The sequence below is a fragment of the Caulobacter sp. GW821-FHT10C03 genome (genome assembly GCF_059415485.1).
This window is the reverse complement of record NZ_JBWKNI010000007.1, coordinates 265,501-323,032: the sequence shown is the minus strand read 5'-3', so window position 1 is coordinate 323,032 and position 57,532 is coordinate 265,501. Positions and strand designations below refer to the sequence as shown.

At 69.9% G+C, this 57,532-nt stretch carries 48 protein-coding genes (2 of these 48 running past the window's edge); 34 read left to right on the top strand and 14 right to left on the bottom strand.

Features of this window, described 5'->3' with window-relative positions; translation table 11 throughout:
- From AC07NG_RS12415 to AC07NG_RS12380, 8 genes are all read left to right on the top strand, one after another.
- Nucleotides 1-477: the 3' portion of a fumarylacetoacetate hydrolase family protein gene (locus AC07NG_RS12415; RefSeq protein WP_494594311.1), read on the top strand. 507 nt of this gene lie to the left of the window's left edge; only the last 477 of its 984 coding nucleotides appear in the window; its start codon lies off the left edge, out of view; it ends in the stop codon at nt 475-477.
- A 54-nt stretch (nt 478-531) separates the two neighbouring features.
- Complete coding sequence (locus AC07NG_RS12410) at nt 532-1,647, top strand: FAD-dependent oxidoreductase (RefSeq protein WP_494594310.1); 1,116 nt, start codon at nt 532-534, stop codon at nt 1,645-1,647.
- 232 nt (nt 1,648-1,879) lie between these two features.
- Entirely contained in the window at nt 1,880-2,950 is a 1,071-nt protein-coding gene (locus AC07NG_RS12405; protein WP_494594309.1) for a VOC family protein, read from the top strand.
- Nucleotides 2,951-3,046: 96 nt separating this feature from the next.
- On the top strand, nt 3,047-4,291 hold the full coding sequence (locus AC07NG_RS12400) for an MFS transporter (RefSeq protein WP_494594308.1): 1,245 nt from the start codon (nt 3,047-3,049) through the stop codon (nt 4,289-4,291).
- The gene (locus tag AC07NG_RS12395) at nt 4,291-4,725 is read left to right on the top strand and encodes a VOC family protein (protein WP_494594307.1); all 435 of its coding nucleotides are present in this window, start codon (nt 4,291-4,293) and stop codon (nt 4,723-4,725) included. The genes AC07NG_RS12400 and AC07NG_RS12395 overlap by 1 nt, the downstream gene beginning before the upstream one ends.
- Before the next feature lie 4 nt (nt 4,726-4,729).
- On the top strand, nt 4,730-5,506 hold the full coding sequence (locus tag AC07NG_RS12390; protein WP_494594306.1) for an SDR family NAD(P)-dependent oxidoreductase: 777 nt from the start codon (nt 4,730-4,732) through the stop codon (nt 5,504-5,506).
- A gap of 166 nt (nt 5,507-5,672) precedes the next feature.
- Complete coding sequence (locus AC07NG_RS12385) at nt 5,673-7,964, top strand: TonB-dependent receptor (protein WP_494594305.1); 2,292 nt, start codon at nt 5,673-5,675, stop codon at nt 7,962-7,964.
- Nucleotides 7,965-8,128: 164 nt separating this feature from the next.
- Nucleotides 8,129-9,286, top strand: coding sequence for an alpha/beta hydrolase family protein (locus tag AC07NG_RS12380; RefSeq protein ID WP_494594304.1), 1,158 nt, complete (start codon nt 8,129-8,131; stop codon nt 9,284-9,286).
- Between the two features lie 159 nt (nt 9,287-9,445).
- Here the strand turns inward: AC07NG_RS12380 and AC07NG_RS12375 are convergent, their stop codons facing one another.
- Nucleotides 9,446-9,961, bottom strand: a complete 516-nt coding sequence (locus tag AC07NG_RS12375) for a winged helix-turn-helix transcriptional regulator (protein WP_494594303.1) — start codon at nt 9,959-9,961, stop codon at nt 9,446-9,448.
- A gap of 117 nt (nt 9,962-10,078) precedes the next feature.
- Between AC07NG_RS12375 and AC07NG_RS12370 the strand changes: the two genes are divergently transcribed.
- The 4 genes from AC07NG_RS12370 to AC07NG_RS12355 all read left to right on the top strand — a co-directional run bounded on the left by AC07NG_RS12370 (nt 10,079) and on the right by AC07NG_RS12355 (nt 15,028).
- Nucleotides 10,079-10,885: an SDR family NAD(P)-dependent oxidoreductase gene (locus tag AC07NG_RS12370; protein WP_494594302.1), complete on the top strand. Its 807-nt coding sequence runs from the start codon at nt 10,079-10,081 to the stop codon at nt 10,883-10,885.
- 11 nt (nt 10,886-10,896) lie between these two features.
- Nucleotides 10,897-12,483, top strand: coding sequence for a phytoene desaturase family protein (locus tag AC07NG_RS12365; RefSeq protein WP_494594301.1), 1,587 nt, complete (start codon nt 10,897-10,899; stop codon nt 12,481-12,483).
- A 5-nt stretch (nt 12,484-12,488) separates the two neighbouring features.
- Entirely contained in the window at nt 12,489-12,704 is a 216-nt protein-coding gene (locus tag AC07NG_RS12360; RefSeq protein ID WP_494594300.1) for a hypothetical protein, read from the top strand.
- Between the two features lie 182 nt (nt 12,705-12,886).
- On the top strand, nt 12,887-15,028 hold the full coding sequence (locus tag AC07NG_RS12355) for a TonB-dependent receptor (RefSeq protein ID WP_494594299.1): 2,142 nt from the start codon (nt 12,887-12,889) through the stop codon (nt 15,026-15,028).
- A gap of 42 nt (nt 15,029-15,070) precedes the next feature.
- Here the strand turns inward: AC07NG_RS12355 and AC07NG_RS12350 are convergent, their stop codons facing one another.
- Complete coding sequence (locus AC07NG_RS12350; RefSeq protein ID WP_494594298.1) at nt 15,071-15,679, bottom strand: NAD(P)-dependent oxidoreductase; 609 nt, start codon at nt 15,677-15,679, stop codon at nt 15,071-15,073.
- Between the two features lie 169 nt (nt 15,680-15,848).
- Between AC07NG_RS12350 and AC07NG_RS12345 the strand changes: the two genes are divergently transcribed.
- Genes AC07NG_RS12345 through AC07NG_RS12325 form a run of 5 tightly spaced genes read left to right on the top strand, consistent with a single transcriptional unit; the run spans nt 15,849 to nt 18,704 of the window.
- Nucleotides 15,849-16,172 carry a 2Fe-2S iron-sulfur cluster-binding protein gene (locus tag AC07NG_RS12345; protein ID WP_494594297.1) on the top strand — a complete coding sequence of 108 codons (324 nt, stop codon included), beginning with the start codon at nt 15,849-15,851 and terminating at the stop codon, nt 16,170-16,172.
- The gene (locus AC07NG_RS12340; protein ID WP_494594296.1) at nt 16,169-16,723 is read left to right on the top strand and encodes a cupin domain-containing protein; all 555 of its coding nucleotides are present in this window, start codon (nt 16,169-16,171) and stop codon (nt 16,721-16,723) included. Before AC07NG_RS12345 ends, AC07NG_RS12340 begins: the two co-directional genes overlap by 4 nt.
- Nucleotides 16,720-17,520, top strand: coding sequence for an SDR family NAD(P)-dependent oxidoreductase (locus AC07NG_RS12335; protein WP_494594295.1), 801 nt, complete (start codon nt 16,720-16,722; stop codon nt 17,518-17,520). The genes AC07NG_RS12340 and AC07NG_RS12335 overlap by 4 nt, the downstream gene beginning before the upstream one ends.
- A gap of 39 nt (nt 17,521-17,559) precedes the next feature.
- A complete protein-coding gene (locus tag AC07NG_RS12330) occupies nt 17,560-18,111 on the top strand; it encodes a PepSY domain-containing protein (RefSeq protein ID WP_494594294.1) in 552 nt (183 codons plus the stop codon).
- 5 nt (nt 18,112-18,116) lie between these two features.
- Entirely contained in the window at nt 18,117-18,704 is a 588-nt protein-coding gene (locus AC07NG_RS12325) for a PepSY domain-containing protein (RefSeq protein WP_494594315.1), read from the top strand.
- Here the strand turns inward: AC07NG_RS12325 and AC07NG_RS12320 are convergent.
- From AC07NG_RS12320 to AC07NG_RS12305, 4 genes are all read right to left on the bottom strand, one after another.
- On the bottom strand, nt 18,701-18,889 hold the full coding sequence (locus AC07NG_RS12320) for a hypothetical protein (RefSeq protein WP_494594293.1): 189 nt from the start codon (nt 18,887-18,889) through the stop codon (nt 18,701-18,703). The genes AC07NG_RS12325 and AC07NG_RS12320 overlap by 4 nt on opposite strands.
- Nucleotides 18,890-18,891: 2 nt before the next feature.
- On the bottom strand, nt 18,892-20,235 hold the full coding sequence (locus AC07NG_RS12315) for an LLM class flavin-dependent oxidoreductase (protein WP_494594292.1): 1,344 nt from the start codon (nt 20,233-20,235) through the stop codon (nt 18,892-18,894).
- Nucleotides 20,236-20,449: 214 nt separating this feature from the next.
- Nucleotides 20,450-21,796 (bottom strand): M20/M25/M40 family metallo-hydrolase, encoded by a 1,347-nt coding sequence (locus AC07NG_RS12310; RefSeq protein ID WP_494594291.1) that lies wholly within the window; start codon nt 21,794-21,796, stop codon nt 20,450-20,452.
- A 29-nt stretch (nt 21,797-21,825) separates the two neighbouring features.
- Nucleotides 21,826-24,123: a TonB-dependent receptor gene (locus AC07NG_RS12305; protein WP_494594290.1), complete on the bottom strand. Its 2,298-nt coding sequence runs from the start codon at nt 24,121-24,123 to the stop codon at nt 21,826-21,828.
- 249 nt (nt 24,124-24,372) lie between these two features.
- On the opposite strand from AC07NG_RS12305, the gene AC07NG_RS12300 reads away from it, so the two are divergent.
- The 3 genes from AC07NG_RS12300 to AC07NG_RS12290 are packed head-to-tail and all read left to right on the top strand — an operon-like array spanning nt 24,373 to nt 28,497.
- Complete coding sequence (locus AC07NG_RS12300; RefSeq protein ID WP_492857037.1) at nt 24,373-24,927, top strand: RNA polymerase sigma factor; 555 nt, start codon at nt 24,373-24,375, stop codon at nt 24,925-24,927.
- Nucleotides 24,928-24,941: 14 nt separating this feature from the next.
- On the top strand, nt 24,942-25,946 hold the full coding sequence (locus AC07NG_RS12295) for a FecR family protein (protein WP_494594289.1): 1,005 nt from the start codon (nt 24,942-24,944) through the stop codon (nt 25,944-25,946).
- Nucleotides 25,930-28,497: a TonB-dependent receptor gene (locus AC07NG_RS12290; RefSeq protein WP_494594288.1), complete on the top strand. Its 2,568-nt coding sequence runs from the start codon at nt 25,930-25,932 to the stop codon at nt 28,495-28,497. Before AC07NG_RS12295 ends, AC07NG_RS12290 begins: the two co-directional genes overlap by 17 nt.
- Here AC07NG_RS12290 and AC07NG_RS12285 read toward each other — a convergent pair.
- From AC07NG_RS12285 to AC07NG_RS12260, 6 genes are all read right to left on the bottom strand, one after another.
- Complete coding sequence (locus AC07NG_RS12285; RefSeq protein WP_494594287.1) at nt 28,494-29,906, bottom strand: efflux transporter outer membrane subunit; 1,413 nt, start codon at nt 29,904-29,906, stop codon at nt 28,494-28,496. The two genes, AC07NG_RS12290 and AC07NG_RS12285, sit on opposite strands and share 4 nt — an antisense overlap.
- Nucleotides 29,893-31,077: an efflux RND transporter periplasmic adaptor subunit gene (locus AC07NG_RS12280; protein WP_494594286.1), complete on the bottom strand. Its 1,185-nt coding sequence runs from the start codon at nt 31,075-31,077 to the stop codon at nt 29,893-29,895. The genes AC07NG_RS12285 and AC07NG_RS12280 overlap by 14 nt, the downstream gene beginning before the upstream one ends.
- Nucleotides 31,070-34,297, bottom strand: coding sequence for an efflux RND transporter permease subunit (locus AC07NG_RS12275; RefSeq protein WP_494594285.1), 3,228 nt, complete (start codon nt 34,295-34,297; stop codon nt 31,070-31,072). The genes AC07NG_RS12280 and AC07NG_RS12275 overlap by 8 nt, the downstream gene beginning before the upstream one ends.
- Before the next feature lie 214 nt (nt 34,298-34,511).
- The gene (locus AC07NG_RS12270; RefSeq protein WP_494594284.1) at nt 34,512-35,165 is read right to left on the bottom strand and encodes a winged helix-turn-helix transcriptional regulator; all 654 of its coding nucleotides are present in this window, start codon (nt 35,163-35,165) and stop codon (nt 34,512-34,514) included.
- Nucleotides 35,166-36,527 carry a sensor histidine kinase gene (locus tag AC07NG_RS12265; protein ID WP_494594283.1) on the bottom strand — a complete coding sequence of 454 codons (1,362 nt, stop codon included), beginning with the start codon at nt 36,525-36,527 and terminating at the stop codon, nt 35,166-35,168.
- Nucleotides 36,514-37,194: a response regulator transcription factor gene (locus AC07NG_RS12260; protein WP_110120700.1), complete on the bottom strand. Its 681-nt coding sequence runs from the start codon at nt 37,192-37,194 to the stop codon at nt 36,514-36,516. Before AC07NG_RS12260 ends, AC07NG_RS12265 begins: the two co-directional genes overlap by 14 nt.
- A gap of 175 nt (nt 37,195-37,369) precedes the next feature.
- Here AC07NG_RS12260 and AC07NG_RS12255 point away from each other — a divergent pair, with 175 nt between their 5' ends.
- From AC07NG_RS12255 to AC07NG_RS12240, 4 genes are all read left to right on the top strand, one after another.
- Nucleotides 37,370-37,705: a DUF2322 family protein gene (locus AC07NG_RS12255; RefSeq protein ID WP_494594282.1), complete on the top strand. Its 336-nt coding sequence runs from the start codon at nt 37,370-37,372 to the stop codon at nt 37,703-37,705.
- 194 nt (nt 37,706-37,899) lie between these two features.
- A complete protein-coding gene (locus tag AC07NG_RS12250) occupies nt 37,900-39,246 on the top strand; it encodes a hypothetical protein (RefSeq protein ID WP_494594281.1) in 1,347 nt (448 codons plus the stop codon).
- 359 nt (nt 39,247-39,605) lie between these two features.
- Nucleotides 39,606-39,947 carry a hypothetical protein gene (locus AC07NG_RS12245; RefSeq protein ID WP_494594280.1) on the top strand — a complete coding sequence of 114 codons (342 nt, stop codon included), beginning with the start codon at nt 39,606-39,608 and terminating at the stop codon, nt 39,945-39,947.
- A 52-nt stretch (nt 39,948-39,999) separates the two neighbouring features.
- Nucleotides 40,000-40,995 (top strand): alpha/beta hydrolase, encoded by a 996-nt coding sequence (locus AC07NG_RS12240; protein ID WP_494594279.1) that lies wholly within the window; start codon nt 40,000-40,002, stop codon nt 40,993-40,995.
- Between the two features lie 23 nt (nt 40,996-41,018).
- Here the strand turns inward: AC07NG_RS12240 and AC07NG_RS12235 are convergent, their stop codons facing one another.
- The gene (locus AC07NG_RS12235) at nt 41,019-42,176 is read right to left on the bottom strand and encodes an alpha/beta hydrolase-fold protein (RefSeq protein WP_494594278.1); all 1,158 of its coding nucleotides are present in this window, start codon (nt 42,174-42,176) and stop codon (nt 41,019-41,021) included.
- A gap of 331 nt (nt 42,177-42,507) precedes the next feature.
- Here AC07NG_RS12235 and AC07NG_RS12230 point away from each other — a divergent pair, with 331 nt between their 5' ends.
- From AC07NG_RS12230 to AC07NG_RS12195, 8 genes are all read left to right on the top strand, one after another.
- The gene (locus tag AC07NG_RS12230) at nt 42,508-44,751 is read left to right on the top strand and encodes a TonB-dependent receptor (protein ID WP_494594277.1); all 2,244 of its coding nucleotides are present in this window, start codon (nt 42,508-42,510) and stop codon (nt 44,749-44,751) included.
- Between the two features lie 66 nt (nt 44,752-44,817).
- Nucleotides 44,818-46,440, top strand: a complete 1,623-nt coding sequence (locus AC07NG_RS12225) for a tannase/feruloyl esterase family alpha/beta hydrolase (RefSeq protein WP_494594276.1) — start codon at nt 44,818-44,820, stop codon at nt 46,438-46,440.
- 92 nt (nt 46,441-46,532) lie between these two features.
- On the top strand, nt 46,533-47,015 hold the full coding sequence (locus AC07NG_RS12220) for a MarR family winged helix-turn-helix transcriptional regulator (RefSeq protein WP_492857053.1): 483 nt from the start codon (nt 46,533-46,535) through the stop codon (nt 47,013-47,015).
- Nucleotides 47,016-47,017: 2 nt separating this feature from the next.
- A complete protein-coding gene (locus AC07NG_RS12215; RefSeq protein ID WP_492857054.1) occupies nt 47,018-48,421 on the top strand; it encodes an aldehyde dehydrogenase in 1,404 nt (467 codons plus the stop codon).
- Between the two features lie 45 nt (nt 48,422-48,466).
- Complete coding sequence (locus AC07NG_RS12210; protein ID WP_492857055.1) at nt 48,467-49,294, top strand: p-hydroxycinnamoyl CoA hydratase/lyase; 828 nt, start codon at nt 48,467-48,469, stop codon at nt 49,292-49,294.
- Between the two features lie 39 nt (nt 49,295-49,333).
- Nucleotides 49,334-50,824, top strand: coding sequence for an AMP-binding protein (locus AC07NG_RS12205; RefSeq protein ID WP_494594275.1), 1,491 nt, complete (start codon nt 49,334-49,336; stop codon nt 50,822-50,824).
- Nucleotides 50,821-51,366, top strand: a complete 546-nt coding sequence (locus AC07NG_RS12200) for a DUF3237 domain-containing protein (protein ID WP_494594274.1) — start codon at nt 50,821-50,823, stop codon at nt 51,364-51,366. The genes AC07NG_RS12205 and AC07NG_RS12200 overlap by 4 nt, the downstream gene beginning before the upstream one ends.
- A 58-nt stretch (nt 51,367-51,424) precedes the next feature.
- On the top strand, nt 51,425-52,777 hold the full coding sequence (locus tag AC07NG_RS12195; protein ID WP_494594273.1) for an MFS transporter: 1,353 nt from the start codon (nt 51,425-51,427) through the stop codon (nt 52,775-52,777).
- A 65-nt stretch (nt 52,778-52,842) separates the two neighbouring features.
- On the opposite strand, the gene AC07NG_RS12190 is transcribed toward AC07NG_RS12195, so the two are convergent.
- Complete coding sequence (locus tag AC07NG_RS12190) at nt 52,843-54,075, bottom strand: LysR family transcriptional regulator (RefSeq protein ID WP_494594272.1); 1,233 nt, start codon at nt 54,073-54,075, stop codon at nt 52,843-52,845.
- 287 nt (nt 54,076-54,362) lie between these two features.
- On the opposite strand from AC07NG_RS12190, the gene AC07NG_RS12185 reads away from it, so the two are divergent.
- Together AC07NG_RS12185 and AC07NG_RS12180 are read left to right on the top strand one after the other, a co-directional pair.
- Complete coding sequence (locus AC07NG_RS12185; protein WP_494594271.1) at nt 54,363-57,212, top strand: TonB-dependent receptor domain-containing protein; 2,850 nt, start codon at nt 54,363-54,365, stop codon at nt 57,210-57,212.
- A gap of 39 nt (nt 57,213-57,251) precedes the next feature.
- On the top strand, nt 57,252-57,532 hold the 5' portion of the coding sequence (locus AC07NG_RS12180; RefSeq protein WP_494594270.1) for a hypothetical protein. Its footprint extends 1,117 nt past the window's final position; the window shows 281 of its 1,398 coding nt (coding positions 1-281); it begins with the start codon at nt 57,252-57,254; its stop codon lies beyond the right edge, outside the window.

Genomic DNA, 57,532 nt, shown 5'->3' with positions numbered 1-57,532 from the left:
GACTGGAGCCTGCGGGCGCTCCAGCGCTTCGAGATGATGCGCGGTTTCGGCCCCATCCACGCCAAGCCGGCCACCGCCTTCGCCCCGGTCGCCGTCACGCCCGACGAGCTCGGTCCCGCCTGGACCAACGGCCGGGTGGAGCTGCCGGTGCAGGTGGCCTGGAACGGCCAGCCGTTCGGCCGGCCCAGCGGTGCGGCCATGGACTTCACCTACGCCAAGCTCATCGTCCACGCCGCCCGCACCCGGGCGCTGAAGGCCGGGACTATCGTCGGCTTCGGCACCGTTTCGGAGGGCGCGCCGGACAAGGTCGGCTCGGCCTGCATCGCCGAGCGGCGCGGCTGGGAGGTGATCCAGCACGGCGAGCCGAAGACCGGCTTCATGCGCTTTGGCGACACCGTCCGCATCGAGGTGCTGGACGAGGCCGGCGCTTCGGTGTTCGGAGCGATCGAGCAGAAGGCGGTCCAGGCGAGAGCCTGAGAGCCGTCCCCAATAACGATAAGCGCGACAAGAAGCGTAAAAAGGGTCGAGGAAATGGTCGGCAAGGTTCTGGTGATCGGCGGCGGCATCGCCGGCATGTCGGCGGCGATCCTGCTGCGGCGGAGCGGGGCGGCGGTCGATCTGGTCGAGATGGATCCGGCCTGGCGCGTCTACGGCGCCGGCATCACCATCACCGGGCCGACCTTGCGGGCCCTGCGCGCCGTCGGCGTGCTCGACGCGGTGCTGGCCCAGGGCGCGGCGTGGAGCGGCGGCACGGTCTTTTCCAAGACCGGCGAGTTCATCGCCGACCTTTCGACAACCCCGGTCGAGGAAGGCATCCCCGCCACCGGCGGCGTCATGCGGCCGGTTCTGCACGCGGTGCTGTCGGAGACGACCCGGCAGGTCGGAGTCGATGTCCGGCTCGGCGTAACGGTCAAGGCCCTGCACCAGGCGGGCGAGGCCGTCGAGGTCGCCACCAGCGACGGTGAGAAACGGTCCTACCACCTCGTCATCGGCGCCGACGGCATCTTCTCGACCACCCGCAAGGCGATCTTCCCCGACGCGCCCGAGCCGCGCTTCACCGGCCAGGCCTGCTGGCGGCTGCTGGCCGAACGCCCGCCGGGCTTCGACCGCTCGCACTTCTACATGGGCGGCGACCGCAAGATCGGCTTCAACCCGGTCTCGCCCACCCACATGTACATGTTCCTGCTGGAGCGTACGCCCGACGATCCGTGGATCGAGCTGGCCGACCAGCCGGCGCGGCTGCACGCCCTGATGGACGGCTTCGGCGGCATCGTGCCGGGGATCCGGGAAGGGGTGCTCGCCAACCCGACCATCAACTACCGGCCGCTGAAGATTCTGCTGCAGCCGCCGCCCTGGAATGTCGGAAGGGTGGTGCTGATCGGCGACGCCGTCCACGCCACCACCCCGCACCTGGCCTCCGGCGCCGGCATGGCCGTCGAGGACGCCGTGGTGCTGGCAGAGGAACTGGCGCATGGCGGCGAGGTCGAGGCCGCGCTCGAACGCTTCACCGGCCGCCGGTTCGACCGCTGCCGGATGGTGGTGGAGAACTCCGTCCGCCTGGGCGAGCTGGAGATGACCGGCGGCTCGCCGCAGGAGCACAACACCCTGATGGCCGCCTCGATCACGGCCCTGCGCCAGGCCACCTGACCCTTTTTCCGCGTCGTCTCCGACCTGGCCCGCCCCGCGACCCCGCCGGGCGGGCGCCTCTTTTTGCGCGCCCGACCGGCCCCCAGCCGCCGCCCGCCGCGATACCTCCAATCCGAACAATGGATTTCTCGCCGCCGCGCCCGGGTGGTCTGTTCGCAGGGAGAACAAGAAGCCAGCGGGGAGGACGGCAAGGCGCAGGGCGCCGCGTCCGGACCCGTTCACGGAGTAGGGCATGGCGATTCTGGGTGTCGAGAGCGCGATTTTCGGCGTGGACGATCTTGAGCTCTGTACGCGGTTCTGGACGGACTTCGGCCTGACGCCGCTGTCGCGGACCGACGACGAGAGCGTGTTCGAGGTGGCCAGCGGGTCGAAGATCGTGGTCCGCCGCCGCGGCGACCCGCGCTCGCCCGCAACCTATGCCGGCAAGGTCGGCATGCAGGAGACCATCTGGGGCGTGGACACCCAGGAGTCGTTCGATGCCCTGGTCGCCGATCTGTCGCGCGACCGCGAGATCAGCTTCGACGCCGACGGCGCCGCCCACTTCTTCTGCGACGACGGCATGCCGATCGGCCTGAAGGTTTGGAACAAACGCCAGGTCGTCTCCCAGCCCGACCCCGTCAATGCGCCGGGGAACATCCAGCGCCTGAACCTGCACCGCAAATGGCGTCGGCGCTGCCTGCCCAAGACCATCAACCACGTGGTCTTCTTCGTGCACGACTACGTGGCCAGCCTGGAGTTCTTCATCGAACGCCTGGGCTTCCGCTACACCGACCATTCGCGCGGCGCCGGGGCCTTCGCCCGCGCCGACGGGACCCATGAGCACCACAGCATCTTCTTCGTCTCGACGGCCCTGCCGGTGGCCCCCGACGATCCGGGCTTCATGCACATCGCCTTCGGCCTGGAGGACATCGACGAGCTGATGCTGGGCGTGAACCAGATGCAGCAGAAGGGCTGGACCAACACCAGCCAGAACAGCTCCGGCGGCCTGTCGCGCCACCGCATCTCGTCGGCCATCTACTACTACTTCGACAACCCGAACGGCGGCGAAGCCGAGTACCACGTCGACACCGACTATCTCGACGACAACTGGGTTCCGCGGGTCTGGGACTGGAAGTTCGGCTCGCTGCTGTGGGCCACCAGGACCCCCAGCTTCTGGGAGGGCGAGGTCGCCTGGGACATGCAGTTCGACGCCGACCGTCGCTCGCTCGAGCCTTTCCGACGCCCCGGGGGCGTCGGCGACAAAAACGGAAATCTTCCGGACAAGCTCGACACGCTAACTGAGGAAGACGAGCACGCGATCTAGAGCGCGACAGCCTGGGCCGACAACGGTTCCGGCGACTGTCGCGCTCCAGAGAACAAAGACGGGCTCGCGACAAAAGACATTAGAGAGGGACAGTCAGTGACCACGTCTTCCGCCCCAGCCGCCCGGCGGGCCGGGCCCGTCCAGGGCCTCAGCCTGCTTCTGCCCGTGACGCTTTCGGTGATGGGGGCGCTGCTGGTGGCGCCGATCATCCCGCAGCTGATGCAGGCCTTCGCCCATGTGCCGGGCATCGAGTTCCTGGCGCCGATGGTGGTCACCATGCCCTCGCTGTGCATCGCCCTGTTCTCGCCGCTGGCGGGGATTCTGGGCGACTCGGTGGGCCGCCGCCGGCTGCTGATCTGGTCGATGGCGATCTACGCAGCTTTCGGCGTCGCCCCGTTCTTCCTGCGCGACCTCTGGGCGATCCTGGCCACCCGCGTGGTGGTGGGGATCATGGAAGCCGTGGTCATGACCCTGTCGACCACCCTGATCGCCGACCTGTTCCGGGGCGAGACCCGCGACCGCTGGCTGGCCGCCCAGGCGGGCACGGCCTCGGTATCCGCCGTGCTGTTCCTGATGATCGGCGGGGCGGCCGGCCGGTTCGGCTGGCACGGGCCGTTCCTGGTCTATCTGTTCCCGCTGGTGCTGATGGTCGGCGTGATCGCCTTCACCTGGGAGCCCTCGCGGCAGGAGGCCGCCGGCGAAGGGGAGGGCGAGGAGGCCCAGCGCCCGTCGCTCAGCTGGGCGGGCTTCCCGTGGAAGTTCATGCTCGGCGTCTGCGCCGTCACCCTGTTCGCCGCCACCATGTTCTACACCGTGCAGATCCAGCTCAGCACGGCGCTGTTTGCCCTGGGGGTGAAGGATCCGGCCCGCATCGGCCTGCTGACCGCCATCGCCAGCCTGGCCGTGCCGCTGGGCACCCTGTCATTCTGGATCCTGTCGCCGCGCCTGCCGCTGCGGGGCCTGATGCTGCTGGAGTTCGCCCTGCTCGGCGTCGGCTTCATCCTGATGTCCCACGCGTCCAACGAGACCACCTTCGTGGCCGCTTCGGCCCTCAACCAGATCGGCGGCGGCATGATCCTGCCGACCATGCTGACCTGGGCCACGCGCGGCCTGCCGTTCGCTGTGCGAGCGCGCGGCATGGGCGTGTGGCAATCGACCTTCGCCCTGGGGCAGTTTGTCTGCGGCCTCTTGGTGCCGCTGATCGGCAAGTCGGTGGGCGGCATCCTGCCGACCTTCCAGGTGATCGGGGCGGCCAGCCTCGTCGCCGCCGTCCTGACCCTGGTCGCCATGCTGGCGGCCAAGGGCGGCAAGCCGCAATCCATCGCCCAGGTGAGCCTCTGATGAGCCAGTTCAAGTACGGCTTCCACCATGGGGGCGTCAGCGTCCCCGACCTCGACGCCGCCGTCGAATGGTACGACCGCGTCCTCGGCTTCAAGGTCGAGCGCCGGTTCCCGATCCCGACCATCCCCGCCCAGGTGGCGATGATCGCCAACGGGGCCTTGCGGATCGAGCTGTTCGAGGTGCCGAACGCCGCGCCTCTGCCCGAGGACCGCCGCATCCCCGACCGCGACGTCCACACCCACGGCAACAAGCACGTGGCCTTTGTCGCCAACGACGTCGTCGCCCTCTCGGAGGAGCTGAAGCAGCGCGGGGCCGACATCGTCTGGGTCAAGACCATGCCGCACGGCTCGGCCTGCTTCATCCGGGATCTCGCCGGCAACCTGATCGAGTTCGTGGAGGGGCCGATCCCCGCCGGGGAAGCCGGGAGCCTCTGAGCGCATGAGCACGCTTCTCTCCAACCGCCTGGCCGGCAAGGTCGCGGTCGTCACCGGCACGGGCGCCGGCATCGGCAGGGGCGTGGGCCTGATGTTCGCCCGCCACGGCGCGCGCGTCGTCGGCTGCGACATCGACGCCGCCGCCGCCGAGGCCACCGCCGAGCAGGCGAGGGCGGAAGGCCTGGCCTTCGACAGCCTCCACCCCTGCGACCTGACGACCGAGGAGGGCGCCCAGGCGCTGATCGACAAGACCGTCGCCCTGCACGGCGGGATAGACATCCTGGTCAACGCCGCCGCCATGGGCGTCTTCGCTTTCATCGACGACATGACCTACGCCGATTGGCGCAGGACCCTGACCGGCGAGCTCGACATCGTCTTCCTGGCCTGCAAGGCGGCCTGGCCGCACCTGGTGGCGCGGGGCGGCGGCTCGATCGTCAACTTCGCCTCGGCCAACGCCCGCCAGGCCCTGCAGGGCTCGGGCGCCCTGGCCCACTGCGCGGGCAAGGGCGGGGTGCTGGCCATGACCCGGCAGCTGGCGATGGAGGGCGGGCCGCACAGGATCCGCGCCAACACCATCTCGCCGGGCCTGATCGTCACGGCGGCCACCGCGCCGGTCGTCGCCGACCCGGAATTCGAGGCGCAGGTCCTGCGCAAGAAGATGATCAAGCGCCTGGGCCAGCCCGAGGACGTCGCCTGGTTGGCGACCTTCCTGGCGTCGGACGAGTCCAGCTGGATCACCGGCGCCGACCACGCCATCGACGGCGGCGCGACGGCCTGGTGAGGGCCTGACGAGACCCGGCGCGACGCTCATCCGTCGCGCCGATGGCGCCTATCCGAAGCAACGTTTTGTCGCCGAACGATGGTCGTCATAGCCTTTGCAGACAAAGGGATAGGCCGCCTCGCACCGCGCGTCAGACGCGGGCGGCGGCCGCAAGGAAACAAGGGGAATGCAGATGCGAGTCAGCTTGCTGACGTCGGTCGCCATGCTCGCCGCGCTGAGCGCGGGCGCGGCCATGGCCCAGGACCAGAAGTCCGCCGATACTGTCGAGCTGGGCGAGGTGGTCGTCACCGCCCAGCACAAGAACGAGACCATCCAGAAGGCGGCGGTGAACGTCACCGCGCTCGGGGCCGAGCAACTGGAGCGCGCCTCCGTCGTCCAGGCCCAGGACCTCAACCGCGTGGCCCCCGGCATCCAGATCAGCCAGGGCGGTCCCTCGACCCAGATCTACATCCGCGGGGCCGGCACCTACGGCACCAACATGTACGCCGATCCGGCCGTGGCCTTCAACGTGGACGGCGTCTACATCGGCCGCCTGCCGGCCACCGAGGGCGTGTTCTACGACCTCGAGCGGGTCGAGGTGCTGAAAGGCCCGCAAGGCACCCTCTACGGCCGCAACGCCACCGGCGGCGCCGTCAACATCATCACCGCCAAGCCGAAGTTCGACTTCGGGGCAGGGGGCTCGCTGGAGGTCGGCGACTACAACCTGCGCCGGGCCGACGCCTATCTGAACGTGCCGGTCAGCGACACCTTCGCCCTGCGTATCGCCGGCCAGAGCGTGCGGCGCGACGGCTACCTGTCGGACGGCTACGACGACGCCAATGTCGACGCGGTCCGCGTGAAGGCCCTCTGGGCGCCGACCGACGACGTCTCGCTGCTGCTGGGCGCCAGCTACGCCCAGATCGGCGGCAAGGGGCCGGGCGCGGTGCCCGTGCCGCTGGTCGATCCCGACAATCCGTGGACGGGTCCCAGCACGGCGGCGGCCAACGCCTACCTGCTGTCCAACACCGGTCCGCCCTCGGCCCTGATCGCCTCGATCGGCTCGGACGGCTATGTGAACAACAAGTTCTACGCCTTCGGCGGCGAGCTGAACTGGCGACTGGGCTTCGCCGACCTGACGGTGATCGCCAACCAGACCCGCCAGGACGCCGACTACGTCACCTATCGCCCTGGCTTCTACTTCTCGCCCAACGACCACCAGATCCAGCGCTCGCTGGAAGCGCGCCTGTCGGGCGAGGCGGGCAAGCTGAAGTGGGTCACCGGCCTCTACGCCTACAAGGAAGACCAGCGCACCGACTTCACGGTCAACCAGGGCGCCTTCAACAAGAACCGCGTCGTGCTCGACAGCCTGACCGACGCCTCCTACGCCGCCTTCGGCCAGGGCACCTACAGCGTCACCGACGCCTTCCGCCTGACCGCCGGCCTGCGCTACACTCAGGAGACCAAGACCCAGCACGGCACGCTGGCCGTGGGCGGGGTGTCCAGCTCGAGCGTCGCCAACTCCACCTACTGCTCGGCGACCAACCAGGGCACGTTCTCGACGACCTACGTCTACGAGGGCGACACGACGGCGACCGACACCTGCATCTTCCCGGTGGCGGGCGACAAGACCTGGCGCTCGACCGACTGGAAGCTGGGCTTCGAGTACGACGTGGCCAGGGACTCGCTGCTCTACGGCTCGGTCAGCACGGCCACCAAGGCCGGCGGCTTCTGGGCCGCCCTGGCGCCCAACACCTACGAGCCCGAGAAGCTGACGGCCTACGCGGTGGGCTCCAAGAACCGGTTCCTCGACCGTCGCCTGCAGGTCAACGCCGAGGTCTTCTACTGGGACTACAAGGACCACCAGGAAAGCCACCTGGGGCCGATCGTCAATCCGCCCGCCGGCTTCACCAACATCACCGAGAACTCCGGCAAGGCCGAGATCTACGGCGTGGATCTGGACACCCAGTTCAAGCTGACCGCCCGCGACCTGCTGACCGCCAACGTCCAGTACCTGCACGCGACCTACAAGGAGTTCAGCTACACCCGCTCGGCCTCGCTGCCGGCGGCGATCACCAGCTGCGCCACCACCACCCAGACCTCGGGCGACTACACGCTGGACTGCTCGGGCAAGCGCATGCCGCGCACGCCCGAATGGCTGGTCAACCTGGGCTACGAGCACCGCTTCGATCTGCCCAACGGCGGCTCGATCACGCCCTCGGCCCACACCACCTGGTCGGCGGCCTACTGGCTGGCCATCGACTACGTGCCCAACGAGCGCCAGCCGTCCTACTGGATGCACGACCTCGACGTCACCTACGCCGCGCCCGGCGGCAAGTGGTCGCTGGCCGCCTACGTCCACAATGTCGGCAACGAGGCCGTCTTCACCGACGCCTATCTGCAGCCGTTCACCACGGGGATCTCCTACAGCGTCCTGCGCGCCCCGCGCACCTGGGGCGTGCGGCTGTCGGCCAAGTACTGATCGCTCTCGATCGAACTTGCCGGGACGCGTCGCGGGGGGCGGCGCGTCCCGTTTCTTTTTCGGCCGCGCTATCGGCGCCGCCGATGGCGGCCATGGGCAGAAGCGCTTTTTCCGTTTCCGCGCGCCCCCTTAAGACCGCTGGAACCCACCAGGAGACCCTCAGGATGTTCGAGTACTTCCCCGGCAACTACGTCTGGAACCTGTCGGTCTGCATCGCCCTGGAGTCCGGCGGCCAGGTCGGCGAGGTCGACGCCATGTGCCGCCCGATCCGCGAGGCGGCCACCCGCGGCGAGGACGCCGGCACCGTCGAGTTCATGGAAAGCTGGGCGGCCATGGCCGACACCCTGTGGGACCTGGCCCAGGAGGATCTCGCGGCTGGCCGTCGCCTGTCGGCGGGGCCCAAGCTGCTGCGCGCGGCCCTCTACTACTTCACCGCCGAGCGCATGCAGAGCCGGGGTTCGGTGCGCCGCGTCGCCACCTACGCCCGCGCGCTGGAAGCCTTTTCGCTGGGCTGCGAGCACGGCCGCCAGAACTGCCGTCGGGTCGAGATCCCCTATGAGGGCGGCGTGATCGCCGGCCTGTTCGTCCAGGCGCAAGGCGTCGACGGTCCCGCGCCGTGCCTGGTGCAGGTCAACGGCCTCGACAGCGTCAAGGAACTGCTGTTCCTCAACCGCGAGCCCGACGCCCTGGCCGCGCGCGGCGTCTCCTCGTTGATCATCGACCAGCCGGGCACGGGCGAGGCCCTGCGCCTGCACGACCTCAAGGCCGTGTTCGACACCGAGCGCTGGGCCTCCAAGGTGGTCGACTGGCTGGAGACCGTTCCCGAGGTCGATCCCAAGCGCATCGGCATGCACGGCGTGTCGCTCGGCGGCTACTACGCCCCGCGCGCGGTGGCCTTCGAGCCAAGGTTCGCCCTGGGCGTCGTCTGGGGCGCCAACCACAATTGGGGCGAGATGCAGAAGCGCCGCCTGGCCCGCGAAGGCGACATGCCCGTGCCGCACTACTGGGAGCACGTGCGCTGGGTCTGGGGCGGCGAGACCGTCGATGACTTCATGGCCATCGCCGAGCAGGTCACGCTGAACGGGGTGATGGAGAAGATCGCCGTGCCGTTCCTCGTCACCCACGGCGAGAACGACCGCCAGATTCCGCTGGAATACGCCCACCAGAGCTACGACCAGCTGACGGCCAGCCCCAAGCGCGACCTGAAGATCTTCGGGGCCCGCGAGCAGGGCGTCGAGCACTCCAGCCTCGACAACGTCGCCAACGCCCGCGACTGGATCGCCGACTGGGTGGCCGAGACGTTCGCGGCGATGAAGGTCTAGAAAAACCTCTCCCATGGGGAGAGGGAGGGGCCCGCGCCGTAGGCGTGGGAGGGTGAGGGGGTAAGACGTTGGCCGTCCTATCCCCTTCGACTCTGCCTTGTCCGGAAAGGTCCCTAACCCCTCACCCTCCCAGGCTATCGCCTGGGCCCCTCCCTCTCCCTAGGGGAGAGGTGAGTCACCCTCGTCAAACTTCACCCGCGCCTGGCGGATCGCCGCGTTGTGCGCGCGCACCCAGTCCATCAGCCGCTCGACCTCGGCCAGCAGCCCTTCGCCCAGCGGCGTGATCGCGTAGTCCACGCGCGGCGGCACGGTCGGGGTGATGGTGCGGCCGATCAGGCCGTCGCGCTCCAGGCTTCGCAGGCGCAGGGTCAGCATCCGCTGCGAGATCGCGCCTTCCCACGACAGCACGCCCACCAGCCGCCGCAGCGTCGCGTGGCGGAAGGTTCCGCCGCGCAGGATCAGCAGCAGCAGCAGGCTCCAGCGGTCGCCGACCCGGGCGAACACCTCGCGCATGGGGTCGCTGCGGTCGCCGCCGTTGCGCGCCTGGTCGGCCGCGAGATCCGCCAGCGGCCGGATCGCCGCGACCAGGGCATCGCCCTTGAAATCGACCTTCAGGATACGGCCGATCTCGGCCTGGACGGCGTCCAGGGCGCGCGGCGGCTGTTGAGCGTCCATGCGGCGAATCCTCCCGAGGATGGGAACAATAATGTGCCGTCTTACGGCGAAAAACGCCTCGCCCTATCCCTCCTTCGACGCCCGCGCAGACGGGCTCGATCAGAGGAGGACGCAGCCTTGGGCTCCCTTGCGGACAAGACCGCCATCATCACCGGCGCGGGCGGCGGCATCGGCCTGGCCACCGCGCTGCTGCTCGCCGAGCGCGGCGCGCGCGTCGCCGTCGCCGATCTTCGCCTGGAGGCCGCCGAGACCACGGCGCAGGCCGTGCGCGACGCCGGCGGCGAGGCCATCGCCTTCCAGGCCGACCTGGGCCTCGAGGCCGACGGGATCGCCCTCGTCGAGGCTACCCTGGACGCCTTCGGCCGCATCGACATCCTGCACAACAACGCCGCCGACCTGGCTCCCGAAATGAGCCCCGGCTTCGACGGCGACGTCGAGAGCACTTCGACCGAGGTCTGGACGCGGGCCTTGCTGGTCAACGTCCGCGGCACGGCCCTGATGTGCAAGGCGGTGATCCCGCACATGGTCGCGGCCGGCGGCGGTTCGATCGTCAACACCGCTTCGAACCTTGGCCTGCAGGGCAACATCGTCCAGGTCGCCTACGGGGCCTCCAAGGCCGCCGTGCTGCAGCTGACCCGCTCGATCGCCGCCTCGCACGGCCGCAAGGGGATCCGCTGCAACGCCGTCTCGCCGGGCCTGACCCTGACGCCGGCCGTCGCCGCCCACATTCCCGACAGTCATCGCCAGGCCGTCGAGGCCGAGACCCTGACCCCGTATCTCGGCGAAGCGCGCGACATCGCCGCCGCGGTCGCCTTCCTGGCCTCCGACGAGGCCCGCTACGTCACCGGCCACAACCTCGTCGTCGACGGCGGCACCGCCATCCACGTGCCTGGCTTCGAACGCCTCCAGAGCCTCTGGGCCTAAGGAACCATCACATGAGCAAGACCTACGACGTCGTCGTCATGGGCGCGGGCCACAACGGCCTGACGACCGCCGCCTACCTGGCCAAGGCCGGCAAGAAGGTGCTGATCCTCGAACGCCAGCCGTTCCCCGGCGGCGGGGTGGTGACGCGGGAGATCAACTCGCCCGGCTACCGCCACGACCTGCACTCGTCCTGCCACATCATGATCCAGGGCAACCCGCTGCTGACCAACGACGAGCTGGGCCTCTTCAGCAAGTTCGGCTTGAAGTACAATTACTCGGACGTGCCCTACGCCAGCATCTTCCACGACCAGGAGACGCTGATCACCTACAAGGACCTCGATCGGTCCTGCCAGCAGATCGCCCGCTATTCCGAGAAGGACGCCGAGACCTATCGCGCCTTCGCCCTGCGCAGCATGCAGATGCTGCCCATGTTCGTGTCGGGGCTGTACGCCCCGCCGTTCCCGATGGGCGCCTTCATCGCCATGCTCGACCAGAGCGAGGAAGGCCGCGAGATGCTCGACGCCATGAGCCGCAGCTCGCTCGACATCATCGACAACGCTTTCGAGAACGACCGGGTCAAGATCCACCTGCTGAAGCTGGTGACCGAGAACCTGCAGCTGCCCGACGAGCTGGGCACCGGCATGGGCATCTATCTGATGCCCGGCATCATCCACACCTACGGCGTCTCCCAGCCGGTCGGCGGCAGCGGCGGCCTGACCGACGCGTTGGTGCGCTGCCTGGAGCACTATGGCGCCGAGATCCGCTGCGAGGCCGAGGTCTCGCGCGTCATCGTCTCGGGCGGCAAGGCGACGGGCCTGGAGCTTGCCGACGGCGAGCAGGTCTTCGCCAAGGACGGCGTCATCGGCGCCATCCACCCGCACCGCCTGCGGCAGTTCGTCGAAGGGGTGGCCGAGCCGGTGCTCAAGCGCGCCGAGCGGGTCAACACCTCGACCTTCAGCCTGTTCGTCAGCCACTACGACCTGAAGAAGCAGTCGACCCTCTACGCCGGTCCCGAGGTGCAGACGGCGACCATGCTGGAGTACTTCACCTTCGATCGCCTGGACGACCTGCTCGATGACTTCGACGCCCTGCGCCGCCGTCGCCTGCCGGCCCGGCCGCTGACCGGCGGCGGCGACGAGACCCACGCCGACCCCAGCCGCGCGCCGCCCGGCGGCGGCATCTGGCACGCCATCACCATGTCGCCCTACGACCTGGCCGACGGCGGCCCTTCGCGCTGGGACGAGATCAAGGACGAGGTGGCGGCCAAGAACCTCAGCTTCTACCAGAAGTTCACGCCCAGCCTGACGGCCGACAACATCATCGCCGCCACCCACTGGTCGCCGCTCGACATGGAGCGCAGTTCGCCCAACAGCTTCGTCAACGGCGACATGCACGGCGCTGCGCCCTTCATGTACCAGACCGTCGCCCACCGCCCGACGCCGGACCTCGGCAACTACACCGTCCCGGGCGTTGAGCGGCTCTATCTGGTCGGGCCGTTCCAGCATCCGGGCGGCGGCGTCTACGGCGCGGGCCGGGCCACGGCGATCAAGATGTTCGACGACCTCGCCATCGACTTCGACAAGACCGTGAGCCGGTGAGCGCCATGAAGATCTACGACGCGACCAACAAGGAGCTGATGGCCGTGGCCTCGATCGCCCGCGACGGCGACGACCTGGTCATCAAGGGCAAGATCTTCGGCGCCATGCCGATGACCGCCAAGCTGAGGCCGGAAGAGGCGAGGGCGGCGCTGAAGCTGCTCGACGCCAAGACGGTGCTCTTCCTGCTGACCCTGCTGTTCCGCAAGTCCAGCAAGGCCTGAGACGGGATGACGGGGAGGGCTTCGGCTCTCCCCGAAACCGCTGTTACTCGATTGAAACACACCCCGCCTTCGCCGATGGCTGGTACCCCTCCAATCGCTTTGACCTTAAGGGCCTCCAGCCCCCAGCCTCCCTGCCAACGCCGCGCTCGAAGACGGCGTCATGCATAGAGGGAGGGACTTCGATGAAAGTCGCTTTGCGGGCCGGTGCGGCCCTTGGCGTTCTGCTCGCGGCCGCCGGCGCGGCCCATGCCCAGGGGGCTGGCAAGGCCCCTGGGGCTGATGACGGGACCCAGCTGACCGAGGTCGTGGTCACCGCCGAAAAGCGTGAGACGACCCTGCAGAAGACGCCGCTGGCCGTCAGCGCCATCAGCGGCGAGGCGCTGCAGAAGCAGGGCGTGACCGGGATCAAGGACGCCATCGCCCTGATCCCCAGCGTCCAGATCCAACAGGCCAACACCGGCGCCAGCTTCTACATCCGCGGCATCGGCGCGCGTGGCGCGCTCGACCTGCCGACCTCGCCGGTGACGGTCAGCTACGACGGCGTCGTCCAGCAGCGCAACGAACTGACCGGCGTGGCCATGGCCGACATAGAGCGGGTGGAGGTGCTGCGCGGTCCGCAAGGCACGCTCTACGGCCGCAACGCCAACGCCGGCGCGGTCAACGTGCTCTACCGCAATCCGGTGCTGGGCGAGTTCTCGGGCGGCGCCAGTCTCCAGGTCGGCAACTACGACGCCCTGCGCACCGAAGGCGTGATCAACCTGCCGCTCGGCGACAAGGTCGCCCTGCGCGTGGTCGGGGGCAGCAATTCGCACGACGGCTACCTGTCCAACGGCCTCAATGACGCCGACGAGAAGTTCGCTCGCGCCAAGCTGCTGATCGCGGCGAGCGACGACCTGCGCTTCATCCTGTCGGCCGAGCGCCAGCAGGCCGGCGGCCAGGGCTCAGGCAACGTGCTGCTGCCCACCAGCAGCCGCAGCGATCCGTGGACCGCCCCGTCCTACGGCAGCCTCTACACCATCCCGGCCGGCGCCGCCGTCTACTGCAATCCCAATTGCGACGCCGACTACAGCATGAAGAACACCACCCTGCGCGGCCAGGCCGACTGGGACCTGTCGTGGGCGCGGCTGACGACGATCCTCGGCCACCAGGACTTCGAACGCACCTATCTCCAGCCGTTCTCGGGCACCTGGGAGAAGGACACCCTGCCGGCCAAGCAGGACAGCGCCGAGATCCGCCTAGCCTCGCCGGCGACCTCGCCGATCTCGTGGGTGCTGGGCGCCTTCTACCTGAAATACGACGGCTCGGGGCAGTTCCGGATCAACTACACCTTCGACGAAGTCCGTTCCTTCGACCGCAACGTCAGCAAGACCTCGGCCGCCTTCGGCCAGGTGATCGTGCCGCTGAACGACCGCCTGCGCCTGACCGGCGGCCTGCGCTACACCAAGGACGAGGTCGACGCTCTCAACAGCAGCGGCACCCAGGCGTCCTACGCCGCGGGCAGCCTGACCTCGGCCGGCGCGGTGACGAACAGCTACAGCAAGCTGACCTGGAAGGCCGGCGCCGAGTTCGACCTGGCGGCCCGCTCGCTGGTCTACGGATCGGTCTCGACCGGCATCAAGGGCGGCGGCGTCAACGCCAGCGGGATCACCTATGGCCCCGAGGAGATCACCGCCTACGAGCTGGGCAGCAAGAACCGCTTCCTCGACAACCGCCTGCAGGTGAACGCGGCCGCCTACTACTACGACTACACCGGCTACCAGCTGTCCTATTACTACTATGTCGGCCTGGTCCCGACCTTCCTGACGGCTAACGTGCCGGGCAAGACCAAGGTCTACGGCGTCGAGCTGGAAGGCAGCTACCTGCTGACCGGCGCTGACCGCTTCGACGGCAGCGTCTCGTGGCAGGAAAGCAGCTTCGGCAATGCTTCGGTGGCCACCTCGTGCTCGGGCACGACCTGCACCATGACCGACCTGACCGGCCGGCCCCTGCCGCGCACCCCGCGCTGGACGGTGACGGGCGCCTATGAGCACCGCTTCGACCTGGCCAGCGGGGCGGCGATCACCGCCCACCTCGACGCCCAGTGGAAGTCGAGCTACTTCGTCGACCTGCTGCGCTTCAACAACTCGCTGGCCAAGTCCTACACCCTGGCCAACGCCCGGGTGACCTATGACGAGCCCGACGGCAAGTGGTCGATCGGGGCCTATGTCAACAACATCGGCGACAAGGCCGTGCTGGAGCAGGCCAACACCGCCGGTCCGGTCAACGTCTACGGCGTGATCGGCAATCCGCGGACCTACGGCCTGGTGCTGACCGCGAAGTTCTGACCGGAAGGGCGGCCTCGCTTGGGGGCCGCCCGACCTCTCCGATCAGTAGCCCGCCGTGAACCGTGCCCCCACGTGGCGCGGCGTTTCCAGTTCATCGACGAGGGCCACGGCGTAGTCCTCGAACGAGATGGCGCTCTTGCCGTCGGCGTCGAAGATCAGGTCGTCGGCGCCCAGCCGGAACGTGCCGGTGCGCTCGCCGGGCGTGAAGAACCGCGACGGGCTGAAGAAGGTCCAGTCCAGGTCGCTGGCCCGCAATTGTTCCAGGAAGGCCCAGCCGGCTCGCGCCTCCGGCTTGACGTGCTCGGGAAAGCCCGGCCCATCGACCTCGCGCACGCCGGGCGAGACCCACAGGCTGCCTGCGCCGCCGACCACGACGTAGCGCTTCACGCCCGCCCGCCGCACGGCCTCGATCAGTCCGGCAGTGTCCACCGACGTGAACTTCATGGCGCTGACCACGGCGTCTGATCCGCGTAGGGCCTGTGCGGTCGCATCGATGTCGGCGGCGTCCAGCGCCTGGGTGGTCACGCCGGGCAGGGCGGGCGTCATTTCCGGATGGCGCGACAGCGCCGAGACCGCGTGGCCCCGATCGGACAGCTCCTTCAGTATCCTCGATCCCGCCGCGCCCGTGGCGCCCAGCAAGGCGACCTTCATGGTTTCGTCTCCCTCGTCTTGTTGAGGCGTCAGCCTAGCCTTGGCTCCTTGCTCGCCGCGCATCGCTTTCCTGGCCGCCAGCTATCGGATCAGGCGATTTGACCCTTCGCTGCGCGCGCCCTTTCAAGGGTACGAGGAGAACCGGCCGCAGCGCCGGAGGGGAGGGACGATGCCGAGGATCACCGTCATCGACGCGCGAGGCGTGCGCCGCGAAGTCGAGGCCCGCGCGGGCGCTTCGCTGATGGAGGCGGCCGTGCGCGCCAACGTGCCCGACATCCTGGCCGAGTGCGGCGGCGCGCTGTCCTGCGGCACCTGCCACATCTATCTCGACGAGGCCGGCTTCGCCCTGGTCGGCGCGCCGGAGGGCGGCGAGGCCGACCTGCTCGGCTTCTCGGACTATCGCCGGGAAACCTCGCGCCTGGCCTGCCAGATCATCGTCACCGACGTCCTCGACGGCCTGGTCGCGACCACTCCCGAAAGCCAGTACGGATGACCGCGCGACCGCCGCCGCGCCGGGTCGTCACCGGCCACGACGCCCAGGGACGCTCGGTGATCCAGCAGGACGCCGGTCCCGCCCTGACCCGCCGCATCGGCGCGGACGGGCCGGTGTTTCACGAGATCTGGCGCACCGAGGATCCGGCCTGGGGCGCGGCCTTCCGCGAGCCGACGCCGGAGGACCGCCTGACCCTGGCGCCGCCGACCCGCGGCACCCGCATCCGGATCATGGACATTCCGCCCGAGGCCGAGCCGATGACCCTCGAAGCGGCCCAGGCGCAGTTCGCGCAGATCGGCGGCGCCCACGCCCTGACCGCGCTCGACCCGGCCGCGCCGCATCCGCTGATGCACCGCACCCGCTCCATCGACTACGCCCTGATCCTGGAGGGCGAACTGGTGCTGATCCTGGATCGCGAGGAGACGGTGCTGAAGGCGGGCGACGTCGTGGTCCAGCGGGGCACCAATCACGCTTGGTCCAATCGCGGCAGCGGCCCGTGCCGCGTCGCCTTCGTGCTGGTCGACCAGGCCGACAGCGAGGCGGTGCGATGACCGCCGACGCTTCCACCCAGGTCCTTCAGGGGCTTTTCGGCCTGTCCGGCAAGACGGCCCTGATCACCGGCTCGACCCGGGGCATCGGCCTGGCCATGGCGCGGCTCTTCTCCCAGGCCGGGGCGCGGGTCGTGATCTCCAGCGAGAGCGCCGACGATTGCGCGGCGGCCAAGGCTGAACTGGCGGGCGAGGGGCTGGCGGTCGAGGCCGTCACCTGCGATGTCGCCGATCCCGAGCAACTGGCGGCGCTGGTCGCGCAGGCCGAGACGCGCTGCGGACCCATCGACGTGTTGATCTGCAACGCCGGGGTCTCGCTGCACACGGGCTCGCTGACCGAGGCTCCCGACGCCGTCTACGAGGCGATGTTCGACATCAACCTGCGCCACGCCGTGCGGCTCTGTTCGCTGGTCGCCCCGGCCATGGCCGCGCGAGGCGGTGGTTCGATCGTGCTGACCTCGTCGATCGCCGGCCTGCGCGGCAACCGAGCCCTGGGCGTCTACGGCCTGACCAAGGCCGCCCTGATGCAACTGGCCCGCAATCTGGCCGTCGAGTTCGGCCCGGCCGGGGTGCGCTGCAACGCCCTCGCGCCGGGCCTGACCGCCACCAGCTGGGCCTCGGCGATCCTTTCCTGCCCGGAGGCGGCGGCCAAGCGCCTGGGCGCCACGCCGCTGCGCCGGGCGGCCGATCCCGCCGAGATCGCCGCGGCGGCGCTGTTCCTGGCCAGTCCGGCCTCCAGCTTCGTCACCGGCCAGGTGCTGATCGCCGACGGCGGCACGGTGATCTCCGACGGCGGATAGGGCGTGTCCGGGCAAGAACGAGAAACGAGGGGAGGCCGTGTGAAGAAGCCGTTGGTCGCGCGCCTGCGCACCTATCATCGCTGGATCGCCGCCGGCGCCATGCTGGTCCTGACCTGGATCGCGGTCACGGGCCTGGCTTTGATGCTCGACCTGCTGACCGAGCCGCATTTCCCAACCCCGCCGCCGCAGGCCGAACTGCCGCTGGAAGCCATGGTCGCGGTGGCGGCTGAGGGAGCGCGTCAGGCCGTCGCCACGACCGCGTCGCCCACCGAGATTGTCGTCAAGGTCGGCCAGGCCCAGGGGGCGCCGCGCCTGCTGACGGCGCAGGCGTCGAAGGGCGCGACGACCACCCGCGTCGTCGCCGAACCGCCCCGCCGGCCGCTCGGCGCCTACCTGCAGTTCCGCATCAAGCTGCACGTGCTGCTCGAACGCCTGCACCGGGGCAATATCCTGGGCCTGCCGGGCCAGTTCCTCAGCGTGCTGGGGGGCTTAAGCTTCCTGTTCCTGACCATCAGCGGCGTCTGGATGTACGTCGACCTGCTGCTCAAGCGCCGGCGCCTGGGGCGTCCCGGCCTGTTCCGGAAGGCGTGACCGCCATGCTCGTCAAGACGATCCACCGCTGGGTCGGCACGGGGGCGATGGTCTTCGTGGCCTATCTCGTCGCCACCGGCTCGATCATCGCCGTCAACGAGTTCGCCAATCCGGCCGTGTTCGGAAGCGGAGGCGGGCAGGGCGGCGCGGTTCGCAGTGAGGCGCAGCGCGCCGCCGACCGCCCGATCCCGTCGCCGCAAGATCTCGAGCGCATGACCGCCACGGCCCTGCGCGCCGCCGCCGACCTGCTGCCCGACGCCCAGCTGACCGGGGCCGAGGTGCGGCTCTACGAACGCCACGGCAAGGCCCTGGCCGACGTCACCCTGGGATCGGGCCAGCACGCCGAGCGGATCACGGTCGACGCCCTCAGCGGCGCCCGGGTGAAGGGCGCGGCCGAGGCCCAGGCCGCCGTGCGGCTCAACACCCTGCTGCAACGCTTCCACTCCGGCGCGATCGGCGGTCTGGCGGGCAAGCTGCTGATCCTGGCGACCGGCCTTTCCCTGCTGACCCTCTGCGTCAGCGGCGTCTGGCTCTATCTCGACATGGCCCGACGCCGCTGGGCCATGGGCCGCAGGGACATGTTCTGGGGCTAGACCGCGCTCGCCTCTCCGAACCTGGCGGCGGACCAGGGCGCGTCGGCGACGTCGAGCGCGATCAGCTCGAGGATGGGCGCCGGCGCGCCATGCCTTTCGGCCAGGCCGATGTCCGGCCGCGAACGGCGAACAGCGGGACTGGCGTTCGCGTCCGGCGCGGCGACGTCGTCGAGAGGGGCGGACACGGCTATTCCGCCGCGATCCGGCCGGGCGCGCCGGTCCAGCGGTTCTCGGGAACCGGCAGGCCCAGATGGCCGCGCAGGGTGTCGTGCTCGTACTCGGTGCGGAACAGGCCCTTGGCCTGCAGCAGCGGCACCACCTGCTCACGGAAGCGGGCGAAGTCGCGCGGACCGGTGACGTGGAAGATGAAGCCGTCCACGGCGCGTCCGACGAACCAGCGCTCGATCTCGTCGGCGACGGTCTGGGGCGAGCCGACGAAATTGGCTTTCCAGCGACCGAAGCGTTCGGCCGTCTGGCGCACCGTCAGGTTCTCGGTCTGGGCGGTGCGGACGATGCGCTCGGCATGGCCCTTGTAGCTGTTGAGGCTGAGCTGGCTGACGTCCGGGAACGGACCATCCAGCGGATATTGCTTGAAGTCGTGGTAGCCGAAGGCGCGGCCGAGCTCGACGAGCAGCTTGTCGATCTCGCGGCTGCCGGCCCGGGCCTCGGCGATGGCCTGGGCTTCTTCGTCGGTGTCGGCGATGATCGGAGCGATGCCCGGCAGCACGCTGATGTGGTCGGGATCGCGGCCCTGCGCCGCCGCGCGGGCCTTGAGGTCGGCGTAGTATTCCACCGCGTCCTCGAAGGTGTCGACGCCGGCGAACACGCCCTCGGCGATGCGCGCGCCCAGATCGCGGCCCGCGCCGCTGACCCCGGCCTGGAAGATCACCGGCTGGCCCTGTTTCGAGCGGCTCAGCGCCAGCGGTCCGGCCACCGAGAAGTGCTTGCCCTTGTGGTTCAGCGCATGCTGCTTGGTCTTGTCGAGGAAGACCCCGGCCTCCTTGTCGCGCGGGAAGGCGTCGTCCTCGTAGCTGTCCCAAAGGCCCTGCACGACATCGACGAACTCGCCGGCCCGCTCGTAGCGCACCGCGTGGTCGAAGTGCTCGTCGCGGCCGTAGTTGCGCGAAGCGCCTTCCAGGCCCGTGGTCACCACGTTCCAGCCCGCCCGGCCCTTGCTGATGTGGTCCAGCGAGCCGAACTGGCGAGCGACGTTATAGGGCTCCCAGTACGAGGTGGTCAGGGTGCCGACGAGGCCGATCTTCGAGGTCGAGACCGCCACCGCCGAGAGCAGGGTCAGCGGCTCCAGCCGGTTGAGGAAGTGCGGCGCCGTGTCGGGGGTGATGAACGGGCTGTCGACGATGAACACCAGGTCGAACTTGGCCGCCTCGGCCAGCCTGGCGTTGTCGATGTACCAGTTGATGTCGATGCTGGCGTCGCCGGCCAGGTCGGGATCACGCCAGCGGGTGTGGTCGGTGCCGACGCCGGCCAGGATCGCGCCGAGTTTCAGTTGGCGCTTCGCGTCATTGGTCATGATCGCCTCCATGTTGTCGCCGCAGGCTTAGCGACGCGCATGAAGTTCGAAAAATCAGCTCTTCTCATGAGCCGTATTCGAGCCGTTCAATCTCTGTGATCCGCCTGGGGTTTCCAGGCTTTCCGTCGCCTTATCTTCAGGCGGGGTCAGAATTACTGGGTCTGGAAGCGCGAGACGTTCGGCGGCGCGGGCCGCCGCCGAACGTCCAAAGCGTCTAGTGCGCGCCGGCGACCATCAGGATCTGCGCCATGGTGGTGGCGATGCTCTCGACGTCGCGGTCCTTGTTGACCTCCATGCCTTCCTCCAGCGAGTGGCCGCGGAAGGTGACGAAGCCCGCGCCCAGCGTCACCGCCGGCTTGCCCAGGCTCATCGGGATGTTGGCGTCGGTCGAGCCGGCCACATAGCCCATCGGCTTGCCCAGGGCGTCGCCGACGGCGGCCAGTTGCTGCACGAACGGCGTGGTGATCGCGGTCTCGCCGACCGGACGATCGCCGACCATCTTGTTGTCCAGGCTGATCACGCCGCGCTTGGTCGAGCGGGCGGCGTTCTCGGCCTCGACAGCCTTGGGCAGGATGGCGAGGTAGGCGTCTTCCACGGCCTTCAACTCGGCCTTGCCGGACGAGCGCATGTCCACCGTCATCGACACCGCGAACGGGATCGAGTTGACCGAGGTGCCGCCCTCCAGCAGGCCGATGTTGTAGACCGTGCGCGGATCCTCGGGGACCTTCAGCTGGCCGAACTGGCGGGCCGCGTCGGCCAGGGCGTAGGCCGGGTTCACCGTGCCGAAGTCGCCCATGCTGTGGCCGCCCGGGCCCTTGAAGGTGGTCTTGTAGCGCTTGGACCCGACGCCGCCGTTGACGATCACGGTGGGGCCGCTGGGCTCCAGCGAGATGAAGGCGTCGATCCTGTCCTTGTAGCGGCCCTTGAGGAACAGCTCCTTCATGCCGCGCAGGTCGCCAGGGCCTTCCTCGCCGACGTCGCCGACGAACAGGATGTCGCTCTTGGTCTGGATGCCGGCGGCGTTGATGGCGCGCAGTATGGCCAGGATCGAGCCCAGGCCCACGGTGTCGTCGCCGATGCCGGGGGCGTAGAGCTTGTCGCCGTCGCGGCGCACCTTGGTGTCGGTGCCGGCCGGGAACACGGTGTCGAGGTGGGCGGCGACCACCAGGAGACCGCCGCCGCCCGTGCCCTTGCGCAGGCCCATGACGTTGCCGGCCGCGTCGGTCTCCAGCTCGGTCAGGCCCTCCTTGGCCAGCATGGCCAGATAGGCCTTGCCCTTCTCGGTCTCGCCGAAGGGCGGGGCCGGGATCTCGGTCAGGGTGACGATGTCGGCCACGGTCTGGTCGTAGCCGGCGGCCAGGGTCGCCTTGGCGGTCTTGAAGCCCTTGCTCGCCAGCAGGGCTTTGGCCTGCTTGGTGAAGGGCGAGGTCGGGGCCGGCGGGCGGACGTTGCCGAAGTCGACCTGGGCCGCCGGCTTGGCGGGCGCCTGGGCGAGGGCTGCGCTTGCCGCGCCGGCGCAAAGGACGGCCAGGAAGGCCGCCGGGATCATGCGATGTTTCATGGGATAATCTCGATACTGATGATGGGGGATCAGAAGGTGCGGCGGACCATCACGCCCAGGGTGCGGGGCGTCAGGCTGACGACCTGGTCCAGCGCGCCGGCGGCCGAGGTGATCGAGACCGGGCCGACCGAGTTGGTCAGGTTCTGGGCGAAGGCGTAGGCGCCCCAGCCCTCGCCCTCGACGCCCACCCGAGCGCCCACGACCGTGTAGGCCGGGACCTTCTCGTAATAGACGTAGGTCGGACGGAACTGCGAGGCCGTGCCGCCGGTGTAGCTGGCGTCGAGGTGCACGAGGCCGTTCATGCCGTCGGCCACCGGCCAGGTGTAGTCGGCGTTCAGCGAGCCGCTGAACTTCGGCACGAAGGGCAGGCGGTCGCCGCGCAGGCCCGTCGAGCCCGACACCGTCACCGACGAGTTGGTCATGTCCTCGGTCAGCTTGGCGTCCGACACGCCGATGGCGCTGCTCAGGGTCAGGCCGGTCATCGGCCGCAGGGTGGTCTCCAGTTCCAGGCCGCGGATGCGGGCCGCGCCGGCGTTGGTGATGATGAAGAAGTTCGCGCCGACGTTGGCTTGCGCCTGCACCTGGATGTTGTCCCAGTCGATCTGGTAGGCCGACATGTTCACGGTCAGGCGGCGGTCGAACCAGTCGCTCTTCACGCCCGCCTCGTAGTTCCACAGGCTGTCGGGCTGGAACGCCACCAGGCCGCTGGTCAGGCCCGGGATGTTGTTGGCGCCGCCGGGGCGGAAGCCCTTCGAGGCCTGGGCGTAGACCATCAGCGACTTGTCGAATTCGTAGCTGACGTTGACGCGCTCGACCCAGCCCTTGGCGCTGGCGTCCACCTGGCTGAAGGCGGTGACCGGCGAGTTGGAGATGACGTTGCCGATGGTCACCGCGCCCGAGACGGTCTTGTCGTAGTCGAAGCGGCGGGCGCCGCCGGTCACCGTCAGGGCGTCGGTGACGTGATAGGAAAGCTCGCCGAAGAAGGCGGTCTGCTTGACGTCGTTGTCGATATAGCGCGCGCCCAGGGCGTCGAACGGCGTGACGGCCATGCCGGTCGTGGGGTCGGCGTGGGTCTGGATGCTGTCGACGTGGTCCTTGCGGGTCTCGTAGTAGACGCCGCCGGTCCAATCGAGCTTGTCTTCGAACAGGCTGCCGGCCATCCGCACTTCATTCGTCCAGGTTTCCAGGCTCATCGGCTGCCAGGAGACGGCCGGACCGCGGGAGTCCGCCCAGGCGGTGTACTGGCTCAGCTGGGCGCTGGAGCAGGTCGTGCCCGACAGGCCGAAATAGCGGCCGCAGGCGGCGCTGCTGGTGCGGTTGTTGGCGATGTTGTTGGTCCAGTCGCTGTTCCGCAGCATCTTCCATTTGTAGTAGGACGACGTCGCCGTCAGCGTCGCGAAGTGGAGGTCCCACTCGGCGGTGACGTTGTAGAGCGCCAGCTTGGAGTTGCTCTGGGCGATGGTCTTGCGGTCGGACTTGTAGCGGCCGGCGGCGGCCGACCAGCTCGACTGGCCGTCCACTTCCTCGTTCTGCAGCGCCGCCGTGGCGCGCAGCGTCAGGTCTTCGGTCGGGGTGAAGGTGAACATCAGGCGGCCGCCGCTGGAGGTCGAGCCGTTGATGTCCTGCTTGTTCAGCGGAACGCTGTCGACATAGCCGCCGCGCTCTTCGCGATAGAGCACCAGGCGCGCGCCCAGCTTGTCCTGGATCAGCGGCACATTGACCATGCCCTTGCCATAGAAGCCGCCTTCGCCGCCCTTGGTGGTCGTCGCCTGGGCCTCGACCGCCCCGGCGTAGTCGTTGGTGTCGGCCTTGTTGAAGATCACCCGCAGCGTGCCGCCCATCGAGCCCGAGCCATAAAGCGTGCCCTGCGGGCCGCGCAGCACCTCGACGCGCTCGACGTCGAACAGGTTGATGTCTGGCGTGGTCGAGCCGGCGTCCTGGGTGGTGCCGGTCGGACCGGTCAGCGGGGTTTCGTCGTAGTAGAGGCCGGTGGTGGCTTCACCGGCGCTGCGCACGCCGCGCAGGGTGATGCGGCGGTTCGACGGCGTGCCGCCGTCCAGCGCCAGGTTCGGCACCTGGCGGAAATAGTCGTTGATGCCGGTCGCGCCGATCCGGCTCAGCTGGGTCTCGCCGACGGCCGAGATGCTGAGCGGCGTCTCCTGCAGGCTGGTCGAGCGCTTCAGGGCGGTGACGATGATCTCGTCGACGGCCACGTCCGGCTGGACCTTTTCGGCCTCCTGGGCGTGGGCCCCGGCGGCGACCAGGCTGGCGAGCGCGCTGGTGGCCAGGGCCGCGCGGCGAAGCGTGCAAAGAGCGGTGCGGTTCAAGTTTATCCCCTTCGTTGAGGACCGGCCGTGAGCTCGGTTCCGGGCCGCAAGACGGGCGAGGGGCGTTTGCCCTTGCGACTTTTTTCGCCATTCGGCGCGAAGGCGCGGGTCTGGTCAGGCTGTGCGCAATTTGGGCGCCTGCTGATGAAATGGGCGGCGCGGACGGGAAACTGCGAGGCCTGGGGTGGTTCGCTCATCGCCAGGCGGCCAAGTTCGCTTAGCCGGTCCTCCCGGCGGCGGGAGTACGGGGTGTCCGGACAATCGAGTTTAAGTCAGGCGACCTTCGGCCAGGCGGCGCTCGGCCAGATCCGGCCGGACGACATCGACCAGGTCGTGCGGCGGCACGAAGGCGTGCTGCGGCGGTTCATCGCCCTGCGCGTCGGCGGCGGGGCTGACGTCGACGACCTGGTGCACGAGGTCTTCCTGCGCTTCGCCCGTCGTCCGCCCGACGAGGGCGTCGAGCGGCTGGATTCCTACCTCTTCCAGACGGCCGCCAACCTGATCCGCGACCGCGCCCGCCGCCAGCAGGTGCGCCGCCTGGCGGTCCCGGAGATCGAGGAGGCCGCGGCCTCCCAGGCGCCGGCGACGCCCGAGCAGACCCTGATCGACCGCGAGACCCTGACTGAGGTCCGCCGCGCCCTGGCCGACCTGCCCGAGCGCACCCGGCACGTCTTCCTGCTTTACCGGATCGACGGACTACGGCATCAGGCCATCGCCGACGCCCTGGGGGTGTCGATCAGCACCGTGGAGAAGGACGTGCGACGGGCCATGGCCCATCTGACCCGACGGGTTCGCCGTCCATGACGCCCGCGTCCCATATGTCCAACGAGGGTCTGGCCGACCTTTATGACGCGGCCGCCGCTTGGCATGAACGCCGGCGCGCACCGGGCTGGAGCCCGGCCGACGAGGCGCGCCTGACCGCGTGGCTGGAAGCCGACGCAGAGCATGTCGAGGCCTACGCCGCGATGGCGGAGGTCGAGGAGTTCCTGGACGACGCCGTCGCCGCCGGCGGGCTCGAGCGCGAACTGGCCGAGGCCCGAGCCGCTTTCGCGGCCGGCAAGGCCCGCCGCTCGCGCCGCGCCTTAGCCTTGATGGCGGCGAGCGTCGCCGGCCTGGCCGTGCTGGCGGGCGCCGGCGGTCTGGCCTGGCAGCGCGCCGGTGTTTCCGAACAGAGCTACGCCGCCGCGCCGGGCCAGCGCAGCGCGGTGGTCCTGGCCGACGGTTCGCACGTGACGCTCGACGGCGGCGCGCGGCTCACCGCCCGCATTGACCGGCGAGGCCGCGCCATCACCCTGGCCGGCGGTCGCGCCTTCTTCGACGTCGCCCATGACGTCGGCCGTCCATTCGAGGTCAGCGGCGGCGGCCATGTGGTGCGCGCCCTTGGCACGGCCTTCGAGGTCGACCTGGCCCCGGCCGCCGGCGCCTATCGTGTCGCTCTGCTGCACGGCCGTGTCCGGGTTTCCGGCGGCGAGGCTCAGCCCATCGAACTGGCGCCAGGCGAGGTGCTGGCGGCGGACGGGCAGGGGCGTGAGGCTCGCTCCTCCGCCGACGTCGCCGCGGCCACGGCCTGGCGCGAGGGCCGGCTGGTGCTGAGCGGCGAGGCGCTGACCGACGCCGCGGCCGAGATCAATCGTCGCGGCGGCCGCAAGATCATCGTGCGCGGCGCCGCCAAGACCCTGAAGGTCAGCGGCGCGTTCGGCGGCGACGATCCCCTGGCCTTCGCCCGCGCGGTGGCGGTGATCCACGGCCTGACGATCGGCGAGGCGGCCGACGGGGCGATCGTCCTTTCTCCCGCCAAGGACGCCGGTGCGGCGGCGGACTGACTGGGCGGCGCGGGCCTTCGCGGGCGCCGTGCTGCTGACCTCGGCGTCGCCGGCCCTGGCCGCGCCGCTTCGCTTTGATGTCCAGGCCGGGGCGATGGACGCCGCGTTGCAGGCCTATGCCGAGCAGACCGGCGTTGATTTGCTGTTCGCGCCCCAGGCCGTGGCCGGGCTGCGCTCGCCCGGCGGCCGCGATGTCGCCGAGCCCGAGATCGCGCTGAAGCGCCTGCTGGGCGAGAGCGGGCTGACCGCGCGCCGCATCGGACCCGGGGCCTTCGCCATCACGCCGGCCCCGCGGCCACGTTCGTCGAAGGCCGCTGGCCGCAAGTCTCAGACTGTTCCGGCGAGCGAGCCGGCCGAAGCGCTCGACGCCGTGCTGGTCCAGGCGCGCCGCCGTGATGAGCGCCTGATCGACGTGCCCGCCTCGGTCGCCGCGGTCTCGGCGGCCGATCTCGACCGGCTAGGCGGCGACGGCGTCCTGGCGCTGCGGAGGGCGGCGCTGGGGCTGACGGCCGCCGGCCAGGTCTCGACCGAGACCCCGACCCTGGTCATTCGCGGCCAGCGCCGGGCGACGGCCGGGGAGTCGGCCCTGTCGGTGATCACCTATGTCAACGAGGCGCCGCTGCCCAACAACGGCTCCATCCTGCCGTCCTTCGACCTGGCCGAGGTGCAGGTGCTGCGCGGGCCGCAGGGCGTGCTGTTCGGGCGCAACACCACAGGCGGGGCGCTGCTGATCCACACCGCCGAGCCGGGCCGCCCCGGCCATGCCGGGGTCACGGTCGGCTCCTACCGCCTGCGCGAAATCGAGGCGGCCGGCGATCTCACCCCGACCGGCGCGCCGATCGCCGCGCGCCTGGCGGTCTATGTTCTCAAGCGCGACGGTCTCGTCGAGAACCTCGGCGCCGGCGACGATCTCGACGACCGCAACCAGGCGGCCGCGCGGCTGTCCCTGGCCTGGCGTCCCAGCGGGCCGTTCTCGGCGCTGCTGGTGCTCGACGGCTTCCGCGCCGACGAGACGGGCAACGCCAACATCCTGTCAGGGACCTATCCCAACCCGCCCGACGTGACCGGCGGCGGCACGGGTCGCACGCCCGAGGCCGCGCCCTATTTCGACTGCGGCGTGGCGGGATGCGACATCGACATCGCGCTGGCCCGGCAGCGGGCCTGGGGTCCGCGCAAGACGCAGGTCGATCTCGCGCCCCGCTCGGACCGCCGCAACGACGGCGCGACCCTGCGGCTCGACTGGCTGGGACAGGCGATGAGCCTGCGCTCGGTCACGGCCTATCGGCGCAGCGTGCTCGACAGCGCGCTGGACTCCGACGGCTCGCCGCTGCCGCTCAATCAGCTTGTCCGCCACATCGACCTTGGCCAGCTGACCCAGGAACTGCGCGCCAGCGGGACAGGGGAGGGCGGCGCATGGCAGGCTGGCCTGTTCTACCTGTCGACGACGCCGATCGGCGTGCAGAAGAGCCTGTGGGCCAGCGCCGTCACCCCGACCAATCCCGCGCGCGCCGAGTTCCAGTACCGCCGCGGCGAAAGCCTGGCCGGCTTCGTCGACGCCACCCGCCGCCTGGGCCAGGGTTTCGAGCTGGAGGCGGGAGCGCGCTACACCCGCGATGTGTCGAGCGCCTGTCTGGTCCGCGTCGCCGCCCCGGCGCCGGATATCTCGGAAGAGGCCTGTGGCGACGCCGGACGGGCCCAGTCCTCGGCCCCAACCTGGACCCTGGGCCTGACCTGGCGCGGCCAGCCAAACCTGACGGTCTACGCGGTCACCCGTCGGGGCTACCGGGCTGGCGGGGTCAATGCGCCGGTGTTCGGCTCGCTGCTGTCGGCCTATCAGGTCTATGCGCCGGAAAGCCTGACCGACGTCGAGCTCGGCCTGAAATGGGCCGGCGGCGCGGGCGACTGGCGCCATCGCGTCGATGCGGCCCTGTTTCGCGGCTGGTCGCGCGACGTGCAGCGGGCGCTGTTCCCGGCCGAGAACTTCGACGGCGACGGGATCGCCGCCAACGATCCGCCCAGCTTCATCATCAACGCCGGTTCGGCGACCATCAGCGGACTGGAGCTGGGCTGGAGCGGCCGCCGGGGCGAGCGGCTGACCCTGTCGGCCTCGGCGACCCTGACCCAGGCCCGGTTCACCGCCCTGACCGTCCGGGCCTCGCTGGCCAGCCTGACGCCGACCGATCCGGCCTCGCTGCGCTTTTCCTATTCGCCGCCCTACACGATGCGGCTGGCGGCCGAGTGGCGGACGATCCAGTCGGCCCGGCTGGGACTCTGGACCCTCTGGGGCGACGTCTACCAGAGCGGCCGCGTGCGCTATGTCGAGCGGGCTCATGACAGCAACGGCCTGCAGCACGCCTTCGCGGTCGCCAATCTCGGCCTCGACGTCCGGCCGCCTGGGCGCGGCGACCTGACCGTTTCCGTCGCCGTCCAGAACCTGTTCGACGAGGTCTACGCCGCCGGCGGCGGGGCGATCACCCCGGCCGTCACGGCGACGACCCTGATCTATGGCGAGCCGCGCACGGTGTCGGTCGGCCTGCGCAAGCGCTTTTAGACGGCTGGGCCGCCGCCCAACGCCCGCACCAGGTCGACCGAGGCCTGCAAGCGCCGGGTCTCCAGCACCAGGGCCGAGCGTTCGGCCTGCAACGCCGCCGTCTGGGCGGTGACGACCTCCAGATAGTTGGCCGCGCCCTGACGGTAGCGGATCATTGCGAGTTCCTCGGTGCGCTTGGCCGAAGCCATGGCGTCGTCCTGGTCCTTGGCCTCGTCGGCCAGGCGATTGGACAGGGCCATCTGGTCTTCGACGTTGCGGAACGCCGCCAGCACCACGCCGCGGTAGTTTTCGGCGGCCTGGGCGTGGGCGGCCCTGGCGGCCTCGACCCCGGCCTTGCGCTTGCCCGCGTCGAAGATCGAGCCCGCCAGTTGCGGGGCCAGCAGCCAGACGGCGTTGGGCGCGCTGAACAGATCCACGCCGCCGTCCGACTGCCAGCCGGCCTGGCCGGCGATTGTCAGGGTCGGGAAGCGTGCGGCCTGGGCGACGCCGATCTGGGCGTTGGCGGCGGCGGCGCGGCGCTCGGCGGCGGCGATGTCGGGCCGGCGCTGCAACAGCACTGACGGCACGCCGACCGGCGTCTTGGGCACGCTCAGCGACGCCTGGACCGGCGGCAGATCGAAGCTCGAGGCGGTCTCGCCGACCAGGGCCGCGATGGCGTGCTCGTAGAGCGCCCGCTGGGCGGCCACGTCGCTGAACTGGGCCTTGGCGGTGGACAGCTGGTTCTTCGCCCGGCTGACGTCGAGGCCGGTCGCGGCCCCGCCGTCGTGGCGGATCTGGGTGAGGTCCAGCGCCTTCTGGTAAGCCGCGACGGTGTCGGCCAGCAGGCGCGACTGGGCGTCGAGGCCGCGCAGGGCCAGATAGCTGTCGGCCAGCTCGGCCTGCAGGCTCAGCCGCACCGATTGCAGGTCGGCGGCGCTGGCCTGCGCCTGCGCGCCGCTGGCGGCGACCTGGTTGCGCACCCGGCCCCAGAGATCGACCTCGTAGGACGCGCTGGCGACGGCCTGGCGGGTCGAATACTCGTCCACCCCGCCATTGCGCAGGGGAGCATTGTCGGAGCGGCGCTGGCGGCTGGCCAGGGCGCCGCCGTCGATCGTCGGGAACAGGCCCGATCGCGCCTGGCCGGCCAGGGCGACGGCCTGGTCATGGGCGGCGGCTGCTGCGGCGAGGCCGGGATTGGCCTTGGCCGCCCGCGCCTCCAGGTCGTTCAGCACCGGGTCGCCGTAGACGGTCCACCAGTCGCCGCGCGGCTGGTCGTCGGCCGGCGCGGCCGGGGTCCAGGGGCCGGCCTCCTTGAAGGCGACCGGCGCGGCGACGCTCGGTGCGACATAGGCCGGAGCGCTGGCGCAGGCGGCCAGGATCGAGGCCGCCGCCGAGACCAGCAGCAGGGCGCGCGCCTCAGCCCTTCGCATGGGCCGCTCCCTGGGCGGCGCCGGCCACCCGCACGAGGTCGCCGTCGGCCAGGGCCTCGGGCGGATTGTCGATCACCCGTTCGCCCGATTGCAGGCCCGCGCCGATCTCGACCTCGGTCCCCAGGTCGCGGACGATGGCGATGGTGCGCACCTTCACGCGGCCGTCGCCGCCGACCACGGCCACGGTCGGGCCGCCGTGCTTGAAGAGGATCGCGGTGGCCGGGATCCGCGTGGTGGTCGCCGCGGCCGGCAGCTTGAACGCCGCCTGGGCGTAGGCGCCGGGCTTGAGGCGGCCGTCGGGATTGTCGATCTGCAGCTCGACCAGCATGGCGCCGTTGCGACCCACCGACTGGGCGTCGTTGATCACCGAGGCGGTGAAGGTCTGGCCCGGATATTCAGGCACGCTCAGCTGCGCGCTCAGGCCGCGATGCACCAGGGCCGAATAGTTCTGCGGCACGCTGACATAGACCCGCATCCGGTGCTGGTCGGCGACGGTGAACAGCGCCGCATCGGCCGAGCCGCCCACCGAGATCAGCTGGCCGATGTCGGTGTTGCGGGCCGTGACCACGCCGTCGAACGGCGCGGTGATGCGCTTGAACGACTGCTGGGCCAGCAGGCGGGCCAGATCGGCCTGGGCGGCGTTGACCGCCGAGTTGCGCGCGGCCAGGTCGCCGGTCTTCTCGTCGGCCTCCTGGCGGGAGACGGCGTCCTGGGCGACCAGGCCCTCCCAGCGCTTGGCGGTCAGGGCCGACAGCCGCTGGTTGGCCTGGGCGGTCGCCAGGTTGGCGCGGGCCTGCAGCACCTGCTGGTCGAGGTCGGGCGTGTCGATCTCGGCCAGCACCTGTCCGGCCTTCACCCGCTGGCCGATGTCGGCGTACCAGCGCTTGAGGTAGCCGCTGGTCCGGGCGTGGATCGGGGCGGTGTAGAACGCCTGCACGTCGCCCGGCAGCACCAGGTCGGCGTGGCCGCCGCCGGTCACCGGGGCCAGGGCCACGGTCGGGATGGCCTGGTCGTGGGTCCAGGTCTTCAGCGACTGGTCGGCGTGGACGCGGGCGGCCAGACCCCCGGCCACCACGACGGCGGCCAGGACCAGTCCGGCGGCGCCGGCCAGCTTCAGCCGGCGGGTCGAGATCGCGCTTTTGGCGGGAGCAGCAGCTTGTTGATCAGGCATGGGACGATGCTCCGGTGGTCGGTCCGGCGGGAAGGGTTTGGTCGGCGGTCTTGCGGCCGTGGACGAGGCGGAAGACCACGGGCACGAACAGCAGGGTGGCGGTGGTGGCGAAGATCAGGCCGCCGATGACGGCCCGGCCCAGGGGGGCGTTCTGCTCGCCGCCTTCACCCAAACCAAGAGCCATCGGCGCCATGCCGATGATCATGGCCAGGGCCGTCATCAGCACCGGGCGGAAGCGGGTGAAGCCGGCCTCGATGGCGGCGGTCAGGGCGTCGCCGGTGGCCTCCAGCCGCTCGCGGGCGAAACTGACCACCAGGATCGAGTTGGCCGTCGCCACGCCCATGCACATGATCGCCCCGGTCAGGGCCGGCACCGACAGGGTGGTGCCGGTGGCGAACAGCATCCAGACGATGCCGGCCAGGGCCGCGGGCAGGGCGGTGATGATCACGAACGGGTCCAGCCACGACTGGAAGTTCACGACGATCAGCAGGTAGATCAGCACGATCGCGGCGACGAGGCCAAAGCCCAGGCCCGAGAAGGCGGCGTTCATCGTCACCATCTGGCCGCGCAGGGCGACCGTCGCGCCCTTCGGACGCTCCTTGGCCAGGTCCTTGAGCACCTTGTTAATGTCGGCGGTCACCGCGCCCAGGTCGCGTCCCTGCGGAGTGGCGTAGATGTCGAGCACCGGCTGGATGTCGTAGTGGCTGACCACGGCCGGGGCGCTGTCGCGCTTGATCACGCCCAGGCCCCCCAGCATCTGGGCGTGCTGCGCGCTGGCCGCCGTGCTTGTGATCGGAATGCCGTTCAGGTCCGACAGCGAGCCGGCGCGGTATTCCGGAACCTGGGCCACGATCGGATAGGACACGCCGTTCTTCGGGTTCAGCCAGAAGGTCGGAGAGACCTGCGAGCTGCCGGCCAGGGAGGCCACGACGCTGTTGGTCACGTCGCGTTCGGTCAGGCCCAGCTGGGCCATGCGCGAGCGGTCGACGTCGACCCGCAGCTGCGGCGCGCCTTCCGGCTGGTGCAGGCGTACGTCGGCCAGGCCCCGGATGGTCTTCAGACGCGCCAGGATCTTGGCGGCGTAGGCGCGGTTGGCCGCGGCGTTGGGGCCCGAGATCTGCAGGTCGATGGGCGAGGGGGCGCCGAAGTTGAGGATCTGGCTGATGATGTCGGCCGGCAGGAACGAGAAGGTCGCGCCGGGGAACTGCCGGGGCAGCTCCTCGCGCAGTTTCTTGACGTAGTCCGCCGTCGGGCCGTGCTCGGCCTTCAGGGCCACGAAGATGTCGCCGTCCTGCGGGCCGATCAATCCCGAGTTGCTGTAGACCATGTTGATGGCGCTGTTGGGGATGCCGATGTTGTCGACGATCGAGCCCACCTCGTCGGCCGGCACCACCTTGCGGATCGCCTCCTCCACCTTGCCGAACAGAAGCGAGGCGTCGTCCAGGCGCGTGCCGACGGGGGCGCGGACGTGCAGGGTGATCTGGCCGGCGTCCACCGTCGGGAAGAAGTTGCGGCCCAGGAACGGGGTCAGGGCGAACGAGGCCACGACCACCACCATGAAGCCGATGATGAACACCCGGCCCGAGCCCAGGGCCATGACCAGCAGGTTCCTGTAGCCTTCCCGCAGCTTGCCGAAGGCGGTCTCGAAGCTCCGCTGGAAGCGCACCAGCGGATTGCGCGAGGGCTTGCCCGCGCCGCCATGCTCGGCCGCGTGCTCGTAGTCCAGGCGCTCCCTGGCGTGGGGCTTGAGCAGGTACATGGCCAGGGTCGGCACCAGGGTGCGCGACAGGATGAACGAGGCGATCATCGCGAAGACCACGGCCTCGGCCATCGGCACGAACAGGAAGCCGGCGACGCCCTTGAGCATGAACATCGGCACGAAGACGATGCAGATGCAGAGCAGGGAGACGAAGGCCGGAACCACGATCTGGGCCGCGCCGTCGAGGATGGCCGTGCGCACGTCCTTGCCGTGCTCCAGGTGCCAGTTGATGTTCTCGATGGTCACCGTGGCGTCGTCGACCAGGATGCCGACGGCCAGGGCCAGGCCCCCCAGGGTCATGATGTTCAGGGTCTGGCCGATGGCCGACAGGGCGGCGATGGCGGCCAGGATGGCCAGCGGGATCGACACCGCGATGATCACGGTCGAGCGCCAGCTGCCCAGGAACAGCAGGATCATCAGGCTGGTCAGGGCCGCGGCGATCACGCCTTCCTTGACCACGCCCTCGATCGCGCCCTTCACGAACAGCGACTGGTCGTTCAGCGGCGTGATCTTGAAGTCGTCGGGCAGGTTCTCCTTCAAGGCCGGCAGGCGGTCCTTGATCCCCTGGACGATGGCCAGGGTCGAGGCCGAGCCGTTCTTCAGGATCGTCGACAGCACCGCTCGCGCGCCGTCCACGTGCACCACGTTGGTCTGTGGGGCCGAGCCGTCGCGCACCTGGCCGACGTCGCGGATGTAGATCGTCGCGCCGTCGACCGTCTTGATCGGCAGGCTGTTCAGCTCCTCAATCGTCTCGGCCGCGTCGTTGAGGCGGACGTTGTACTGGAAGGTCCCGATCTTGATCGTGCCGGCCGGCAGGATCTGGTTCTGGGCGGCCAGGGCGTTGGAGACGTCCTGCGCCGACAGGCCCTTGGACTGCAGGGCGACCGGATCCAGGTCGATCATGATTTGGCGGACCTTGCCGCCGTAGGGGTAGGGGATCGCCGCGCCGGGCACGCTGATCAGGTTGGGGCGCACCACGGTCTGCGACAGGTCGAACAGCTTCTGTTCCGACAGCCCCTTGCCCGACTGGGCCAGCTGCAAGATCGGCACGGTGGCGGCGCTGTAGTTGATGATCAGCGGCGGGGTGGTGCCGGCCGGCATCTGCTTGACGGCCGTCTGCGAGATCGAGGTCACCTGGGCGGTGGCCGTGCGGATGTCGACGCCGGGCTGGAAGTAGATCTTCACCACGCCGATGCCGGGCAGCGACTGGCTCTCGATGTGGTCGATGTCGTTGACCGTGGTCGACAGCACCCGCTCGTAGGGCGTGACGATGCGGCCCGACATCTCCTGCGGCGACAGGCCGGCATATTGCCAGGCCACGCCGATCACCGGCACGCGGATCTCGGGGAAGATGTCGGTGGGCGTGCCGAGGGCCGCCAGGACGCCGAAGATCAGGATCAGCATCGCCATCACGATGAACGTGAGCGGGCGTTGCAGGGCGATGCGGACGATAGCGTTCAAGCGGCCTGCTCCGGACTTGCAGCAGTGGACGATCCCGCGCGCCCTGCGTCCGGGGGGGAGGGGCCGGGCGCGCGGGATCTGCGCGTACTCAAGCTGCGCCGCCGGGTGATGCGCCCGCCCGCCTAAACCTGCCGTCTCGGGCAGATGAAAATCCTGTCATGTTGGGGGCGCGGGACGAAAAATGGGCTGGACCGCGTCGGCCCCTGCAGTTGCGCTATTCGAGGTCCAGCCGATAGCCGTGGCCGCGCAGGGTGGCCAGCAAGGGGCGTCCGAACACCGCCGCCAGTTTCAGGCGCAGGCGCGCCACCGCCGTGCGCACCCGTTCGGGGCGCGGATCGTCGCCTTCGCCCCACACGTGCTTGAGGATCTGCTCGGCGCTCAGCACCTGGCCGGCGTGGTCGGCCATGTAGGCCAGCAGGGCGTATTCGCGGCTGGGCAGGACGAGGCTGGCCTCGCCCAGCGTCACCTTGCGGCCGGCGGCGTCGAACCGCAGGCCGGTCGCGACCGCCGAACTTGGCGTCGGCGCCAGGCGGGCGAGGGCGGTCAGGCGCGCCTCCAGTTCGACGACGTGCACGGGCCGGGTGAGGCAGGCGTCGGCCCCGGCTCGCAGCGCGGCCGTGCGAGCGGCGGGCGAGGCGTGGTCGGCGATCAGCACCAGCAGGGCGCGTTCGCCCCGGCGCGACAAGGCGGCCAGGGGAGCGTCGGCCGGGGCTGCGACCTCCAGCAGCACCGCGTCATAGTCCTCGCCGACGCTGGCGCTGGCCGCGTCGTCCAGGCTGCCCAGGCTCTCGACTACATGGCCGGCCTGGATCAGGGCCCGGGCCAGATAGAGGTCGCGCGGGCGATGGCTGGCGTGCAGCAGCCGCATCTAGGCCTCGAGACCGCGCGGCCAGCAGTCTATGGCGATCCGCAGGCCCGGCTGCGCGTCCTCCAGCGACAGGGTGAAGTGGTGCATGCGGGCGACGGCCGCGACGATGCTGAGGCCCAGGCCCGAACCCGGCTGCTCCAGCGTGCGCTGCGAGCGGTAGAAGCGGTTCAGCACCGCCTCGCGCTCGCCTTCCGGCACGCCGGGGCCGTTGTCGACCACCTCGATGCGCGGGCCTTCGTCGAGCGCCAGCAGCCGCAGCGTCACGTGTCCACCGCGCGGGGTGAACTTCAGGGCGTTGTCGACCAGGTTGCTGACCGCCTCGAACAGCAGGGCCGGATCGGCGAACACCGCCGGGGCCTCGGGCGCGAAACGCGTCTCGATGGCGACGCCCAGCTCCTCGGCCGCCGGGTCGTGCAGCTCGAACACCTGCTCCAGCACGTCCTGCAGCCGCACCGCCTCGAAACAGGCCTGACGGTCGCGGCGCTCGATCTCGCCGATGCGGGTCAGGGCGCGGAAGCGCACCAGCAGCTCGTCGGTTTCCTCCAGCGCCCGCTCGATCATCTCGCGCCGGCCGGCCTCGTCGGGGCTAGCGTCCTGGGTGGCGCGGTAGAGCGCCGCGCGCAGCCGGTTCAGCGGCGTGCGCAGGTCGTGGGCCACGTTGTCGCCCACGCTCTTGACCTCCCACAGCAGGCGCTCGGTCTCGTCCATCATGCTGTTGGCGAGGCTGGCCAGCATGTCGATCTCGTCGCGGCGGTGCGACACCGGCAGGCGCACGCCCAACCGGCCGGCCAGCGCCGCGCGGCTGGCGACCCGCAGCTGCTCGACCCGGCGCAGCGCGGGAATGCTGAGCAGGGCCGCCGCGCCCAGGCCCAGCAGCAGGATCAACGCCCCGCTGACCATCAGGGCGTTGACGATGATGTCGCGCAGGCCAGTCAGCACCTTGGCGTCGTGAACGATGAACAGCTGCTCGCCCCACGGCAGGCGGCGCACCAGCCCGCGCGCGCCGGGCTGCAGGCCGGGCTCGTTCAGCGTGCGCGGCCGGTTGTCGGCCTCGGCGTTGGCGGGCAGGCGTCGGACATTGCCGGTGATCCACACCCCGTCGGCCGAGAACAGGCCGTAATAGGCGATCGCCCGGCCGTCGGCGGCCACAGCGGCCCGCACCCGCTCGGGCAGGGTGTCGGCCGGGCCGTTGGCCAGCATGGTGCTCTCGCTGACGATGATCGCGTCGAGCTGGCGGGTGATGTAGCCGGCGGTGCGCCAGTAGATCATGCCCAGCAGGGCGACCAGGGCCACGGCGAACACCGCGCCGTTCAGCAGGGTCAGGCGGAACGGGCTGGCCCGCCAGAGCTCACGCGGGCGCATGCAGCGCGTATCCCGAGCCGCGGACGGTGTGCAGCAGCTGCGGCGCGCCCGGCCGGTCGACCTTCCTGCGCAGGCGTCCCAGGTGCACGTCGATCAGGTTGGTGCCTGGGTCGAAGTGATAGCCCCACACCGCCTCGAAGATCATCGTCCGGGTCAGCACCTGGCCGGAGTTGCGGGCCATGAACTCCAGCAGCTTGTACTCGGTCGGCATCAGCCGGATCTCGACGCCGCCGCGATGGACGGTGCGGGCCAGCAGATCGATCACCAGGTCGGCCACGGTCAGGGTGGTCTGGCGCGGGGCGCTGGCCCGGCGGCGCAGCAGCACCTCCAGCCGCGCGGCCAGCTCCTCCGAGGCGAAGGGCTTGGTCATGTAGTCGTCGCCCCCGGCCCGCAGACCCTTCACCCGCTCGTCGACGTCGCTGAGCGCGCTGATCATCAGCACCGGCGTCTCGACCCCGGCGCCGCGCATGACGGTGACGATGGCCAGCCCGTCCAGGCCCGGCAGCATGCGGTCCAGGGTGACGGCGTCGAAGTCGCCGCTGGCCGCCCGGATGAGGCCCTGGCGGCCGTCGGCGACCAGCTCCACCTCGAAGCCGTGCTGCTCCAGCTCGGCGACGATCTCCTGGCCGGTGCTCGGATCGTCTTCGATGGCGAGGATCTTGGGCATCTGGTCCCGCACTACTCCCTCCCGCCGCGCCCCTCAAGCGCGCCGAGAGGCGGCCTTCGCCGTGCGGTCGGTCTTCGATGACGAGGTTGCGATCTACGACGCGCCGCATGGCGGATGTTCGCGCAGGATGCTAGAGGCCCGAGCGACGAACTCAGGAATTCGAGAAAATCAGGCGATGATTCAACCGGGCGCGACCTTCAAGGACAATCTCCAGCAGTTGCCGGCCATCGACGGCGTCGAACGCATCGATCTGGTCGACGCCGATGGAGCGGTGGTCGCCAGCATCGAGAACCAGCCGGGCAAGCAAGGCTCGCTCGCCGTCTACCAGCATCTGAAGCAGCGCTTCGGCGCCCTGGATGCGGCAGCCGCCGAGCACGGCCTGGCCGTGTTCGCCGAGCACTCGGCGGACGCGCGCGAGCGTCCGGGCGCGCATCCGAACGTCGACCGCCTGCTCGCCATCGCCGCCGGCGGCGCCCCGCTGAGCATCGAAGTCGTCGCCGTCGGCGGCTGACCGCTAGGCCGATGTCCCGCACGCGTTCGGCCCGGCGGCGCTTTGGAGCGCCGTGATGTTCGCCGGCATCCCGGGCGGGGAGGGGCGGTCGTCTGACGCCTGGATTGACAACTCGCCTGCCGCATTGACCTAGTGTCCGCAACGACGCCTGAAGGCGCGAAGGACTGCGGGAGGGGCGGCGAATGGCGATGGGCGTGCCGACCTTGACGTTCGACCTCGCGCCTGCCCCATTCCGCGCCACCCCCGAAATCCTGGCCCAGTACGGCGCGCTGACCGGCGTCGAGGACGCGCGCCTGGCGCCGCAAGTGGCCATGGCCATCGAGGACGCCCTGGACCGGGCCGGTTGGCCGGTCGGCCGGGTCTGCGGTCCGGAAACGACGCTGGCCGACAATTTCGATGTCTCCGTCCGGGTTCTCCGCCAAGCGTTGCGGATCCTGGAGGCGAGGGGATCCTGCCGGCCTCGGCGCGGGCCTTCCGGCGGATTGATCGTCCTGGCGCCGGATCTGGCCGCCATCGCCGCGACCATGGCCAATCATCTGCTGTGGACCGGTGTTCGCGACGACGAGGTCTGGGAGGCGCGGGCGCTGATCGAGCCCCTGGCTCTGGCAGCGGCGGCGCAGGCGTCCGATCAGGGCCAGGCCGCGGTCCCGCCGTTCCTCGGCCTGGCGTTGGCCTGCCTGGAACGCTTCGTCGGCGGCATGTCGAGCGCGCCGAAGGACCTGAGCCGCGCGCTCGATGCGGCATTGCGGGCCGGCGACGCCGACCGCGCCTTCGATCTGGCCCGCGAGAGCGTCAAGATCCGCTGCGCCTTGGGGGTGGCCGCCGTGGCCGGCAGCGCGCCCAGCTTCCCCGGCGCGACCGTCGGCCAGAACCTCGCCGCCAGGGTCGCGGCGCGCATCGGCGCGGAGATCCGCCCGGAGGCCTGTCGCAGCGGTGAGCCCCTCGGCACGGTCTGGACTCTGTCGGAACGATACGGCGTCAGTCCGGGCGTGATGGTCGAGGCGGTGCGCCTGCTCGAGGACGCGGGCGTGGCGCGCAGCGTCAAGGGACGGGGCGGCGGCGTGCGCCTGCGCCAGCCCGACCCGGCGTCGATCATCACCACCGTGCACGGCTATCTGGCCGCCCACGCCGCCATGCCCGAGGCCGAGGTCTGCTTTCACCTCAACGCCTGGGCCACCGAGCAGGCCGCGCGGACCCGCTCGAACGCGCAGATGGACGATCTGGGCCGGCTCTGGGGACTGGTCGAGGCCGCGCCGGAGGCGGTCAGGGCGCAGGCCTGGTTCGCGTTGCAGCGGCGGCTCTACGAGATCGCCGACAACGGCCCGCTGCACCTGCTGGCGGTCTGTTTCGCCGGCTTCACCGTTCGCGCCCAGGCCGCCGCGCCGCCGGCGTCGGACCCCGCCCTGACGGGCGGAATTCGCGAGGCCGGCTGGTCGATCGTTCGCGGCGTCGCCGAGCGCGATGCGATGCTGGCGAACGCGGGTCACGAAAAGGCCAGGGCGATCTTCATTCCCGGCCCCAGGCGCCTGATGCGAGCGTGAGGCTGCGGCCCGGTGCGTTGGGCGCCAGGGCAATTGTGAGCGCTATTTAAGGGCGCCCTCTCCAACTTAGATCGTCCCCAAGCGGCGGGCTTCGTACCCGCCGCGAACGCAGCGCCGCGCCACGGCGCCTGGGGGAAAGTCAGCGTATGGACCGCCTTGTGCAGGCGCCGCGAGCGGCGATGAGCCGTCGGGCGTCGACGGGGGGAAGCGGTCCCGCGCCGGTCGATCCGTCCGGGCGCGACCCGGGCGGCGCTGCGGCTGCGGCGGCGCGCAAGGGGGCGTCGCCGCAGGACCCCGTCATCGCCGGCGCCTTCAAGCGCGCCCGAGCGACACGACACTTCACACATCGGAGACACCCAATGTCCAAGTCCACGACCGGCAAGTCCGCGACCGCCTTCCTGCTCGGCCTGACGCTCGCCCTCGGCGGCGCGGGCGCGAGCCTGGCCCAAACTCCGGCGTCCGCCGCCGCGCCGGCGGCCAAGCTGAGCGTCGACAGCCTGGTCGGCGACCTGATCAAGGATCCCGACGCCAAGGCCGTGCTGACCGCCAACATCCCCGAGGTCGTGGCCAATCCGCAGCTGACCATGGGCTACGGCATGAAGCTGCGCGATATCGCCCAGTTCGAACCGACCCTGACGCCTGAGAAGCTGGCCAAGATCGACAAGGACCTAGCCGCCATGCAGGCCAAGCGCGGTCACTGACATGCAGGGTCTGAGCAGGCGGCGACTGGGGCTTCTGGGCGCGAGCGCGGCCATGGCCTCTGTCGTGGGGAAAGCGGCGGGGGCCGGGGAGCCGGAGGATCTGCTGGCCTTCGTCAATCCCGAACTGCGACCGGCCGCGCGCCAGATCCAGGCCATGAGCGCCAAGTTCCCGCCGCCGGCCGCGGAGACCCTGATCCCCTGGCGCAAGTTCGTGTCGGGCTTCGGCGCGGCGGCGGCCGCCACGCCGCCGGTCAGCAGGCTGGCGATCAAGGGGGCGCCGGGCGCGCCGGACGTCACGATCTTCGTCATCAACGCCAAGCCTGGCGCCGCGCGGCCGGCGATCCTCCACATGCATGGCGGAGGCTTCGTCGGCGGCAGCGCCGAGTCCAGCGTCCGCCAGTTGCAGGATCTTGCCGCGACGCTCGACTGCGGCATCGTCACGGTCGAGTACCGCCTGGCGCCGGAGGCGACCTACGCCGCCTCGATCGAGGACAACTACGCCGGCCTGCGCTGGCTGCGCGACCACGCCGCCGAGGTCGGGATCGATCCGGCCAGGATCGCGGTCATGGGCGAGAGCGCGGGCGGCGGCCACGCGGCCCTGCTGGCCATCGCCGCGCGCGACCGGGGCGAGATCCCGCTGGCCTTCCAGATGCTGATCTATCCCATGCTCGACGACGCCACCGGCAGCACGCGCTTGCCGCCGGGGCCTATCGGCAAGGTCGGCTGGGACGCCAAGGCCAACGCCTTCGGCTGGCGGTCCTTCCTGGGCCAGGCGCCCGGCGGCGCCAGGGTTCCGGCCAAGGCCGTGCCCGCCCGAACCGCCAGCCTGGCCGGCCTGCCGCCGACCTTCATCGGCGTCGGTTCGATCGATCTCTTCGTCGACGAGGACGTGGACTACGCCAGGCGCCTGATCGACGCCGGCGTGGCGACCGAACTCGTGGTCGTCCCCAGCGCCTTCCACGGCTTCGACGGCATCGCGCCGTCCACCGCCGTCGCCCAGCAGTTCGCGGCCGCCAAGATCTCGGCCCTGCGGCGGGCGTTCGCTTGAGCCGCCTAGCCAGGGCCTCGATCCTAGCGGAAGAGCTTCTGCGCGAAGTCGTACAGGCTGGCCCGCCATACCGACCATTCGTGGCCGCCCGGAAACGCGTGGGTCTCCACCCGCACCCCGTGGCGATCGAACATCTCGAACGCCTTTTTGGCCTGGGGCAGGGCGATGTCGGTCTCGCCGTTGGAATAGTAGAACAGCTTCAGCCTGGCGGCCTTCGCGCCCAGTTCGGCGCCGTTGTGGTCCTCGAACGCCTTCAGGTCGCCGGGGAACCAGCCCGAGCTGAACACGCCGATCCAGTTGAACCGCTCGGTATGGGTCAGCCCGATGTTGAGGGTCTGGATGCCGCCCATCGACAGGCCGGCCAGCGCCGTCTGGCCCGGCGCCTTGGAGACCCGGTAGTTGGCCTCGACATAGGGCATGACCGCGCCCAGCAGGTCGGCGGTGAACGGGTCCTGGGCGGCGTCCCAAGTCATCGGCTGGCCGGTCGGCTTCACGGCGCCGGCGGGCATGACGACGATCATCGGCGGGGCCTTCTTCTCGGCGATCAGGTTGTCGAGGATGAAGCCGGCCCGGCCCACCGTCGGCCAGGAGTCGTCGGCGTCGCCGCCGCCGTGCAGCAGGTAGAGCACCGGATAGGTCTTGCCGTCGCGGCCGTAGCCGGGCGGGGTGTAGAGCTGCATCTGGCGCTCGACGCCCAGGGCCGGCGAGGCGTAGCGCACCCGGGCGATCGCGCCGTGCGGCACGCCCGGCCGGTCGGCGGCGAAATCGTCGTCCGAAACGACCAGCAGGCTCTTGGCCTGGGTCAGCGAGGCGGAGGTGGCCGGATTGCGGGGATCGACCACCTGCACCCCGTCCATCAGGAAGGCGTAGCGATAGGCGCCGGACGGAAGCGCGTCGCTGGCTCCCGTCCAGACCCCGTCGGCGCCCTTGGCCAGGGCCAGCGGCGGCCCGCCCCAGGCCAGGAACTCGCCGGTTACGGCGACGGTACGGGCCTCGGGCGCGTAGAGGCGGAAGGTCACGCGCCGGTCGGCGGCGACTTCGGGGGAAACCAGCCTGTCGTTGGGCGTCGGAGCCGGCATGCCGGGCGGCCGCGCCGCCGGCGGCTGGGCCTGGGCGGCGCCGGTCAGCAGGGTAGTGGCGGCCAAGGTCGCGGCCAGAGTTCGCGCGAGCGTCTGGTTCATCTTGCCTGTCACGCGCCTGCGCGCGCCTCCCGTTTGGTGACGTCTAAGCGACGGAGGTCGCCCGCATCTATTAGGTGAAATCAATAAAATCGAATCTCACTCAAAAATTAGAATCGATAAATGGCTGTTGTCGATTCTAAAATAGAATAATTATATTCAAATTTGGCATCAATTATTTGAATATGTAGTGTTATTCGATTCAATGAATGCTTGATGGTATCATCGGCATACAGTGTAAAAATAAGAGCGCGTGGGACCACCTGCGCCGGGATGGAAACGCAGCCGTCAGCCGAGGCTCCGCCGAGCGGCTGGCCGAAGAAGGGGGAAAGCTATGCTCGATCGAAACCGACTGGCCGCCGTCATGGTCACCACCAGCGTCCTGGCGCTAGCCGCCCAGGCCCAAGCCCAGACTCAAGCACAGACCCAGGCGGCGCCGGCCGCCGATCAGGACGCCGTGGTGACCGAGATCGTGGTCACCGCCCAGAAGCGCGAAGAGCGCCTTCAAGAGGTGCCGCTGTCGATCACCGTCGCCGGTTCGGCCCAGCTGGAGCGCCAGCAGGTCAACCAGGTCTCCGACCTGGCGCGGATCGCGCCGTCGCTGGAGGTGCAGCAGGCGCCCGGCCAGAGCGTCGGGGGCGGCGGCCAGATCCGCGGCATCGGCACCCAGTCGTTCCAGGCGGGCGCGGTCGGCTCGGTCGGCATCGTCGTCGACCAGGTCAGCCAGGGCAACGTCAACATCTCCGACCTGTTCGACATCGCGCGGGTCGAGGTGCTGAAAGGGCCGCAAGGCACGCTGTTTGGCCTGACGACCTCGGCCGGGGTGATCAACATCGCCACCAATGCGCCGGTGTTCGGCCAGTTCAGCGGCCGGGTGCGCACGGAGTTGTCCAAGGACGGAACGGCGGGCTCGAAATACGGCCAGCAGGTGGTGCAGGGGCTGCTCAACATTCCGCTCGCCGAGACCGCGGCCCTGCGGGTGTCGGCCAGCGTCAACCAGCGCCAGGGCGTCAACCGCAACACCCTGACCGGCGACCTCGACGACCACGCCGCCTACGCCCTGCGCGGCCGACTGCTGTGGGAGCCCAGCGACAAGCTGACCGTCAACCTGATCGGCGACTACAGCAAGACCGACGACGACGGCACCGACTTCTTCGTGCTCTACAAGGCCAACGCCGCCCTGACCGCCGAACTGGCGCAGTGCGGGATCGTCGCCAGCCAGGCCAATCGCGACTACTGCTCGACCAGCAAGCTGATCAACAGGAACGAGTCCTACGGCGGCTCGCTGCAGCTGGACTACGACCTGGGCGCGGCGAGCGTGACCTCGATCACGGCCCTGCGGAAGCTCGAGGCCGGTCCCGGCTTCCTCGACATCTTCCGCCTGGACGTCAATCCGCTGAAGGTCCGGCAGGGACCCAGCACCGGCGACGGCGAACTGTTCACCCAGGAGATCCGGATCGCCTCGCCGTCCAGCGCGATGTTCGAGTATACGGCCGGGCTGTTCTACTCGAGCCAGAGCAACCACACCGACCCCGTCGCCATGGCGATCAACGTCACGCCCTTTCCGGGCCTGACCATCCCGATCAGCAACCTCCTCGGCTACGACCTCGACATCAAGGACCGCTCGGCCGCCGCCTTCGGCCAGGCGACCTACCATGTCGGCGAGAAGCTGCGGCTGATCGCCGGGGCGCGCTACACCCACGAGACGATGAAGGTCGGCTACGCTTCGCTCGACTCCGGCACTGGCGGCGGCCGCGAGACGACGATCGACAACTGGTCCTGGAAGCTCGGGCCGCAGTACCAGTTCGACAAGGACACCATGGCCTATGCGACCGTGTCGCGCGGCTACAAGGGTCCGCAGGTGGCGGTGGGGGATCCGACCATCCCGACCAACCAGCCCGCCCTGATCCGTCCGGAGATCCCGACCAACTACGAGGCGGGGCTGAAGGGCGCCTTGCTGGACGGCCGGCTGCTGGCCGACGTCAGCGCCTTCTACATGAACCTCAAGGACTACCAGGGCCAGCTCTGCACCCCGAACCAGAGCGGCGGCCTGACCTGCGCGCCGCAGAACATCGGCAAGGTGATCTCCAAGGGCGTCGAGGTGAACCTGTTCGGCCAGCCCGTTCACGGCCTCTCGCTCAACACCGGCGTGATCTACAATCCCGTGACCTATCCCAAGGGCTTCACGGCGCAGGACGGCAGCGACCTGGGCGGCGAGCAGATGGCCAATGCGCCCGAGTGGAAATTCACCCTGTCGGGCGAATACCGCCATGCGGTGGCCGGGACGGTCGAAGGCTTCGTCGCCGCCGACACCGTCTACAAGTCGGCCGTGCGCTATGCGGCCTCGACCGACGAGACCGTCACCTTCGACGCCCACTGGACCGTCGGCGGCCGCATCGGCGTGCGTGATCCGGACAAGGGTTGGACCGCGGCGATCTTCGTGCGGAACCTGACCGACAGCCACGAGCCGACCGTCCGCTACGCCAACTTCCCCGACGGCTCGATCGGCTCCTACGGCCAGATCCTGACGCCGCAGTCGTTCCGGTTGGTCGGCCTGAGCCTGGACGCCAGTTTCTAGAGGTCCCCGACTGAGGCGGGGCCTTGGCTCCGCCTCGTTTTTTGATCGCACTATCGAGGTTCAAGCATGTTTGTCGCCGCTCTTCTCGCCAGCGCCGTCGCAGCGCCCGATCCCGCCGCCTTCGGACAGGCCTGCGCGGCGCTGCAGGGGAGGGCGTTCGGCGACCTGGTGGTCACCGGCGCCCAGGAGGTCGCGGCAGGAGCGGCTCCGCCGCCGGTGCTGATGTCGCCCAACGGCGGCGCGCCCGCCGTCCGGCCGCCGCTGCCGGCGCACTGCCTGGTCACCGCCGACATCGCCCGCCGCACCGGGGCCGACGGCCAGCCCTACGCCATCAAGATCGAGCTGCGCGTGCCGGCCGACTGGAACGGGCGCTTCCTCTACCAGGGCGGCGGCGGCATGAACGGGGTGGTGATGACCGCGCTGGGCGAGCCGACGCCGTCCGGCAGCCGCGAGCCGCCGGCCCTGGCGCGCGGCTTCGCGGTGGTCTCCACCGACAGCGGTCACCAGGCCGCCAACCCCGCCGACTCCCGCTTCGCCAAGGACCAGCAGGCCAAGCTCGACTACGGCTATGCCGCGATCGGCAAGGTCACGGCCGGCTCCAAGCTGCTGATCGGCGAGCTGACCGGCCGCGCGCCGGCCAAGAGCTACTTCATGGGCTGCTCGAACGGCGGCCGCGAGGCCCTGATCGCCGCCCAGCGCTATCCCACCGAGTTTGACGGCGTCATCGCCGCCAACCCGGCCTTCGAGCTCAGCCGGGCTGCGATCCTGTCGACCTATTCGGCCAATGTCTTCGCCGCCGCGGCCGCCCGCCGCCAGACCGACGCCTCGCGCCTGCTGGCCCCGGCCGACGGCGCGCTCCTGCAACAGGCGATCCTGGCCCAGTGCGACGACCTCGACGGCGCCAAGGACGGCATGATCTTCGGCGCCTGCCGCTTCGACATCCGCAAGATCACCTGCAAGGGCAAGGAAAGCGAAGGCTGCCTGGCGCCGGACAAGGCCGAAGCGATCGAGAAGGCCTTCCGTGGTCCCCGCGATCGCGACGGCAAGGCGGTGGTCGGCAGCTGGCCCTACGACGCCAGCCAGTTCAGCCAGGGCTGGCGGATCTGGCAGACCGGCGCGCCCACCCCCAACGGCGGCGCCTTCACCCTGCTGCGCGACCTGGTGACCAATTCCCTCAGCGACTATTTCGCCTTCCCGGCCCTTCAGCGGCCGATCGCCACCGACGACGTCGCCCCGCTGCTGAAAGCCGTGGCGGCCACCGCGGCCTACACCGACGCCGACGCCACCGACTTTCGCACCTTCGAGGCGCGCGGCGGCAAGCTGATCCTGGTCACCGGCGGCTCGGATCCGATCTTCTCGGCCCCGCAACTGGAGGCCTGGTACGGCCGGATGTCGTCGGACATGCAGACGGCCACCGGCCGGCCCGCCGCCGACTTCGCCCGCCTGTTCGTCGTGCCGGGCATGGAACACTGCGGCGGCGGGGCGGGTCTGGACGACTTCGATCCGCTGCCGTCCCTGGTGGCCTGGACCGAGGGCAAGCCCGGCCCCGATCTCTTCGTGGCCAAGGGCCAGGCCTTCCCGGGCGTGACCCGCCCGATCTGCGCCTATCCGGCCGCCGCCCGCTACGACGGCAAGGGTCCGGTGCAGGACGCCGGGAGCTTCCAATGCAAGGCGCCCAAGGCCGAGTGAGGGGGGGCTGGCGACCGGTCAATTCGGTGTTGACGATACTGTTTGTCAGGCATACGAATTGATCAACAAACGAACGCGTCAGGGAGCGAAGCGTGGAAGAGATCGAGGCGTTCGGCGCCCTGGGCGAACGCCTGGGTCTCCAGCTTCACTATGCCGACGTCCGCGCCATGGCGGCCCTGGCCGAGCGCCTGGCCCCGCTGGGCGTGACGCCAGCCCGGGCGACCGCCGTCGTCTACATCGCCCTGCACGAGGGCTGCGACCAGATCACCCTGGGCCGCGCGCTCGGGGTCAATCGCGCCAGCACCATGAAGGCGGTCGACGAGCTGGAAGCGCTGGGCGTCCTCGAACGCCGTCCCGGCCGCGACCGCCGCACCAACGCCCTGCACCTGACGCCGGCCGGCGCCGCCTTGCGCCACCAGGTCGAGGCCGTGACCCGCGAGCACGACATCGCGGCCTTCGCGCCGCTCGACCCGGCCGAACGCGCTGAGCTGGGCCGCCTGCTGGCCAAGCTCCGCCTCAATGACGACGCCGCCGATCAGGGCGACGCCGCGATCGCCGCTTCCAAGGAAGGATGACCATGAGCACGACGTTCGAACGCCGCGACCCGGTGACCGGCGCGGTCGCCAGCACCTCCGAGGCGATGACCGTGGCGCAGGCGCAAGCCGCCGCCGACGCCGCCCAGGCCGCCTTCGCCGGCTGGAGCGCCCTGGGGCCCAACGCCCGTCGCGCCCTGCTGTCCAAGGCCGCCGACGCGCTGGAGGCCAAGGCCGGCGGCTTCGTCGAGGCGATGATGGGCGAGATCGGCGCCACCGAGGGCTGGGCGCGGTTCAACCTGATGCTGGCCGTCGGCATCGTCCGCGAGGCCGCCGCCCTGACCACCCAAGTCGCCGGCGAGGTGATCCCGTCCGACAAGCCCGGCTGCATCTCCATGGCCGTGCGCGAGCCGGCCGGGGTGGTGCTGGGCGTGGCCCCCTGGAACGCCCCGATCATCCTGGGCGTGCGGGCCATCGCCACGCCCCTGGCCTGCGGCAACACCGTGGTGCTGAAGGCCTCGGAGACCTGCCCGCGCACCCACAGCCTGATCATCGAGGCCTTCGCCGAAGCTGGCCTGCCGCCTGGCGTGGTCAATGTGGTGACCAACGCGCCGGCCGACGCCGGCGAGATCGTCGGCGCCCTGATCGACCATCCGGCCGTGCGGCGCGTGAACTTCACCGGCTCGACCGCCGTCGGCAAGATCATCGCCAGGCGCTGCGCCGAGCACCTGAAGCCGGCCTTGCTGGAGCTGGGCGGCAAGGCCCCGCTGATCGTGCTGGACGACGCCGACCTGGACGAGGCGGTCAAGGCGGCCGCCTTCGGGGCCTTCATGAACCAGGGCCAGATCTGCATGTCGACCGAGCGGATCATCGTCGTCGAGGCCGTCGCCGACGCCTTCGTCGACAAGTTCAAGGCCAAGGTCGCCACCCTGACGGCCGGCGATCCGCGCGCCGGCAAGACGCCGCTGGGCGCGGTGGTCGATCTCAAGACCGTCGGCCATGTCGAGGGCCTGGTGGCCGACGCGGTCGGCGCCGGCGCGGTGCGGGTCAACGGCGGGCCGGCCGACGGGGTGCTGATGCCGGCCACCGTGGTCGACAAGGTCACGCCGGAGATGAAGCTGTTTCGCGAGGAGAGCTTCGGTCCGGTGGTCGGGATCACCCGCGCCCGCGACGAGGCCCACGCCATCGAACTGGCCAACGACACCGAATACGGCCTGTCGGCGGCGGTCTTCACCCGCGACACCGCCCGCGGCCTGCGTGTCGCCCGCCAGATCAAATCCGGCATCTGCCACGTCAACGGCCCGACCGTGCACGACGAGGCCCAGATGCCGTTCGGCGGGGTCAAGGCCAGCGGCTACGGCCGGTTCGGCGGCAAGGCCGGGATCGAGGCCTTCACCGACCTGCGCTGGATCACCATCGAGACCCAGCCCGGCCATTTCCCGATCTGACGCGTCGCGTCGCCCCCAAACACTTCGATTTGCAAGGACCGCCCGATGACCGAGGTCAACGACACCGCCACCTTCACGGTCGAGAACCGCATCGCCTGGGTGAAGTTCAACCGTCCTGAAAAGCGCAACTGCATGAGCCCGACCCTGAACCGTCGGATGATGGAGGTGCTGGACGAGTTGGAATACCGCGACGATGTCGGGGTGGTGGTGCTGACCGGCGAGGGCTCGGCCTGGTCGGCGGGCATGGACCTGAAGGAATATTTCCGCGAGACCGAAGCCAAGGGTCTGGGCGCGGTGCGCCAGGCCCAGCGCGAGTCCTACGGCTGGTGGCGGCGCCTGCGCTGGTACAACAAGCCGACCATCGCCATGGTCAACGGCTGGTGCTTCGGCGGCGGCTACGGCCCGCTCTATTCCTGCGACCTGGCGATCGCCGCCGACGAAGCCCAGTTCGCCCTGTCGGAGATCAACTGGGGCATCCTGCCCGGAGGCGGGGCCACGAAGGTGGTCGTCGACCTGATCCCGATGCGCGACGCCATGTACCACGCCCTGACCGGCGAGCTGATCGATGGCCAGAAGGCCGCCCAGTGGCGCCTGGTGAACGAAAGCGTGCCGCTCGCTCAGCTTGAAACGCGGGTTCGCGAGCTCGCCGAGGTGCTGCTCAAGAAGAACCCGGTGGCCCTGAAGGCGACCAAGGACGCGGTCCGCAGGGTCAAGGAAATGACCTACGACAACGCCGAGGACTATCTGGTCAGGGCCCAGGAAGCGGCCAATTCCTTCGACAACGACGGTCGCAAGGAGGGCATCAAGCAGTTCATCGACGACAAGACCTACAAGCCCGGACTGGGCGCCTACGATCTGGCCAAGCAGAGCTGAGACGGGGCAGGGAGGAAACGGCGAAAAGGGGAGGGTTCCATGAGCGGCCCCATCGACCATGTCGGCCTGCAGGCCAGGCTCCAGCCCACGCGTCTTGCGGCCGTAGACCTGGCCAGCGGGCGGCGCTGGATCTACGCTGAGCTCGACGCCGACGTCGCCGCCTGCGCCCGCGTGCTGGTCGAGCGCGGCGTGGCGCTCGGCGAGCGGGTCGTCAGCCTGGCCCGCAACCGCGTCGAGCTCGTGATCCTGCACCTGGCCTGCGCCCGGATCGGGGCTGTGTATGCGCCGCTGAACTGGCGGCTGAGCCCGCCCGAAATCCTGGCCCTGGTCGAGGACGCCGATCCCAAGCTGGTGGTCGGCGACCAGGAGCTCGACCGCGTCGGGCTGGAGGGCCTCTCCCTAGACCGCCTGGCCGCCGAGATCGCCGCCGCCGATCCGTTTGAAGCCGCGCCGTTCGATCGCGACCGGCCGTCGCTGATCCTCTACACCTCGGGCACCTCCGGCCGTCCCAAGGGCGTGGTGCTGTCCGAGCGCAATCTCGACCACACGGCGGTCAATTTCGGGCGCCTGGGACAGGTGACGCACCAGAGCGCCTTCCTGATCGACGCGCCGATGTTCCACGTTCTGGGCCTGGTCACCACGGTGCGGCCGCCCTTGCTGCACGGCGGGACGATCCTGGTCTCGGACGGGTTCGAGCCGGCCCGCACCCTGGCGCGATTGTCCGATCCGGCCTTAAGCGTCAGCCATTATTTCTGCGTGCCGCAGATGGCCCAGGCCCTGCGTCTGCACCCGGACCTGGCCCCCGACCGCCTGGCCGGCCTGACCGCGATCTTCACCGGCGGGGCGCCGCACGCGGCCGCCGACATCCGCGCCTGGCTGGCGATCGGCGTGCCGGTGGTCGACGGCTTTGGCATGAGCGAGACCGGCACGGTGTTCGGCATGCCGGTCGATCCGGCCCAAATCGACGCCCGTGCCGGCTCGGTGGGCGTGGCCTTGCCGGGCGTGCGCAGCCGCATTGTCGACGCCGCCGGCCGCGACTGCCCGGACGACCAGCCCGGCGAACTGTTGCTGAAGGGCGACAACGTCTTTGCCGGCTACTGGCGGCGTCCGGACGACACGGCGGCGGCCTTCACCGCCGACGGCTGGTTCCGCACCGGCGACATCGCCCGCGCCGACGCAGACGGCTTCCACTGGCTGGTCGACCGCAAGAAGGACATGTTCATCTCGGGCGGCGAGAACGTCTATCCGGCCGAGATCGAGGCGGCCCTGGCCGACCATCCCGGCATCGCCGAATGCGCGGTGCTGGGCCTGCCCGATCCCCGCTGGGGCGAGGTGGGACACCTGATCCTCGTGCCGAGGGCGGGCGCCGTCGTCAGCCATGCCGGCGTCGTCGCGCACCTGGAGCTTCGCCTGGCCCGCTACAAGCTGCCCAAGGCCACGACGATCGTCGACAGCCTGCCGCGCACCGGCTCGGGCAAGATCCAGAAGGCCGTTCTCAAGGCCCTGATCCTGGAAAGGACCCCCGCATGAGCCCTCCGCCCATCAGCCGGCGCGGGCTGGGTCTCGGCGTCGCCGCCGCTGGCCTGGCGGGCGCGACCCAGGCCGTCGCGGCGAACCTGCCGCCGGCGCTCACACACGTCTTCGACCTCGCCGTCGAGGTGGGACCGGCCCAGGAACTGGGCGAGGTCGGCGGCGGCCGGCGACGGGTGATCCCGATCACCGGCGGCAGCCTGACCGGTCCGGGCCTGTCGGGCGAAGTGCTGCCGGGCGGGGCCGACTGGCAGACGATCCGGCCCGACGGCGTCACCCTGCTGCAGGCCCGCTACACCGTGCGGATGAGCGACGGAGCGACGATCGGCATCATCAATACCGGCGTGCGCCGGGCCGACGCAGACGTCGTGCGCCGCCTGACCGCCGGTGAGGACGTGGATCCGTCGCTCTACTATTTCCGCGCCACGCCGGTCTTCGAGGTCGGGCCGGGGCCGTATCTGTGGCTGACCGAAAGCGTCTTCGTCAGCGCTGGCGCGCGACGGCCGCGCCGGGTGGAACTGGGCGTCTTCAAGGTCGCCTGACGGGTCCGGAAAACGCTGTGATAAAGGCCAAGCGCCCGCCAAGGGCCGGGAGGAAACGATGACCACGGGATCGCAGGCCGTGCGCCGGCCGGCCATGGAAAGCGGGGCGCTGACCGTCCTGCTGTGCTTCCTCGTCGCCGTGCTCGAAGGCTTCGACATCCAGGCCATGGGCGTGGCCGCGCCGAAGCTGGGACCCGAGCTGCATCTGGCCAAGGCCGTGCTGGGCGAGGCCCTGGCCGCCAGCAATATCGGCCTGGTGCTGGGCGCGGTGCTCGGCGGCTGGCTGGCCGACCGCCTGGGGCGCAAGGCCGTGCTGATGGGGGCCGTGCTCGGCTTCGGCGGCTTCACCCTGCTGACCATGTTCGCCCACGACTTCTCGATGCTGTTCGCCGCGCGGCTGGGCGCGGGGCTGGGCTTCGGCGCGGCCCTGCCCAACATCATGGCCCTGGCCGCCGAGGTGGCGCCGGCCGGCAAGCGCGGCTCGACCGGCACGATGATGTTCTGCGGCATGCCGTTGGGCGGCGGGCTGGTGGCCCTGGTCAGCTGGCTGAACCCAAGCCTCGACTGGCGGCACCTTTTCCTGATCGGCGGTCTGGCGCCGCTGCTGCTGGCCCCGCTGATCCTGGTGCTGATGAAGGAGACCGCGCGGCCCGCCTCGTCGTCCTCCGGCGGCGCGGCTTGGACGTGGCTGGGCCTGATCCCGCTCTACGGCTTGTCTTACCTGGCCCTGCTGTGGCTCGGCGGCCTTCCGGGCCTGGGATCGCTGCGCGGCCTGGCGCCCTGGCTGGCGACCCTGCCGACGGTGATCATCGCTTACATGATCGTGAACCGCGCCGCCCTGTTCGGCGAGCGCCGGGCCTTGCCCTCGCTGCTGCTGTGGCTGGTGTTCTTTCCGACCCTGCTGATCCTCTATCTGGTGCTCAATTGGCTGCCGACCCTGGTCATCGCCAAGGGCTTCGCGCCCCAGGCCAGCCTGGCCTCGGCCTGTTTCAACTTCGCCAGCGTCGTCGGCGCCCTGATCCTGGGACGGCTGGTTGACCGCTTCGGCCTGCGCTGGCCGATGATCGCCGGCTATGTCGGCCTGACCGCGAGCCTGATGCTGCTGGCCCGGGCCGACGGCCTGGCCGCGGTGCTGGCCCTGAGCGGCGCGGTCGGCTTCTTCGTGCTGGGCGCCAACTACGCCCTCTACGGGGCGGCCGCCTCCTACTATCCGGCGCCGGCGCGGGGCAGGGGATCCGGCGCGGCCGTCGCCTGGGGGCGGATGGGCGCCGTCGTCGGTCCCCTGGTCGGCGGACAACTCCTGCAGGCGGGCGACAGCGCGGGATCGGTCGTCGCCGCGATGACCCCGTTGGCCCTGATGGCGCTGGTCGGGATCGTGCTGCTGACGTTCCTTGAGCCTCCGCGGCACTAGACGCTCGTGCGCGCGGGTAGGCGCCTCTAGGCCCGGGGACCAGGGCGACGCTTCGATGCCTGCGACTAGGCGACCCGTCGTGACGCGCCGCCGATCGACTCGGGCGCATCCACATTCAAATGAGCCCGCAGCAGATCGACCAGTTCGAGATGCAGTTGCGTGGGCGCGCGATCCGCCCGGCTGACGACGTCGATCCCGAGGCCTGCCTCGACCGGAAAGAACGGCATCTTCGCAAGCGCCAGGCCGCCGCAACGGCTTTCGTGCTCGGTCATCAGCGCCAGCCGGTCGCTGCCGGCGACGAAGTGGCCGACGATGGCCCCCTCGGAGGCGGCGAAGGCGACCTGAGGCGGGGACATGCCGGCGAACAGCGCCTCGCGCGCGGTCTCGCGCGCCGACCCCGGCGTTCCCCCCACCCAGTCATAGGCGATCAACTGGTCGAGCGTGGCGGTTTCCGAGCCGCTCAAGGGGTGTCCAGGCCGTCCGAACACGAAATAGGGCGTGCTGACCAGCCGCTCCTTGATCTGGTCGCGCGCGATTGCCTCGATGTCGCCGACGACGAGGTCGACCTCACCCGCGCGCAGCCTTTCCACCAATTCGACTGGGCCCTCGCGAAGCACCGTAATGCGCGCGCCGGCATGCCGCGTCGCCAGTTCGGCCAGGACGCGCGCCAGGAAGCGGTTGCCGAACGCCTGGGCGGCGCCGACGACGATGGATGTCTCGGCGTTGGTCTGCTGTGCGTGCAGTTCGCGGATCCCGATCGCCAGATCCTCCAGGAGGGCGCGAAGGCGTTCGGCGAACGCCTGGGCCCGCGGGGTGAAGCGGGTCCCGTCCGGCGTGCGGACGAAAAGCGGTCCGGTCAGCTTTTCCAGGACGCCGGCCGATCGACGCAGTCCCTCCCGCGTCACGCCGCTGGCGAGCGCCGCCCGCTCGAGAGACCCGGTCTCGAGCACGCCCGACAGGGTCCTCACCTGGGCGGGGGTCAGGCGATGCTCCACGGCCTTGTGGTCGGCCGGACCAAGATCGGCGATCACCTCGTCCAGTTGGGCGCAGATCCGGTCGACCCGGGCGTGAAACAGCCTGCCGAGCGGGGTCAAGGTCATGCCGCTCGGGCCGCGTTCCAGCAGGGTCGCCGCCACCTTGTCCTGAAGCTGCGAAAGCGCCTGGGTCGCGGCGGGCTGGGAAACGCCGCAGGCGTGCGCGGCGCGCTGTATGCCGCCGTGATGTCCCACGGCGACGAACAGCCTCAGCTGCCTGAAGCTGATCGAGGCGCAGCGATCATGCACGTCCCTCGGGTTCATCGTCCGTCATCGATCCAGCGGCCACCGGCGGTTTGGGCCAGGATTGCCGATCTAAATACCACCTAGGCTTGGCCTCCAGCAAGCCGACCGCCGGCCCGGATGAGGGCCGCCTTCCTCTACCTGCGCCACGGGCAGGGTCGCGAGACGCGCGGGCCCGACAGCGATCCGCCATGTCCGCAATCTGCGTGAAAATTATATAATAACGACAAAAACAAATATGCACGCACGCAGCCGCCTGCGTGACAGTGCGGACAAATAAAACAATCGACAGGGGAGTGAACGTGCCAATGAGCCATCGGCTTTCGAAGGGCTTGCTGCTTAGCGCCAGCGTGTCCGCTCTGGCGTTGCCTGCGCATGCGCAGACCTCGGCGGACGCCAGCGCCACCGTGAGTGAAGTGGTCGTCACCGGTTCGCGTATTCCGACCAACGGCGACAACAGTCCCACGCCGTTGACGGTCGTCAGCACCCAGCAGCTGCTGGCGTCGACCCCGACGTCCGTCGCAGCCGCCCTGCAGCAGCTGCCGGTGTTCCAAAACTCGATGGGCCAGAACAGCGGCACCGGCGGCGGCAACGGCGGGCCCAACGGCGCGGCCAACGCCCCCAATATCCGCAGCCTCGGCCTCTATCGCACGCTCACACTGTTCGACGGCAAGCGACTCCAGCCCAGCACCGACACGGGCCTGGTGACGATCGACATGTTCCCGCAGATGCTGCTGCAGCGGGTCGACGTGGTCACCGGCGGCGTCTCCGCGGTCTACGGTTCCGACGCCATATCGGGGGTCGTGAACTTCGTCACCGACTCCAAGTTCAACGGCCTGTCGGTCAAGGCCCAGCGCGGCGTTTCGGCGCGCGGCGACGATCGGACGACCGACATCGGCGTCGCCGCGGGAACGACCCTGTTCGACGGGCGCGGCCATGTCGAAGCCAGTCTCGAATACAATGACGATCCCGGCATTCTCGACATGTTCAGCCGCGACCTGGGGCAGCTCTGGCAGATCGAGGGCGGCGTCGCCGGCTCGACCGCGACGCCGGGTTCGGCCGCCAACCCGTTCAAGCTCTATTCGAACGTCCACAACGCCTCTTTGACGAGCGGCGGCCTGATCCGGTCGGGCCCGCTGGCCGGTCAGACCTTCTCATCCAATGGGGTCCTGTCGGCCTTTCAGAACGGGGCCGCCACCGGCACCTCGGGTTTCCAGATTGGCGGCGACGGCGCCTACAACAACGACAGCTCGCTGAAAGGAGCCCTGCGCGCCAAGCGGGCGTTCGCGCGGTTCGACTACGACCTGACCGACACGCTGCACGTCTACCTGGAAGGGTTCGGCGCGAAGAACCGCAACGCGTACAACGACACCACGCTCACCATGAGCAATGTCACGCTGCGTTCGCAGAACCCCTTCCTGCCGGCCGCCTACCAGTATGGAACGGCCACGACCACCTTCACCTTAAGCAAGCAGCTCGGCCCGCAGCTTGGCCCGCACACCAAGGTCTTCGACCTCGGCAGCTACTTCGTGAACGGTGGGCTCAGGGGAAAGCTCGGCAACTACATCTGGGAATTGGGCGCGGCGCACGGCGCGTCGACCCAGAAGTGGACCACGGAACGCAACATAAACCTGCAGCACCTGGCGGCCGCGCTCGACTCCGTCTCGGTCGGCGGGAACATCGTGTGCCGGATCAACGCCGACGCCATCACCACCAACGACGACGCGGCTTGCGCGCCGTTCAATCCCTTCGGCCCGAATGCGGCCTCGGCGCAGTCGGTCGCGTATCTGACCGACAGGACCGTCGGCAAGGCCAAGGGGACGATCGCCGACATCACCGGATCCATCACCGGTTCGCCTTTCGACACCTGGGCGGGGCCGGTGAATGTCGCGCTGTCGGGTGAGTGGCGCCGCGTCGGCCTGTCGGCGACCAGCGAGGTCCCGCCGGAGGACAAGGCTGACTGCACCGGCATCCTCTACAACTGCACCCAGGGCACGACCAATCTTCACCAGGTCACCTTCGGCGTCACGCCGCTGGTGCATCAGACCGTCCAGGAGGCGGCGCTGGAGGTCGAGCTCCCGCTGCTGAAGGACGTGCGGCTGGCGCAGGACCTGAGCGTCAATCTGGCCGGCCGTTACGCCAACTACGACAGCTTCGGCGGCGCATGGACCTGGAAGGTCGGCGGCGTCTGGCGGGTCAATGACGAGCTGACGATCCGCGCGACCCGCTCGCGCGATTTCAGGGCGCCCAACCTCAACAACCTCTACGGCCCCGGCACGGTCAGCCGCTCCACGGTCATCGACCAGCTCACCGGCGCGACCCTGGTCAATGCGCCCAATCAGGGCGGCGGCAATCCGGATTTGAAGCCGGAGATCGGCAACACCCTGACCGCGGGCGTGGTCTATCGGCCTGGCTGGCTGACCGGCGCCAGCGTCTCCGTCGATTTCTACGCCATCAAGATCAAGGACGCGATCACCGCCCTGAACGGGGCGAACGTGACCGTGCAGAAGCTCTGCATCGCCAGCGGGGGAACATCCTCGCTCTGTGATCTGATCGTCCGGCCCAACGGCTATACCGACACCAGCACGGCGAACAACGCGACCTACTTCTACACCCGCTCGGTCAACGCCGCGGAGATCTACACCAGGGGCGTGGACCTCGAGTCGAGCTACGCGACCCGGCTCCTGGGGCGGCCGCTCTCCCTTCGGGTGCTGACCACCTACCAGCCAGTCTTGCGCCAGGACACGCCGAGCATCGGGGTCGTCGACATGGCGGGCTACGCCTACGCCCCGGCCGGAGGCCTGGGCGCGTCTCCGAAATGGCGCGTGACCAGCTTCGCCAGCTATGCGCTGACCGACCAGTTCAAGGCGACGGTGTCGACCCGCTGGCGCAGCGCCCTCGGGTGGAACGCGGACAAGACGCTGGTCTATGACGAGCCCAAGATTTCGGCCTTCTGGACGGCCAACCTCAATCTCGCCTTTTCGCCCGAGATCCAGGGCGCCAGGCCCGAGTTCTTCTTCAATATCCAGAACCTCTTCGACAAGTCTCCGCCGATCGCGATCAACTCATCGGCCGACGCCGGGCGGTTCGGGGCCTACCTGCAGTCGGACGACCTGGTCGGCCGCTACTACACGACGGGCGTCCGTCTCAAGTTCTGATCATCGCGACAGCAACAAGCTCCTGGAAAGTACGAGACCATGGATCGTAGAATCTCCCGCCTGGCGTTGCTTGCGACGACGCTGATCGCGCCCCTGGCCATCGCCGCGGCCGTCGTCGCGCCGACGATCGCGCCGGCCCAGTCCGGGGCGAGCCCTCCGCCGACGGCCGCCCCGCCCGCGAACGGCTCGCTCCTGGCTGGGGCGGCGCGGATCGACATCACCCCCGCCGTCGAAGACCTGCCCAAGCCGTTCGAAGCCATCGAGAGCCGGCTCCATGTCCGGACCGTGGTGCTGGACTCGGGCGGCAAGCGCGCCGTGCT

Excerpts from the sequence above, each read along its gene's own strand:
- AC07NG_RS12375 (WP_494594303.1), bottom strand. The coding sequence starts at position 9,961 with ATGGACGCTCAACAGCCGCCGCGCGCCCTGGACGCCGTCCAGGCCGAG.
- AC07NG_RS12315 (WP_494594292.1), bottom strand. The coding sequence starts at position 20,235 with ATGACCAATGACGCGAAGCGCCAACTGAAACTCGGCGCGATCCTGGCC.
- AC07NG_RS12310 (WP_494594291.1), bottom strand. The coding sequence starts at position 21,796 with ATGAAACATCGCATGATCCCGGCGGCCTTCCTGGCCGTCCTTTGCGCC.
- AC07NG_RS12285 (WP_494594287.1), bottom strand. The coding sequence starts at position 29,906 with ATGCGAAGGGCTGAGGCGCGCGCCCTGCTGCTGGTCTCGGCGGCGGCC.
- AC07NG_RS12380 (WP_494594304.1), top strand. The coding sequence starts at position 8,129 with ATGTTCGAGTACTTCCCCGGCAACTACGTCTGGAACCTGTCGGTCTGC.
- AC07NG_RS12385 (WP_494594305.1), top strand. The coding sequence starts at position 5,673 with ATGCAGATGCGAGTCAGCTTGCTGACGTCGGTCGCCATGCTCGCCGCG.
- AC07NG_RS12280 (WP_494594286.1), bottom strand. The coding sequence starts at position 31,077 with ATGCCTGATCAACAAGCTGCTGCTCCCGCCAAAAGCGCGATCTCGACC.
- AC07NG_RS12395 (WP_494594307.1), top strand. The coding sequence starts at position 4,291 with ATGAGCCAGTTCAAGTACGGCTTCCACCATGGGGGCGTCAGCGTCCCC.
- AC07NG_RS12185 (WP_494594271.1), top strand. The coding sequence starts at position 54,363 with ATGAGCCATCGGCTTTCGAAGGGCTTGCTGCTTAGCGCCAGCGTGTCC.
- AC07NG_RS12295 (WP_494594289.1), top strand. The coding sequence starts at position 24,942 with ATGTCCAACGAGGGTCTGGCCGACCTTTATGACGCGGCCGCCGCTTGG.
- AC07NG_RS12205 (WP_494594275.1), top strand. The coding sequence starts at position 49,334 with ATGAGCGGCCCCATCGACCATGTCGGCCTGCAGGCCAGGCTCCAGCCC.
- AC07NG_RS12265 (WP_494594283.1), bottom strand. The coding sequence starts at position 36,527 with ATGCGCCCGCGTGAGCTCTGGCGGGCCAGCCCGTTCCGCCTGACCCTG.
- AC07NG_RS12410 (WP_494594310.1), top strand. The coding sequence starts at position 532 with ATGGTCGGCAAGGTTCTGGTGATCGGCGGCGGCATCGCCGGCATGTCG.
- AC07NG_RS12190 (WP_494594272.1), bottom strand. The coding sequence starts at position 54,075 with ATGAACCCGAGGGACGTGCATGATCGCTGCGCCTCGATCAGCTTCAGG.
- AC07NG_RS12215 (WP_492857054.1), top strand. The coding sequence starts at position 47,018 with ATGAGCACGACGTTCGAACGCCGCGACCCGGTGACCGGCGCGGTCGCC.
- AC07NG_RS12255 (WP_494594282.1), top strand. The coding sequence starts at position 37,370 with ATGATTCAACCGGGCGCGACCTTCAAGGACAATCTCCAGCAGTTGCCG.
- AC07NG_RS12355 (WP_494594299.1), top strand. The coding sequence starts at position 12,887 with ATGAAAGTCGCTTTGCGGGCCGGTGCGGCCCTTGGCGTTCTGCTCGCG.
- AC07NG_RS12260 (WP_110120700.1), bottom strand. The coding sequence starts at position 37,194 with ATGCCCAAGATCCTCGCCATCGAAGACGATCCGAGCACCGGCCAGGAG.
- AC07NG_RS12235 (WP_494594278.1), bottom strand. The coding sequence starts at position 42,176 with ATGAACCAGACGCTCGCGCGAACTCTGGCCGCGACCTTGGCCGCCACT.
- AC07NG_RS12325 (WP_494594315.1), top strand. The coding sequence starts at position 18,117 with ATGCTCGTCAAGACGATCCACCGCTGGGTCGGCACGGGGGCGATGGTC.
- AC07NG_RS12350 (WP_494594298.1), bottom strand. The coding sequence starts at position 15,679 with ATGAAGGTCGCCTTGCTGGGCGCCACGGGCGCGGCGGGATCGAGGATA.
- AC07NG_RS12405 (WP_494594309.1), top strand. The coding sequence starts at position 1,880 with ATGGCGATTCTGGGTGTCGAGAGCGCGATTTTCGGCGTGGACGATCTT.
- AC07NG_RS12200 (WP_494594274.1), top strand. The coding sequence starts at position 50,821 with ATGAGCCCTCCGCCCATCAGCCGGCGCGGGCTGGGTCTCGGCGTCGCC.
- AC07NG_RS12225 (WP_494594276.1), top strand. The coding sequence starts at position 44,818 with ATGTTTGTCGCCGCTCTTCTCGCCAGCGCCGTCGCAGCGCCCGATCCC.
- AC07NG_RS12240 (WP_494594279.1), top strand. The coding sequence starts at position 40,000 with ATGGCCTCTGTCGTGGGGAAAGCGGCGGGGGCCGGGGAGCCGGAGGAT.
- AC07NG_RS12360 (WP_494594300.1), top strand. The coding sequence starts at position 12,489 with ATGAAGATCTACGACGCGACCAACAAGGAGCTGATGGCCGTGGCCTCG.
- AC07NG_RS12365 (WP_494594301.1), top strand. The coding sequence starts at position 10,897 with ATGAGCAAGACCTACGACGTCGTCGTCATGGGCGCGGGCCACAACGGC.
- AC07NG_RS12270 (WP_494594284.1), bottom strand. The coding sequence starts at position 35,165 with ATGCGGCTGCTGCACGCCAGCCATCGCCCGCGCGACCTCTATCTGGCC.
- AC07NG_RS12340 (WP_494594296.1), top strand. The coding sequence starts at position 16,169 with ATGACCGCGCGACCGCCGCCGCGCCGGGTCGTCACCGGCCACGACGCC.
- AC07NG_RS12345 (WP_494594297.1), top strand. The coding sequence starts at position 15,849 with ATGCCGAGGATCACCGTCATCGACGCGCGAGGCGTGCGCCGCGAAGTC.
- AC07NG_RS12195 (WP_494594273.1), top strand. The coding sequence starts at position 51,425 with ATGACCACGGGATCGCAGGCCGTGCGCCGGCCGGCCATGGAAAGCGGG.
- AC07NG_RS12390 (WP_494594306.1), top strand. The coding sequence starts at position 4,730 with ATGAGCACGCTTCTCTCCAACCGCCTGGCCGGCAAGGTCGCGGTCGTC.
- AC07NG_RS12210 (WP_492857055.1), top strand. The coding sequence starts at position 48,467 with ATGACCGAGGTCAACGACACCGCCACCTTCACGGTCGAGAACCGCATC.
- AC07NG_RS12230 (WP_494594277.1), top strand. The coding sequence starts at position 42,508 with ATGCTCGATCGAAACCGACTGGCCGCCGTCATGGTCACCACCAGCGTC.
- AC07NG_RS12335 (WP_494594295.1), top strand. The coding sequence starts at position 16,720 with ATGACCGCCGACGCTTCCACCCAGGTCCTTCAGGGGCTTTTCGGCCTG.
- AC07NG_RS12245 (WP_494594280.1), top strand. The coding sequence starts at position 39,606 with ATGTCCAAGTCCACGACCGGCAAGTCCGCGACCGCCTTCCTGCTCGGC.